This is a genomic window from Caballeronia glathei (assembly GCF_000698595.1).
Classification (GTDB): Bacteria; Pseudomonadota; Gammaproteobacteria; order Burkholderiales; family Burkholderiaceae; genus Caballeronia; species Caballeronia glathei.
Genome location: NZ_JFHC01000005.1, coordinates 1 through 57,671, shown reverse-complemented (window position 1 = coordinate 57,671; position 57,671 = coordinate 1). Strand labels below are relative to the sequence as shown.

General features: G+C 65.6%; 50 protein-coding genes and 1 other RNA gene (1 of these 51 running past the window's edge). 40 read left to right on the top strand and 11 right to left on the bottom strand.

The features are described 5' to 3' along the window. The 7 genes from BG61_RS05635 to trxA all read right to left on the bottom strand — a co-directional run. On the bottom strand, positions 1–215 hold the 5' end (the start) of the coding sequence (locus BG61_RS05635; RefSeq protein WP_035930519.1) for an alpha-2-macroglobulin family protein. 5,725 nt of this gene lie to the left of the window's left edge; 215 of the gene's 5,940 nt are visible here — the first part of the coding sequence; its start codon is at positions 213–215; its stop codon lies off the left edge, out of view. A gap of 122 nt (positions 216–337) precedes the next feature. Then, entirely contained in the window at positions 338–1,714 is a 1,377-nt protein-coding gene (locus tag BG61_RS05630; protein WP_035930517.1) for an MATE family efflux transporter, read from the bottom strand. 71 nt (positions 1,715–1,785) lie between these two features. After that, entirely contained in the window at positions 1,786–3,543 is a 1,758-nt protein-coding gene (locus tag BG61_RS05625; RefSeq protein WP_035930514.1) for an ArnT family glycosyltransferase, read from the bottom strand. A 319-nt stretch (positions 3,544–3,862) separates the two neighbouring features. Continuing rightward, on the bottom strand, positions 3,863–4,117 hold the full coding sequence (locus tag BG61_RS05620) for a type B 50S ribosomal protein L31 (protein WP_035930512.1): 255 nt from the start codon (positions 4,115–4,117) through the stop codon (positions 3,863–3,865). Between the two features lie 154 nt (positions 4,118–4,271). Then, positions 4,272–5,141 (bottom strand): M90 family metallopeptidase, encoded by an 870-nt coding sequence (locus tag BG61_RS05615; RefSeq protein ID WP_232256097.1) that lies wholly within the window; start codon positions 5,139–5,141, stop codon positions 4,272–4,274. A gap of 332 nt (positions 5,142–5,473) precedes the next feature. Beyond that, positions 5,474–6,739, bottom strand: coding sequence for a transcription termination factor Rho (gene rho, locus BG61_RS05610; RefSeq protein ID WP_035930509.1), 1,266 nt, complete (start codon positions 6,737–6,739; stop codon positions 5,474–5,476). A gap of 247 nt (positions 6,740–6,986) precedes the next feature. Further along, the gene (trxA, locus tag BG61_RS05605; RefSeq protein WP_008349330.1) at positions 6,987–7,313 is read right to left on the bottom strand and encodes a thioredoxin TrxA; all 327 of its coding nucleotides are present in this window, start codon (positions 7,311–7,313) and stop codon (positions 6,987–6,989) included. A gap of 342 nt (positions 7,314–7,655) precedes the next feature. Here trxA and ffs point away from each other — a divergent pair. The 8 genes from ffs (at position 7,656) to BG61_RS05570 (ending at position 15,478) form a co-directional block, all read left to right on the top strand. Beyond that, an RNA gene (gene ffs, locus BG61_RS39710) (signal recognition particle sRNA small type) lies at positions 7,656–7,754 on the top strand. A 186-nt stretch (positions 7,755–7,940) separates the two neighbouring features. Continuing rightward, positions 7,941–10,367 carry a DNA polymerase III subunit gamma/tau gene (locus tag BG61_RS05600; RefSeq protein ID WP_035930506.1) on the top strand — a complete coding sequence of 809 codons (2,427 nt, stop codon included), beginning with the start codon at positions 7,941–7,943 and terminating at the stop codon, positions 10,365–10,367. Positions 10,368–10,497: 130 nt separating this feature from the next. Continuing rightward, positions 10,498–10,824: a YbaB/EbfC family nucleoid-associated protein gene (locus tag BG61_RS05595; RefSeq protein WP_035930503.1), complete on the top strand. Its 327-nt coding sequence runs from the start codon at positions 10,498–10,500 to the stop codon at positions 10,822–10,824. A gap of 42 nt (positions 10,825–10,866) precedes the next feature. Continuing rightward, positions 10,867–11,463: a recombination mediator RecR gene (gene recR / locus BG61_RS05590; protein WP_035930500.1), complete on the top strand. Its 597-nt coding sequence runs from the start codon at positions 10,867–10,869 to the stop codon at positions 11,461–11,463. A gap of 42 nt (positions 11,464–11,505) precedes the next feature. Beyond that, positions 11,506–12,711: a CaiB/BaiF CoA transferase family protein gene (locus BG61_RS05585; protein ID WP_035930497.1), complete on the top strand. Its 1,206-nt coding sequence runs from the start codon at positions 11,506–11,508 to the stop codon at positions 12,709–12,711. A gap of 63 nt (positions 12,712–12,774) precedes the next feature. Next, positions 12,775–13,812 (top strand): ABC transporter substrate-binding protein, encoded by a 1,038-nt coding sequence (locus tag BG61_RS05580; protein ID WP_035930495.1) that lies wholly within the window; start codon positions 12,775–12,777, stop codon positions 13,810–13,812. A gap of 5 nt (positions 13,813–13,817) precedes the next feature. Continuing rightward, positions 13,818–14,639 (top strand): ABC transporter ATP-binding protein, encoded by an 822-nt coding sequence (locus BG61_RS05575; RefSeq protein WP_035930493.1) that lies wholly within the window; start codon positions 13,818–13,820, stop codon positions 14,637–14,639. Positions 14,640–14,653: 14 nt separating this feature from the next. Further along, positions 14,654–15,478, top strand: a complete 825-nt coding sequence (locus BG61_RS05570; RefSeq protein ID WP_035930490.1) for an ABC transporter permease — start codon at positions 14,654–14,656, stop codon at positions 15,476–15,478. 82 nt (positions 15,479–15,560) lie between these two features. Here the strand turns inward: BG61_RS05570 and BG61_RS05565 are convergent, their stop codons facing one another. Continuing rightward, positions 15,561–16,535, bottom strand: coding sequence for an NADPH:quinone oxidoreductase family protein (locus BG61_RS05565; RefSeq protein ID WP_035930486.1), 975 nt, complete (start codon positions 16,533–16,535; stop codon positions 15,561–15,563). 229 nt (positions 16,536–16,764) lie between these two features. Between BG61_RS05565 and surE the strand changes: the two genes are divergently transcribed. Genes surE through rlmD form a run of 6 tightly spaced genes read left to right on the top strand, consistent with a single transcriptional unit; the run spans position 16,765 to position 23,047 of the window. Next, a complete protein-coding gene (gene surE, locus BG61_RS05560; protein WP_035930485.1) occupies positions 16,765–17,523 on the top strand; it encodes a 5'/3'-nucleotidase SurE in 759 nt (252 codons plus the stop codon). Beyond that, positions 17,520–18,695 carry a protein-L-isoaspartate(D-aspartate) O-methyltransferase gene (locus BG61_RS05555; protein ID WP_035930716.1) on the top strand — a complete coding sequence of 392 codons (1,176 nt, stop codon included), beginning with the start codon at positions 17,520–17,522 and terminating at the stop codon, positions 18,693–18,695. The genes surE and BG61_RS05555 overlap by 4 nt, the downstream gene beginning before the upstream one ends. 5 nt (positions 18,696–18,700) lie before the next feature. Beyond that, positions 18,701–19,672 (top strand): peptidoglycan DD-metalloendopeptidase family protein, encoded by a 972-nt coding sequence (locus BG61_RS05550; protein WP_035930482.1) that lies wholly within the window; start codon positions 18,701–18,703, stop codon positions 19,670–19,672. 13 nt (positions 19,673–19,685) lie between these two features. Further along, a complete protein-coding gene (gene rpoS, locus BG61_RS05545) occupies positions 19,686–20,792 on the top strand; it encodes an RNA polymerase sigma factor RpoS (RefSeq protein WP_035930480.1) in 1,107 nt (368 codons plus the stop codon). 6 nt (positions 20,793–20,798) lie between these two features. Continuing rightward, positions 20,799–21,575 (top strand): 3'-5' exonuclease, encoded by a 777-nt coding sequence (locus BG61_RS05540; protein ID WP_035930477.1) that lies wholly within the window; start codon positions 20,799–20,801, stop codon positions 21,573–21,575. Between the two features lie 56 nt (positions 21,576–21,631). Beyond that, positions 21,632–23,047, top strand: coding sequence for a 23S rRNA (uracil(1939)-C(5))-methyltransferase RlmD (gene rlmD, locus BG61_RS05535; RefSeq protein WP_035930475.1), 1,416 nt, complete (start codon positions 21,632–21,634; stop codon positions 23,045–23,047). 109 nt (positions 23,048–23,156) lie between these two features. On the opposite strand, the gene BG61_RS05530 is transcribed toward rlmD, so the two are convergent. Continuing rightward, the gene (locus tag BG61_RS05530) at positions 23,157–23,855 is read right to left on the bottom strand and encodes a Bax inhibitor-1/YccA family protein (RefSeq protein ID WP_035930473.1); all 699 of its coding nucleotides are present in this window, start codon (positions 23,853–23,855) and stop codon (positions 23,157–23,159) included. A 289-nt stretch (positions 23,856–24,144) separates the two neighbouring features. Between BG61_RS05530 and ndk the strand changes: the two genes are divergently transcribed. The 18 genes from ndk (at position 24,145) to BG61_RS05445 (ending at position 43,524) form a co-directional block, all read left to right on the top strand. Further along, on the top strand, positions 24,145–24,570 hold the full coding sequence (ndk, locus tag BG61_RS05525) for a nucleoside-diphosphate kinase (RefSeq protein WP_035930715.1): 426 nt from the start codon (positions 24,145–24,147) through the stop codon (positions 24,568–24,570). A 150-nt stretch (positions 24,571–24,720) separates the two neighbouring features. Further along, positions 24,721–25,860, top strand: coding sequence for a dual-specificity RNA methyltransferase RlmN (rlmN, locus tag BG61_RS05520; protein ID WP_035930712.1), 1,140 nt, complete (start codon positions 24,721–24,723; stop codon positions 25,858–25,860). Positions 25,861–26,104: 244 nt separating this feature from the next. Beyond that, positions 26,105–27,226 (top strand): helix-turn-helix domain-containing protein, encoded by a 1,122-nt coding sequence (locus BG61_RS05515; protein WP_035930471.1) that lies wholly within the window; start codon positions 26,105–26,107, stop codon positions 27,224–27,226. Positions 27,227–27,341: 115 nt separating this feature from the next. Then, on the top strand, positions 27,342–28,658 hold the full coding sequence (gene ispG, locus BG61_RS05510; RefSeq protein ID WP_035930469.1) for a flavodoxin-dependent (E)-4-hydroxy-3-methylbut-2-enyl-diphosphate synthase: 1,317 nt from the start codon (positions 27,342–27,344) through the stop codon (positions 28,656–28,658). A 6-nt stretch (positions 28,659–28,664) separates the two neighbouring features. Next, complete coding sequence (gene hisS / locus BG61_RS05505) at positions 28,665–30,005, top strand: histidine--tRNA ligase (RefSeq protein ID WP_035930466.1); 1,341 nt, start codon at positions 28,665–28,667, stop codon at positions 30,003–30,005. 91 nt (positions 30,006–30,096) lie between these two features. Continuing rightward, complete coding sequence (locus tag BG61_RS05500; protein WP_035930464.1) at positions 30,097–30,726, top strand: tetratricopeptide repeat protein; 630 nt, start codon at positions 30,097–30,099, stop codon at positions 30,724–30,726. 125 nt (positions 30,727–30,851) lie between these two features. Beyond that, complete coding sequence (bamB, locus tag BG61_RS05495; protein WP_035930462.1) at positions 30,852–31,994, top strand: outer membrane protein assembly factor BamB; 1,143 nt, start codon at positions 30,852–30,854, stop codon at positions 31,992–31,994. A 173-nt stretch (positions 31,995–32,167) separates the two neighbouring features. Further along, entirely contained in the window at positions 32,168–32,422 is a 255-nt protein-coding gene (locus BG61_RS41760; protein WP_152565218.1) for a hypothetical protein, read from the top strand. Continuing rightward, positions 32,422–33,759, top strand: coding sequence for a ribosome biogenesis GTPase Der (der, locus tag BG61_RS05490; RefSeq protein ID WP_035930459.1), 1,338 nt, complete (start codon positions 32,422–32,424; stop codon positions 33,757–33,759). Before BG61_RS41760 ends, der begins: the two co-directional genes overlap by 1 nt. 140 nt (positions 33,760–33,899) lie before the next feature. After that, positions 33,900–34,136 carry an RNA chaperone Hfq gene (gene hfq / locus BG61_RS05485; protein WP_035930711.1) on the top strand — a complete coding sequence of 79 codons (237 nt, stop codon included), beginning with the start codon at positions 33,900–33,902 and terminating at the stop codon, positions 34,134–34,136. A gap of 73 nt (positions 34,137–34,209) precedes the next feature. Continuing rightward, entirely contained in the window at positions 34,210–35,454 is a 1,245-nt protein-coding gene (gene hflX / locus BG61_RS05480; protein ID WP_035930457.1) for a GTPase HflX, read from the top strand. A gap of 46 nt (positions 35,455–35,500) precedes the next feature. Beyond that, on the top strand, positions 35,501–36,895 hold the full coding sequence (gene hflK / locus BG61_RS05475) for an FtsH protease activity modulator HflK (RefSeq protein ID WP_035930708.1): 1,395 nt from the start codon (positions 35,501–35,503) through the stop codon (positions 36,893–36,895). An 11-nt stretch (positions 36,896–36,906) separates the two neighbouring features. Next, positions 36,907–37,800: a protease modulator HflC gene (hflC, locus tag BG61_RS05470; RefSeq protein WP_035930707.1), complete on the top strand. Its 894-nt coding sequence runs from the start codon at positions 36,907–36,909 to the stop codon at positions 37,798–37,800. Positions 37,801–37,840: 40 nt separating this feature from the next. Further along, positions 37,841–38,032 (top strand): DUF2065 domain-containing protein, encoded by a 192-nt coding sequence (locus BG61_RS05465; RefSeq protein ID WP_035930454.1) that lies wholly within the window; start codon positions 37,841–37,843, stop codon positions 38,030–38,032. 44 nt (positions 38,033–38,076) lie between these two features. Beyond that, positions 38,077–39,228: an ATP phosphoribosyltransferase regulatory subunit gene (locus BG61_RS05460; protein ID WP_035930451.1), complete on the top strand. Its 1,152-nt coding sequence runs from the start codon at positions 38,077–38,079 to the stop codon at positions 39,226–39,228. Positions 39,229–39,368: 140 nt separating this feature from the next. After that, complete coding sequence (locus BG61_RS05455; RefSeq protein ID WP_035930447.1) at positions 39,369–40,715, top strand: adenylosuccinate synthase; 1,347 nt, start codon at positions 39,369–39,371, stop codon at positions 40,713–40,715. A 101-nt stretch (positions 40,716–40,816) separates the two neighbouring features. Next, complete coding sequence (locus tag BG61_RS05450; protein WP_035930445.1) at positions 40,817–41,377, top strand: phosphoribosyltransferase; 561 nt, start codon at positions 40,817–40,819, stop codon at positions 41,375–41,377. 254 nt (positions 41,378–41,631) lie between these two features. Beyond that, complete coding sequence (locus tag BG61_RS05445; protein WP_035930441.1) at positions 41,632–43,524, top strand: potassium transporter Kup; 1,893 nt, start codon at positions 41,632–41,634, stop codon at positions 43,522–43,524. An 82-nt stretch (positions 43,525–43,606) separates the two neighbouring features. Here the strand turns inward: BG61_RS05445 and BG61_RS05440 are convergent, their stop codons facing one another. Next, entirely contained in the window at positions 43,607–45,955 is a 2,349-nt protein-coding gene (locus tag BG61_RS05440; RefSeq protein ID WP_035930703.1) for a Tex family protein, read from the bottom strand. Positions 45,956–46,228: 273 nt separating this feature from the next. Between BG61_RS05440 and BG61_RS05435 the strand changes: the two genes are divergently transcribed. The 3 genes from BG61_RS05435 to BG61_RS05425 all read left to right on the top strand — a co-directional run bounded on the left by BG61_RS05435 (position 46,229) and on the right by BG61_RS05425 (position 49,728). Beyond that, positions 46,229–47,029 (top strand): hypothetical protein, encoded by an 801-nt coding sequence (locus BG61_RS05435; protein ID WP_051672310.1) that lies wholly within the window; start codon positions 46,229–46,231, stop codon positions 47,027–47,029. A 76-nt stretch (positions 47,030–47,105) separates the two neighbouring features. Continuing rightward, positions 47,106–47,336, top strand: a complete 231-nt coding sequence (locus BG61_RS05430) for a DUF465 domain-containing protein (RefSeq protein WP_051672303.1) — start codon at positions 47,106–47,108, stop codon at positions 47,334–47,336. Between the two features lie 121 nt (positions 47,337–47,457). Beyond that, the gene (locus tag BG61_RS05425) at positions 47,458–49,728 is read left to right on the top strand and encodes a DNA repair helicase YoaA (RefSeq protein ID WP_035930438.1); all 2,271 of its coding nucleotides are present in this window, start codon (positions 47,458–47,460) and stop codon (positions 49,726–49,728) included. A 51-nt stretch (positions 49,729–49,779) separates the two neighbouring features. Here the strand turns inward: BG61_RS05425 and BG61_RS05420 are convergent, their stop codons facing one another. After that, on the bottom strand, positions 49,780–50,613 hold the full coding sequence (locus BG61_RS05420) for an outer membrane protein assembly factor BamD (protein ID WP_035930686.1): 834 nt from the start codon (positions 50,611–50,613) through the stop codon (positions 49,780–49,782). Between the two features lie 42 nt (positions 50,614–50,655). Here BG61_RS05420 and BG61_RS05415 point away from each other — a divergent pair, with 42 nt between their 5' ends. From BG61_RS05415 to BG61_RS05395, 5 genes are all read left to right on the top strand, one after another. Next, a complete protein-coding gene (locus BG61_RS05415; protein WP_035930434.1) occupies positions 50,656–51,921 on the top strand; it encodes an RluA family pseudouridine synthase in 1,266 nt (421 codons plus the stop codon). Continuing rightward, on the top strand, positions 51,918–52,763 hold the full coding sequence (pgeF, locus tag BG61_RS05410) for a peptidoglycan editing factor PgeF (protein ID WP_035930431.1): 846 nt from the start codon (positions 51,918–51,920) through the stop codon (positions 52,761–52,763). The genes BG61_RS05415 and pgeF overlap by 4 nt, the downstream gene beginning before the upstream one ends. A 593-nt stretch (positions 52,764–53,356) precedes the next feature. Continuing rightward, complete coding sequence (gene phaC / locus BG61_RS05405) at positions 53,357–55,372, top strand: class I poly(R)-hydroxyalkanoic acid synthase (RefSeq protein ID WP_035930429.1); 2,016 nt, start codon at positions 53,357–53,359, stop codon at positions 55,370–55,372. 79 nt (positions 55,373–55,451) lie between these two features. Next, positions 55,452–56,633, top strand: a complete 1,182-nt coding sequence (locus tag BG61_RS05400; RefSeq protein ID WP_035930415.1) for an acetyl-CoA C-acetyltransferase — start codon at positions 55,452–55,454, stop codon at positions 56,631–56,633. Positions 56,634–56,720: 87 nt separating this feature from the next. Further along, a complete protein-coding gene (locus BG61_RS05395) occupies positions 56,721–57,461 on the top strand; it encodes a 3-ketoacyl-ACP reductase (protein ID WP_035930412.1) in 741 nt (246 codons plus the stop codon). Positions 57,462–57,671 lie beyond the last annotated feature (210 nt).

The window sequence follows — 57,671 nt, the reverse complement described above, 5'->3', positions numbered from 1 at the left end:
AGCTTGCCGGGCGCAGGCGCGCCGGGGCTGCCGAAGGCGATCATCGGCTCGTCGAACTTCACGAGCGCCTGCCGCACGAGCGCCACCTTGCCTTGCGGCGACACGCTCACCGCGCGGGCGGCGTCGGCACGATCGGTCGCAATGCCGAAAACGACGGTCGCGAGGACAGCCGTCGCGGCCAGCATCCATTTTTGTTTTGTTTCGACGCGGCTCATTCGCGCTCGCTCCGGATCGGCAGACGCAGCCGATTCTACCGGACCCATACGCCTTGCTTTCAACTGGCCTGCGCCGGATGGCAGCGGCCGCGCGAATCGTTGCGCCGGATGCGCGGTCCGCTCTAGCGCTGCAGTTCCGGCGATTCCGTCGCGACCGAGATGTGGCGGGTGCTGACCTTGCGCCAGTAGAGAAAGAGCCCGACGCCCGCCACGCCGAGGCTTGCCGTGTTGGCGATCCAGAAGCCGCGCGCGCCCTGCAGCCACTGCGGCACGTTGCCGCCCGCGTTGAAGCCGAGCAGATAGCCGCCGCCGAGCCCGATGCCCCACAGCGCGAGCGCGTAGATCAAGGTCGGCACGAGCGTGACCTTGTAGGCGCGCAGCACGAAGGCGGAGGTGATCTGAAGGGCATCGAAGAGGTGATAGAACACGATGATGAAGACGAGCGGAATCGCCGCCGCGATCACCGCTTCGTTCGGCGTATAGGCCGCGATGATGAACGGCCGCGCCGCGAGCACGATGCTCCCGTAGACGCAGGCGATCAGGCAGGCGAGCCCGATGCCGTGCCGCGCGAGCGACGCGGCGTCGTCGAAGCGTTTTGCGCCGAGCGCCTGCGAGACGAGCGTCGAGGCGGCGATGCCGATGGACAGCGGCGTCATGTAGAGCACCGCGCCGAGATTGCCCGCGATCTGGTGGCCCGCGAGCGTCGTCGTGCCGAAGCGCGAGATGAAAAGCGCCATGAACGTGTACGACGTCACCTCGATCAGGTACGAGAGGCCCATCGGAATGCCGAGCTTGAGCAGCGCCGCCTGGCGCTTCCACACCGGCCAGCAAAAGCGCGAGAACACGCCGAACGGCCGGAAGAACTCGAACTTCACGAGCACCGTCATGCCGACCGCCGCGAGCGCCCAGTTGATGAGCGTGCTCGCGACCGCGCAGCCCGGGCCGCCCATCGCCGCCACGCCGAAGCCGCCGAAGATGAACCACGTGTTCAGCGGAAACTTGACGACGAGCGCGCCCACCTGCAGGAACATCACGAGCCGCGGCTTGCCGATGGCGTTCGCAAGCGAACTGTAGACGCGAAAGACGAGGCTCGCGGGCAACCCGAGCGCGAGAATGCGCAGATACGCGACCGTGCGTTCGTGCAGCGCGGGCGGGGCGTCGGCGAGACTCAAGAGCGGCTCGGGAAAATAGAGCAGCACGAAGCCGAGCGCGGCGAGCGCCGCGGCGAGCCACAGCGCCTGGCGCACTTCCTCGCCGATTTCCGCTTCGCGCCCCGCGCCGAAAAGATGCCCGGCGATCGGCTGCAACGCGACCAGGATGCCGGTCAGGCCGATATAGATCGACACGTACACCGACGAGCCGAGCCCGAGCGCCGCGAGGTCGGTGGCGGAGAAGCGGCCGACCATCGCCGTGTCGATCACGCCGAACGCGATGATCGCGAGCTGGCCGATCAGCACCGGCCACGCAAGCGACGCGATCTGCCGCACGTCGGCGATCATGGCGCGGGTGGTCGGCTGCGTGGAGGGTTGCATCGGGAGCGCGGCGTTCGTGATGGTTTGCTGCGCGCGGCTTATGGCTGGCGCAGCGTCTTCGGGCGCGCCTTCTTGACGGGCGGCACCGGACGCTCGATGCGCACGTAGAGGCGAAAGCGCTCGTCGCGGTCGGCGACCCGGCGGCCTTCCCAGACGAGCTTCCAGACGAACGCCGACATCGACGGCGGGTCGCCGTAGTCCGCCCGGTCCTGGCGCAGGATCACGTCGCAGTCTTCGTCGAACGAAAAGTGCATGTCGCCGAAGTAGGCGAAGGTGGCGATCTGCGCGTCGCCCAGGCGCGCGGGCGAAATGCAGGTGTAGTCGTGCGGCAGGTGAGCGGCGATCTGCAGCGCGACGTCGCGGTACGTCCGGCTGTAGTTGACGACCGGCAGCCACAATGTCATGAGCAGCACCCACATCAGCGTGGTGCCGGCGCTCGAGAGCACGACGCTGCGCCACAGCACCTTCGGATGGCGCGCGAGCCGCCAGCGCGCGAGCAGGAACCAGCACACCGTGACCGCCACCGCGCACACGAACGACAGAATCTTGAATTGCGGACTGAAGCCGGGCGCGAGTCGCGCGAGATTGCGCGCGAGAGGCGCCGGAAAGCCGAACATGCCGGCCGTCCAGACGAGCCAGACGAACGTGCTGAGGATCGTGAAGCTCAGCATCGCAAACCAGTCGATCGCGTTGATCGCGCCGCGCTTGAGCGTCGGCAGGGCGAAGGTCGCGAGCACGGAAAGCGGCGGCAGAAGCAGCATGAAGAGACGGTTCGTCTCGCGCGCCTGCAGCACGACGAGGATGAGGAGCGGCCCGATCACGGACATCGGCACGGCGACGTGCGGCGAGCGGCGCTGCCCGCCCCAGCTCACCAGCGTCCAGATCGCGAGCGGCCACGCGGGCCACGTGAAGAGGGGCAGGTTCTTCATCGCGTAGCCGAGCACTTCGGTGGGCGGCCCGGTGAACGTGTGGAAACTGTTGCGCCACCACTGGCGCAGCCACCATTCGCCGTCTTCGGGATAGAAATGCAGCGTCGGCAGCACCCACGCGGCGATCAGCACGACCGCGACCGGCAGCCCCATGATCAGGAGCGGAAGCGGGCGCACCTCGCGCACGATGATCGTCATCGCGAGGGTGCAGATGAGGAGCGCGAAGACGAGCACCGGGCTGCTCGACAAGCCGACCACGCCGATCGCCGCGCCCCAGATGAGCGCGCCCTGCACGGGCTTGTCGATGCTGCGCACGAGCCCGTAGACCAGCATCGCGGTGCCGGCGAACTGCGCGAGCTGCGGCGTGGTTTCGTGGCCGCGCTCCGCGAGCCCGAAGCAGGCGAGCAGGATGAGCAGCGCGCCGTCGGCGAGCGTGCGGCCGTAGTCGCGCGGCTCGGGCTCCCCGCCGAACGCGTACTTGAACGGCTGCGCCTCGTCACGCCGGCCGAGCAGATAGGTGGTGTACCAGACGAACGCGCACGCCACGCAGAAGAGCAGACCCGTCACGACCCGCGACGCGTTGCTCGCGTCCACCCAGGGCCTCAGCAGCCGGATCGAGATCGCGCCGAGCCAGTACATCAGCGGACCGTCGGCGGTGAGCGCCTTGCCGACGAGATTGGGCAGCAGCCAGTCCTTCGCGTCGCCGTTCGCCATCGTCCACATCACGCCGAAGCCCGCCGCGTCTTCGTTCTTCCAGGGGTCGCGCCCGAAGAGGCCGAACGACGCATAGACGATACAGATGGCGAGCAGTAGCCAGCGTGGCAGGGCGCTGGTGGCGGAAGCGGTTAGACGGACGACAGATCGCATGCGAAAAGGAACAGAGGATGGGAAGACCGGCGGACTTCGGTGTCGCGGGTGCGGCGAGGTGCAACCGCGCCCGCGCGAAGCCCGGGCCTGTGCGCGGCTTCGAGCATCCGGCATTGTAGTCGCGAGCCGCCCGGCGCGTCACCGCCGTGGGAGCAACCGATGTAACCACGCGCAACACCGGGTCCGCGGATGGCGGGACATGCAGGCAGGCAGCCGGGCACTGAAGCGGATCAAAAGCGGGCGGCGACAAAAAAGGGCAGCGAAGGCTGCCCTTTTTGCGGGTATCGGCGCTCGGCCGACGCCTGAGACGTCGCCGTCCTTACTTCTTCGACGAAAACGCTGCGAACTTCTTGTTGAACTTCTCGACGCGGCCGGCCGTGTCCATGATCTTTTGCTGGCCGGTGTAGAACGGATGCGATTCCGACGACACTTCGATCTTCGCGAGCGGGTAGGTCTTGCCTTCGAACTCGGCGGTTTCGCGCGTCTGGATGGTCGAACGCGTCACGAACTTGAAGTCGTTCGACATGTCGACGAAGAGAACTTCGCGGTAATTCGGGTGAATGCCTTCTTTCATGGTCTTTCCTGATATCTGACGGTAGCCAGCCCGCTGGATTGTGCCCGAACCGCCTCCGAACCCGTGTCCGATCCATTCGGACACCGACTCCGGACACCGGCTTTGAGCGCGAGCCACTTGCCTGAGGTCGAAAAACGGCGATTATGCCAGAAAATCAGTCGTTTGACATGTCTTGCGGCGACTTCTCGCCGGAAAGCGCGCCGACGCGCGCCGGGTCCTGCCGGTAATAGCGCGCGAGCAGCCGGTACAGCTCGGGATAGGCCGCCTCGAACGCGTTCGGCGCGACGAACAGCGCCTCGCTGCACACGGCGAAAAACTCAGACGGATGGTCGGCCGCGTACGGATCGATCAGCGAATCGCGCTCGAACCGGCTCCAGCGGCGCGCCGGCACCGCATCCACCTCGGCGCAGAAATGGTCGTACGCGTTGTCGAAGACGCCGGCCCACGCGCTTTCGTCGAGCGGCGCATGCCAGCGCCGAAAGAGCGGCGGATGGCCGTTCGCCTCTCCGTTCACCATGTCGATCTTGTGCGCGAACTCGTGGATCACGACGTTATAGGCGTCGGTGCTGTCCGTCATCTGGGCGTCCTCCCACGACAGCAAGACGGGTCCACCTTCCCACGCCTCGCCGCTCGCATCCTGTTCGACTTCGTGGACGACGCCGTCTTCGTCCTCCACCGTCTTCCTGATCAGGAATTCGCCCGGATAGACGATCACCCCGACCCATCCGCGATACAGGTCGAGGCTCAGGTTCAGCACCGGCAGGCACGCCTGCGCGGCGATCGAGACGATCATCGCGTCGGTGAGCTGCAACTCGTGCGCGGTCGAAAACTGCTTCTGCGCGATGAAGAGACTCGCGTTTTCGCGCAGGCGGGCGAGATCGGCCGCGTCGAGGTGGCCGAAGAAGGGGAGCGCGTCGAGCGTGCTCTGCCAGAGCGCATCGTCGATCGCGTATTTGCGTAGCGCCCGTTCGCGGCGCTGCGCGCCGAACCAGCGCGCGAACGTGGACATGAATGGATTGGGCATCGGTCAGTCGATCTGTTTTGCCACACGCGAAAATTCCGCCGGCAAGCGTAACGCACGCCGGCCAGGCGCAGACTGTCCAGCGTCCCGAGAGAAGCTCGCTGCGGCTCGCGTGGGAGAGCCGCTCGCGTTCGATAGTTTGCCGCAAGAGCGATTGTACGGACTGGACCGCTCGTGCTGCTCCGTACGATGTTCCGGCGCCAGCCGCCGTGCATGAACGCCTGCGCGGCGAAGCTTGCCCGGTGGCACTGCGGTGCGGCGAGCCAAAGCGCAAGGGCAAAAAAAAACCGCCCGGCAAGCGGGCGGCTTTTCTCGCGACGCGCGCGGGATGAGGATCAGCCCCCGCCGCGGCGCATCAGATCGAAGAATTCCGAATTGCTCTTCGTCTGGCGGATCTTGTCGAGCAGGAATTCCATTGCTTCGACTTCGTCCATGTCGTGGATGAACTTGCGCAGCACCCAGACCTTCTGCAGCAGGTCCGGCTTGATGAGCAGTTCTTCGCGGCGCGTGCCGGACTTGTTCAGGTTGATCGACGGATAGACGCGCTTTTCCGCGAGACGCCGTTCCAGGTGCACTTCCATGTTGCCGGTGCCCTTGAACTCTTCGTAGATCACGTCGTCCATGCGGCTGCCGGTTTCAATCAGCGCCGTACCGATGATCGTGAGCGAGCCGCCTTCCTCGATATTGCGCGCCGCGCCGAAGAAGCGCTTCGGACGCTGCAGCGCGTTTGCGTCGACACCGCCCGTCAGGACCTTGCCCGACGCCGGTACGACCGTGTTGTAGGCGCGCGCGAGACGCGTGATGGAGTCGAGCAGGATCACGACGTCGTGCTTCATTTCGACGAGGCGCTTCGCCTTCTCGATCACCATTTCGGCGACCTGCACGTGCCGGGCGGCGGGTTCGTCGAAGGTCGAGGCGATCACTTCGCCGACCACCGAGCGCTGCATTTCGGTCACTTCTTCCGGGCGCTCGTCGATCAAGAGCACGAACAGCACGACGTCCGGGTGATTCGACTTGATGGCGTGCGCGATGTGCTGGAGCATCACCGTCTTGCCGGACTTCGGCGACGCGACCAGCAAGCCGCGCTGGCCCTTGCCGATCGGCGAGATCATGTCGATGATCCGGCCGGTCACGTTTTCCTCGCCGCGCATTTCGCGCTCGAGCGGCAGCGGCTTGTTCGGATGCAGCGGCGTGAGGTTCTCGAACATGATCTTGTGTTTCGAGGCCTCGGGCGGCTGTCCGTTGACTTTATCCACCTTCACCAGCGCGAAATAGCGCTCGCCGTCCTTCGGCGTGCGCACTTCGCCTTCGATCGTGTCGCCGGTATGCAGATTGAAGCGGCGAATCTGCGACGGGCTGATGTAAATGTCGTCCGTACTCGCGAGATACGAGGTTTCGGGCGAGCGCAGGAAGCCGAATCCGTCGGGCAGAACTTCCAGGGTGCCGTCGCCGAAAATCGTGTCGCCCGTCTTGGCGCGCTTCTTGAGAATCGCAAACATCAATTCCTGCTTGCGCAGGCGGTTTGCGTTTTCGATCTCGAGGCCATTGGCCATCTCGATCAGTGCTGACACGTGCTGAGACTTGAGCTCGGATAAATGCATACGGATTTCCCGCCAGGGAGAAGAGGTGCGACAGAAAGAATTTGGGGAAGAGATCGAGCGGAACCGCTCTAGGACTTATTCGTCTTGAAGTCTTGTGATTCTAGCATAGCACACGCCGAGCGAGCCTCGGGTGGCGCGGCAAGCAGGTCGAAACGCGCATGTTGTCGTATCACAACAAAGGGCCATGCGTCGGGCCATGCGCCTTCGGGAACGAGGAGCGCCTTTGCGGCGCTCCTCGAGACGGCTGTTACAGGTTGCTGTCGAGGAACGCGGTGAGCTGCGACTTCGACAATGCGCCCACCTTCTGAGCGGCCACTGCACCATTCTTGAACAGGATCAGCGTGGGAATGCCGCGCACGCCGAACTTGACCGGCGTCGACTGATGCTCGTCCACGTTGATCTTCGCGATCTGCAGGCGATCGCCATAATCCTTCGCGACTTCGTCCAGGATCGGGGCAATCATCTTGCACGGACCGCACCACTCCGCCCAGAAGTCGAGCAGGACAGGTTTGTCCGACTTGACGACATCCTGTTCGAAGGAAGCGTCGCTGATATGCTTGATTGATTCGCTCATTATCTGAATACCTCTATCGATTCGAGGCCCGCGTTTGAATGCTCGCCACGATACACTAAACAGGAAAAAATTTCGTTGCGCTGCGGATGAAAACCGCTCGCCTGCCGCACGCGAAAACCCTTACCGGCCGGGCCGCGAACGTGCCGGAGCACGTTGGTTGCGGGTGATTCAAATGTCATCTTAGCTTACTTTGCTATCCGTTGCCGGAGGCCGATAGGCCGCATTTGTGGGCGAAAATACAGAGCGCAAGGGGTACGTTGCAGGGTTGTCGCGCGCATTCGCCATACGGATTTCGTCGACGCCTGGGTGCGCGGCGTCCCGCTCGGTGATACAATTGGCCGTGACGGGCCTCCTCGCATGGTGGCGCGGTCAACCTGGTCAGGTCGGGAACGAAGCAGCCACAGCCGTTTTCCACCAGTGCCGAGGGTCGGGCTCGTCACCTTCCGCTTTTCATTCTTGCTCCCTCGCTGTTCCTGTTGTTCCCCTTCGGTTATCCCTGTCGGCTTCCACTGCGGTTTCTCACTGTATTTTCATTGCATCGACGCTTCAGTGCGGGCCTTTGTTCGCGCGCCTTCCGCGCTCGTCCGAAACGCCTTTGCCGCTTGACGTTGCTGATACAATTTCGGCATGACCTATCAAGTTCTCGCACGCAAATGGCGGCCGAAATCCTTCGCGTCGCTCGTCGGCCAGGAGCACGTCGTTCGTGCGCTCACGCACGCACTCGACGGCGGCCGCCTGCATCACGCCTATCTGTTCACGGGCACGCGCGGCGTCGGCAAGACGACGCTCTCGCGCATCTTCGCGAAGGCGCTCAATTGTGAAACCGGCGTGACCTCCACGCCGTGCGGCGTGTGCCGTGCGTGCAGGGAGATCGACGAGGGGCGCTTCGTCGACTATGTGGAAATGGACGCGGCGAGCAATCGCGGCGTCGACGAGATGGCGGCGCTGCTCGAGCGTGCCGTGTACGCCCCCGTCGATGCGCGCTTCAAGGTCTACATGATCGACGAAGTGCACATGCTCACGAACCATGCGTTCAACGCGATGCTGAAGACGCTCGAAGAGCCGCCGTCGCACGTCAAGTTCATCCTCGCCACCACCGATCCGCAGAAGATTCCCGTCACCGTGCTTTCGCGCTGCCTGCAGTTCAATCTGAAGCAGATGCCGGCGGGGCATATCGTGTCGCATCTCGAGAACATTCTCGGCGAGGAAAAGATCGTATTCGAGCCGCAGGCGCTGCGGCTTCTGTCGCGGGCAGCGGACGGCAGCATGCGCGATGCGCTTTCGCTCACCGATCAGGCAATCGCCTATTCGGCCAATCAGGTCACCGAGGAGGCCGTGCGCGGCATGCTCGGCGCGCTCGACCAGAGCTATCTGATTCGACTGCTCGACGCACTCGCGGCGGGCGACGGCGAAAGCGTGCTGTCCGTCGCCGACGAAATGGCGCTGCGCAGCCTGTCGTTCTCGACCGCGCTGCAGGATCTCGCGGGGCTGCTGCACCGGATCGCGTGGGCGCAGTTCGCGCCGTCGTCGGTGCTCGACGAATGGCCGGAAGCCGCGGATATCCGCCGGTTCGCCGATGCGCTGTCCGCCGAGCAGGTCCAGTTGTTCTATCAGATCGCCACCATCGGACGCAGCGAACTGGGTCTCGCGCCCGACGAATACGCAGGCTTCACGATGACGCTCCTGCGCATGCTCGCGTTCGAGCCGGCGGGCGGACCGGGCGGCGGGGGCGGGCTCGCGGTGAACGCGGCGCGCGGGCAGGGCATTGCGCGCTCGACTGCCTCGCCGGGCGTGGCGGCAGGCGGCGCGCTTGCATCGTCGGCGAAGTCGGTGCATGGGGCGTCGAAGGAAGCGGCCAAGTCTGTCGGCGATGCGGCGCAGGCGCAAACCGGCCGAAGCTCGGCGGCGCAGGCGCAAGGTCCCGCTTCAGGCGATATTGCCGTGCCGGACTCGGCGATCGAGCAACCTGCTGTGCTGCCTGAACCTGACGTTTCCGCAATTCGGAAACCCGCGGCTTCGCCGGAACGCGTGAGCGCTCCCGCCGATACGGCCCTTGCGCCGTCCGCAACCGTCACGACCGAAGCCTCAGCCGATATCGCGCAACCACCCGCAGCCGTGGAGCGCGCAACGCCTGCGCCCGTGGCCGCAGCCGCACGGCAGGCCGCCGAGGATGCCGCAAGCGAAGCGCCCGCAGCCGTCAAGCCGCGCGCGGCAGGTGGCGCGAGCGCCGCGCTCGATGTGCTGCGCAGCGCGGGCATGCGCGTATCGTCGGATCGCGCGGCGCGCGCGGCTCCGCCTGCACCGAAGCCTGTCGCGGCGAAGCCCGCCGTGCAGGTGCAAGTGCCGGTGCCGGCCCCGCGCCGTGCCGCGGCTGCGCAGCCCTCGGCATCCGCATCCGCATCCGCATCCGCCGCTCCGGCGCAGGCAAAGCGCGGCAGCGCCGGGGCATCGGTGCCGCCGTGGGAAGACATGCCGCCGGACGACTACATGCCGGCGTCGGCGGAAGACGCGTATTTCATGCCGCCCGACGACGGCTTCGTTCCCGCCTTCGAAAGCGGCCCCGATGACCTGCGCCTCGCCGATGCGCCCGTCGCGAAGCCCGCGCCGCAGGTGGACGCGCGTCCGCTGCCGCCCGCCGTGCCGCTCGATGCGATCGGCGTGCCGGGCGACTGGCCCGCGCTCGCCGTCGATCTGCCGCTCAAGGGCATTTCGTACCAGCTCGCGTTCAACAGCGAGCTGACCGCCTGCGATCAGGGCTCCATCACACTCAGCGTGCCCGTACCGCAATACGCGGAGAGCGCGCAAGTCGCAAAATTGAAGGCGGCGCTCGCCGAGAGGCTCGGCCGCGCGCTCGAAGTCAACGTGGCCGTCGGGCCGGCCCGGCGGACCGCCGCGGCGCTCGACGCCGCCGCGCGCGCGAAGCGTCAGCAGGAAGCCGAGCAGGAAATCACGCAGGACCCGTTCGTGCAGTCGCTGATCCGCGATTTCGGCGCGAGCATCGTGCAGGGCACGATCAGGCCGCTCGCGCCGGGTTCCCCGGCCGGCGGCAACTGATCATGCGAACGGCGCCCGCCATCGGCGAAGGCGTCGCGCTCGAAGCAACATCGCAGGCGCGCCGGGCGTTCAGGCAACCGGGCGCGCCCCTGAACAATCCGCAATACCCCGATCCAGGAAGGAGCACATCATGATGAAGAACCAACTCGCCGGGCTGATGAAACAGGCCCAGCAGATGCAGGAAAACATGAAGAAGATGCAGGACCAGCTCGCGCTGATCGAGGTGGAAGGGCAGTCGGGCGCGGGCCTGGTGAAGGTCACGATGACCTGCAAGAACGACGTGCGCCGCGTGCAGATCGACCCGAGCCTGCTTGCCGACGACAAGGACATGCTGGAAGACCTCGTCGCCGCCGCCTTCAACGACGCCGTGCGCAAAGCCGAAGCCACCACGCAGGAAAAGATGAGCGGCATGACCGCCGGCATGCCGATGCCGCCGGGTTTCAAGCTCCCGTTCTGAGCAACGCCCTGAACGGCTGGCGCTCCTCCACACCAGGGACACATGAAGCAACCTTCCGCCTTGTCGGCGCTCGTCGAGGCGCTGCGCGCGCTGCCGGGCGTCGGTCCGAAATCGGCGCAGCGCATGGCCTATCACCTGATGCAGCACGACCGCGCGGGCGCCGAAAAGCTCGGCCGCTCGCTGATGTTCGCAACAGAGCACCTGAAGCACTGCGAGAAGTGCAACACGTTCACGGAGGCGGCGATCTGCGAGGTGTGCAGCGATCCGGAGCGCGATCCTGCGCTCCTGTGCGTCGTCGAAACACCCGCTGACCAGATCATGCTCGAGCAGACGCTCACGTATCGCGGGCTCTATTTCGTGCTGATGGGGCATCTGAGCCCGCTCGACGGCATCGGCCCGAAGGAGATCCACTTCGACCGGCTGATCGCCCGCGCGAACGACGGCGTCGTGCAGGAAGTCGTGCTGGCGACGAACTTCACGAACGAAGGCGAGGCGACCGCCCACTATCTTGCGCAGACGCTCAAGGCGAAAGGGCTGAAGGTGACGCGCCTCGCGCGGGGCGTACCGGTCGGCGGCGAGCTCGAATACGTCGATGCGGGCACGATCGCGCGCGCGATGCTCGACCGGCGATCGGTGTAGCGGCACAGGGCAACACGCACAAAAAAACGACCAGGAGACAACATGAGCGCAGTGACCGGACCGCTTGCCGGCGTGAAGGTGCTGGAACTCGGCACGCTGATCGCCGGGCCTTTCGCCGCCCGCTTCATGGGCGAATTCGGCGCCGACGTCATCAAGATCGAAGACCCGAACGGCGGCGATCCGCTGCGCAAGTGGAGAAAGCTCTACCCGGAAGTCGGCGGCACGTCCCTGTGGTGGGCGGTGCAGGCGCGCAACAAGAAATCAGTGACCGTCAATCTCAAGGCCGACGAAGGCAAGGAGATCGTGCGGCGGCTCGCGAAGGAAGCGGACATCGTCGTCGAGAATTTCCGCCCCGGGCTGCTCGAAAAGCTCGGGCTCGGGTACGAAGTGCTGTCCGCCGAGAATCCGGGCCTCGTCATGGTGCGGCTTTCCGGCTACGGGCAGACCGGGCCGTATCGCGACCGGCCGGGCTTCGGTGCGATCGCGGAATCGATGGGGGGCCTGCGGCACATCACGGGATACCCCGATCTCCCGCCGCCGCGCATCGGCATTTCCATCGGCGATTCGATCGCGGCGCTGCACGGCGTGATCGGCGCGCTGATGGCCCTGCATCATCGAAAGATGAACGGTGGCAAGGGACAGGTGGTCGACGTCGCGCTCTACGAAGCCGTCTTCAACATGATGGAGAGCGTCGTGCCGGAATACGGCGTGTATGGCCTCGTGCGCGAGCGCACGGGCGCGTCGCTGCCGGGCATCGTGCCGTCGAACACGTATCCGTGCCGCGACGGCAGCATCGTGATCGGCGGCAACAGCGATCCGATCTTCAAGCGCCTGATGGCGGCCATCGAACGCGACGATCTGGCGAACGACCCGGCGCTCGCCTCGAACGACGGCCGTGTGCCGCGCACGCAGGAAATCGACGACGCGATCGCCGCCTGGCTCGCGACGCGCAGCATCGACGAAGCGCTCGCGGTGCTCAATGCCGCCGATGTGCCCGCGGGGCGCATCTACAGCGTCGCCGACATGTTCACCGATCCGCAGTACATCGCGCGCCAGATGCTGCAGCGCTTTCCGTGGCAGGACGGGCGCGAGATCACGCTGCCCAACGTCACGCCGAAGCTCTCGGAAACGCCCGGCGAGACCCGCTGGCTCGGCCCGCGGCTCGGTGAACACACGGATGAAGTCCTTCAGTCGCTCGGGTATCATCCTGACGACATTGCGCGGCTGCGGGCTTCGAAGGTGATCTAGCTCACGCCTGACTCGCCCGCTGAAAAGAACACAAGAGAACACAAGACCAGGAGACAGAAGTCGATGAAACGCAGAACGTTCATTGCGAGCGGTGCCGTGCTCGCGGGTGGTGCATTGTCGGGCGCGCCGCTCGCGTTTGCGCAGGCGAAGCCGGAGCAGTCGAAGGTCGCGATAGCGGTCGGCGGCAAGAACCTCTTCTATTACCTGCCGCTCACGATCGCGGAGCGGCGCAACTACTTCAAGGACGAAGGGCTCGACGTCGAGATCTCCGACTTCGCCGGCGGCGCGAAGGCGTTGCAGGCGGCGGTGGGCGGCAGCGCGGACGTGGTCTCGGGGGCCTACGAGCACACGCTGCTCCTGCAGGCGAAGAACCAGATGTTCCGCGAATTCGTGCTGCAGGGCCGTGCGCCGCAGATCGTGCTGGCGGTATCGAAGAAGACGATGCCGAACTACAAGTCGATTGCCGATCTGAAGGGCAAGAAGATCGGCGTGACGGCGCCCGGCTCGTCGACGTCGATCATGGCGAGCTTCGTGCTCGCGAAGGCGGGGCTTACTGCGAGCGACGTCGCGTTCATCGGCGTGGGGGCGGGTGCCGGCGCGATCGCCGCGCTGCAGTCCGGCCAGATCGACGCGCTCGCGAACCTCGACCCGGTGATGACCAAGCTCGAGCGCTCCGGCGAGATTCGCATCGTCTCCGACACGCGCACGCTGGCCGACACGAAGAGCGTCTTCGGCGGCAACATGCCGGCGGGGTGCCTGTATGCGTCGCAGAGTTTCATCACCAAGAATCCGAACACCACGCAGGCGCTCACCAACGCAATGGTGCGCGCGCTCAAGTGGCTGCAGACGGCATCGGGCACGGACCTCATTTCAACCGTTCCGGAAGGCTATCTGCTCGGCGACCGCGCGCTCTATCTCGATTCGTGGCAGCACGTGAAGGAAGCGCTTTCGCCCGACGGCCTGATGCCCGCCGACGGCCCCGCCACCGCGCTCAAGACATTGCAGGCGTTCGACCAGACCGTGAAGGGCAAGCCGATCGACCTCTCGAAGACGTGGACCAACGACTTCGTGAAGAAAGCCCTCGTGACGGTCAAGGCCTGAGCCCGATGCAGGCATCTTCACACTACGCGCTCGCGCTCGACAACATCACCTGCACGTTCGCTTCGCGCGACAACCGCAACGCGCGCTACACCGCCGTGAAGGAAACGAGCCTCTTCATCGCGCCGGGCGAATTCGTGTCGGTGGTCGGCCCGACGGGCTGCGGCAAGTCCACGCTGCTCAACGTGGGCGCGGGGCTGTTGCAGCCGTCCTCGGGCGCCGTCACGGTGTTCGGTGAGAAGCTCGCGGGCATCAACCGGCGCGCGGGCTACATGTTCCAGTCCGAAGCGCTGATGCCGTGGCGCTCGGCGCTCGACAACGTCACGGCGGGACTCGCGTTTCGCGGCGTGCCGAAAGGCGAGGCGCGCGAGCGCGGCGAGGAGTGGTTAAAGCGCGTGGGCCTCGGCGGTTTCGGCGACCGCTATCCGCACCAGCTCTCGGGCGGCATGCGAAAGCGCGTCGGCATGGCGCAGACGCTGATCCTCGATCCGGACATCATCCTGATGGACGAGCCGTTCTCCGCACTCGACATCCAGACGCGCCAGCTGATGGAAAACGAGCTGCTCGAACTGTGGGCGGCGAAGCGCAAGGCCGTGCTCTTCATCACGCACGACCTGGACGAGGCGATTTCGATGTCCGACCGCGTGGTCGTGCTGTCGGCGGGGCCGGGCACGCATCCGATCGGCGAATTCACGATCGACCTGCCGCGTCCGCGCGACGTCGCCGAGATTCGTTCGCATCCGCGCTTCGTGGAACTGCACGCGCAGATCTGGGGCGTGCTGCGCGAAGAGGTGCTCAAGGGCTATCAGCAACAGCTCACTGCCGTCTAGGAAAGGCTTCGATCATGTGGAACAAATTGCGCCCGAACCGCGCAAATCTGGTGCTCTGGCAGTGGCTGCTGCTCGTCGCGTGCTTTCTGCTCTGGTACGTGCTCACGAGCCCGACGCTCCTTCCCGCGTTCTATTTCGACGACTCGAGCAAGGCCGCGTTCTTCTTCGGCGAGCCGCAGAAGGTGCTCCTGCGCATCTGGGAGTGGTTCACGACGGGCGAGATCTACGTGCATCTGTGGGTGACGCTGATCGAGACCGTGCTCGCGTTCGCGATCGGCACGGTGTCCGGGCTCGGCGTCGGCCTGTGGCTCGCGCTCGCGCCGACGATGAGCGCGCTCCTCGATCCGTACATCAAGGCCGCCAATTCGATGCCGCGCGTGATCCTCGCGCCCATCTTCGCGGTCTGGTTCGGACTCGGCATCTGGTCGAAGGTGGCGCTCGGCGTGACGCTCGTGTTCTTCATCGTGTTCTTCAACGTCTATCAGGGCGTGAAGGAAGTGAGCCCGGTCGTGCTGGCGAACGCGCGGATGCTCGGCGCGAACCGCAAGCAACTGTTGCGGCACGTGTATTTGCCGAGTGCGACGAGCTGGGTGTTCTCCAGCCTGCATACGTCGGTGGGGCTCGCATTCGTCGGCTCGGTGGTCGGCGAGTATCTCGGCTCGGCACGCGGCGTCGGGTATCTGATCCTGCAGGCCGAAGGCACCTTCGACATCAACACGGTGTTTGCCGGCATCCTCGTGCTCACCGCCTTCGCGCTGGTGCTCGACGGCATCGTCGCGCTGGCCGAGCGCAGGCTGATGAAGTGGCAGCCGAAGACCGGAGAGACGGAGAAGCTCTAAGCGGCTTCGAACAAAACGCGCCGCAATGCGGCGCGTTTTGTTCGATTGCGAAAGGCAGACGTTTTGCCGGCAATCACGCGCATCAAGGCTCGATCACGACCTTGCCGGTGACACGGCGGTGCGCCATGTCGTCGAGGGCCTGCGGCACTTCGTCGAGCGTGTAGCGCTTCGACACATGCAGGCGCATCCTGCCTTCCCTGATCCAGCCGATCATCTGCTCGAAGCCCGCCGCGGCGAGATCGGCTTCGCGCTGCATGTGCCCGCCCCAGAACACGCCCACGATGCTCGCGCCCTTGAGCAGCGCGAGATTGAACGGCAGTTTCGGAATCTCGCCGTTGGCGAAGCCGACGACGAGATAGCGCCCGCGCCATCCGATGCTGCGAAACGCCGGCTCCGCGTACTCGCCGCCGACCGGATCGAAGATCACGTCCGGTCCGTGGCCGTCCGTGAGCGCGCGGATGCGTTCGCGCAGGTCCTCGCGCGAATAGTCGATGGTCGCGTCCGCGCCGTGTTCGACGGTGAGCGCAAGCTTTTCCGCGCTCGACGCCGCCGCGATCACCCGCGCGCCGAGCGCCTTGCCGATCTGGACCGCCGCGAGTCCGACACCGCCTGCCGCACCAAGAACCAGCATCGTCTCGCCGGCCTTGAGGGCCCCGCGATCGGTCACCGCGTGGTGCGACGTGCCGTAGGCGAGCGTGAACGCGGCGGCGCTCGCGAGATCGACATCGTCGGGCAGCGCGACGCATGACGCCTCGCTCGCGCGCGCCTGCTCGGCGAACGCGCCTTGCGCCGTGTAGGCGGCGACCCGCATGCCGGGCCGCAAGCGCGTGACGCCCGCGCCCACCTCGCGCACGATGCCGGCAAGCTCCGCGCCGGGCGTGAACGGCAACGGCGGCTTGAACTGATATTTGTTCTGGATGATCAGCACGTCGGGGAAATTCACGCTGGCCGCCTTCACGTCGATCACGACTTCGCCTGCTTCCGGATGCAGGTCCGGCAGATTCTCGACGGTAAGCGTTTCGGGTGGTCCGTACCGGTTGCAGCGGATGGCGCGCATGAGCTCTCCTCGAATGGTTACGCGTAAGTGTAGAGCAGGGTGCGGCGCCGCGCGCCCAACCGCCCATGCCGCGCGCAGACGCGTTCGCGGCGAGGTGCAAGCCACGCGGAGCCAAAGCGGAAAATGGCGAAAAAGCGCGCGCGGCGGGCGGCGCAAACCTGTGCGCGGCGTGCTCCGGCGTGCTGGCAGAGTCGTTCGCGTGCCATCTTTCCTCGGTTACAATCGTCGGATGCGAATCCTACTCAGCAACGACGACGGTTATCTTGCGCGCGGCATCAACGTGCTTCACGCGGCCATGCAGCCGCTCGGCGAAGTCACGGTGATGGCGCCGGAGCAGAATTGCAGCGGAGCGTCGAATTCGCTCACGCTGTCGCGTCCGCTCAGCATCCACCGGGCGGCGAACGGCTTTTTCTACGTGAACGGCACGCCCACCGACTCGGTCCACATCGCGCTCACCGGCATGCTCGACGAGAAGCCGGACCTCGTCGTGTCGGGTATCAACAACGGCCAGAACGTCGGCGAGGACACGCTGTATTCAGGCACCGTCGCGGCGGCCACCGAAGGCTTCATGTTCGGCGTGCCCGCCATCGCGTTTTCGCTCGTCGGCCGCGACTGGCTGCATCTCGAAGATGCGGCGCGCGTCGCCGCCGAAATCGTCGCGCATTTTCTCGAGCATCCGATGCCCGGGCATCCGCTGCTCAATGTCAACATTCCGAGCCTGCCTTACGACCAGATGGGCGAGTGGCGCGTCACGCGGCTCGGCAAGCGCCATCCTTCGCAGCCGGTGATTCGCCAGACCGATCCGCGCGGCAATCCGATCTACTGGATCGGCCCGTCGGGCGACGCGCTCGATGCAAGCGAAGGCACCGATTTCCACGCAGTCGCGAACGGTCATGTCTCGATCACGCCGCTGCAACTCGACCTGACTCACACGAAGCTGCTGTCCGAAACGACCGAATGGGCGCGCGCGGGGAGCAACCGCACATGACGGACGAGCGCGCGAAGCGCTTTCCGCTGGCGCTCGCCGACCTTGTGCGCGAACCGCGCAAGCCGGGCGCCCGCGCGGACGCCGCGCGTCCGAAGAGCACGGCGAGCGGTGCGCTCAGATCCGTGCCGCACGCCGGCGCGGCAGGCAAGCGGACGGCGGGAAGCACGGCCACGGCGGCGCACAAGGGCGCGGCCGTCACGACGCCGGGCGCCGGCGTCGCAGCGGTGAAGCATGCGGCACAGGCCAGGCCGGCATCGCCGGGGCCTGCGGCGGTCAAGCCGGTCAGCGCGCCTGCCGTAAAGCCGGCGGGCGGCGCGGCGGCGCGGCCGTCGAATGCGCTGAATCAGACGGGCGGCACATCGCCGCATCCGCTTTCATCCGGCACGAGACACGCCGCGGCGAAAGTATCCGCCGTCGCGCACCAGTTGCCCGGCGCGCTGCGCGCGGCGCCGCGCCAGAACGAACAGCGCGAATCCGTGTCGAGCATCAGGCGGGGCGCGCCGAACGTCGCGCTGAACACGGCGCACGCGCTTACCTCGGAACGGGTGCGCGAGCGCATGGTCGAACGGCTGCGCGCGAACGGCATCACCGACCCGCGCGTGCTGAACGCGATGTCCGTGGTGCCGCGCCACATGTTCGTCGATCCGGGCCTCGCCGCGCAGGCTTACGAAGACGCGGCGCTGCCCATCGGCCATCACCAGACGATCTCGAAGCCGTCGGTCGTCGCGCGCATGATCGAGCTCGTCGCGGCCGGCCGCACGCTCTCGAAGGTGCTTGAGATCGGCACCGGCTGCGGCTATCAGGCGGCGGTGCTGTCGCTGGTCGCGGCCGAGGTGTATTCGATCGAGCGCGTGCGTCCGCTTTCGGAGCGCGCGAAGCTCAATCTGCGGCCGCTGCGGGTGCCGAACATCCGCCTGCATTACGGCGACGGAAGGCTCGGGCTGAGCGCCGCGGCGCCGTTCGATGCGATCGTCATCGCGTGCGCCGGGCTCGACGTGCCGCAGGCGCTGCTGGATCAGCTGGCGGTCGGCGGGCGCCTTGTCGCGCCGGTCGGATCGCAGAGCGCGCAGTCGCAGGTGCTGACGCTCGTGGAGCGGGTCTCGCCGACGCAATGGCGGGAGTCGCAGCTCGATCGTGTTTTCTTTGTACCCTTAAAATCCGGAGTGATTTGACACCGATGAGTATGTTGCGTGCTATGCGAGAAAGGAGCGCGAACGCCCGCCCGGCGGCGGTTGAGCGCGGTGTGTGCGTCCTCGCGCTGTCCGTGCTGGCAGCCTGTTCGACGCGGATGGACCAAGCACCGGTCGTCGACCGCACCGGCGCGGCCATCAGCACGCAAGGTGCGCAGCCCGCCTTGCCGGAGGGACCGCCGCCGCCGGGTTATTACCGCGTAAAACCGGGCGATACCCTATATCGGATCGCACTGGAAAACGGTCAGAATTATCATGACATCGCGTCGTGGAACAACCTGACGAACCCGAACCAGATCGAAGTGGGTCAGCTTGTGCGGGTCGCCCCGCCGGGCGCGAATGTCGCCGCGACGACGCCGGGCGTCGCCACCGCGCCGATCACGGGCGGCGGCGTGCAGGCGCAGCCGCTCAACGGATCGATGGCCGGCACGCCGCAGCCGGGCGTGACGACCGGCACGACCGCGCAGCCGCCGGTGTACGGCTCCGCGTCGGGCATGGGAACCGCGCCGGGGACGGTGCCGGGCGCGGCACCCGCGGCGGTGCCCGGAATCGGGGCTGCGGCGGGCGTGGACAGTGCCGCGGCGGCGTCGGCGCAGCCGGCTTTCATCTGGCCGGTGCGCGGGCCGATTCTCGGCACGTTCGACGATGCCAGGAACAAGGGGTTGAATATCGGTGGCGCGGCGGGGGAAGCGGTCAATGCGTCGGCGGACGGGCGTGTCGTGTACTCGGGTAATGGTCTGCGCGGTTACGGCAACCTTATTATCATCAAGCACGACGCGACTTTTCTGACAGCATATGCACACAACCGCGCTTTGATGGTAAAAGAGGGTGACGCGGTGACAAAAGGGCAGAAAATCGCTGAGATGGGGAATAGCGATTCGGACCGCGTGATGTTGCACTTCGAAGTTCGCCGACAGGGCAAACCTGTCGACCCACTGAAGTATTTGCCGCCGCAATAAAAGCGAAACCATCATGCCTAAAACGAAGCGCCGCCTGCCGCAAGCCGAGACTGAGACGATCAGCCGACCCATGCAAGTATCGGTGGAAGACGGTGCTTCGAGCCATGAAGACGACGATTCCGACGCGGTGGACGTCGAAATCGACCCATCCGACGAGGAAAGCGGCGCGCGCGCCAAGGGCTCGGCTGAAGAACCGAGTGACGGCGCAAACGATTCCGTCCCGGACGCGGACGATTTTCGTTCGCTTTTGCAGGCCGAACTCACGGCCGACACGATCCAGCATTATCTGAATCGAATCAGCGTCAAGCCGCTTTTGACGGTCGAGGAAGAGCAGCGCTATTCGCGGCTCGCCAAAGCGGGCGAGTTCGAGGCGCGCCAGGTCATGATCGAGCGCAATCTGCGGCTCGTCGTGAGTATCGCAAAGGGTTATCTGAATCGCGGCGTGCCGCTGCTCGATTTAATCGAGGAGGGCAATCTCGGCCTCATGCACGCGATCGAGAAATTCGATCCCACGCGCGGTTTCCGTTTTTCGACTTACGCCACCTGGTGGATTCGCCAGAGCATCGAGCGCGCGATCATGAATCAGGCGCGCACGGTGCGTCTGCCGGTGCACGTGATCCGCGAATTGAACCAGGTGCTGCGCGCCAAGCGCCATCTGGAAAAAAATTCCGCGAATTCGACGGCCGCGATCGCACCCGACCGCCGCGACGCGAGCATCGACGACATCGCCTATCTGACGGGCAAGACGCCCGAGGAAGTCACCGACATCCTCGCGCTCAACGAGCACACGGCGTCGCTCGACGCGCCGCTCGACCTCGATCCCGGCTCGAGCCTGCTCGACCTGCTGTCCGACGACCAGAGCCAGTCGCCGGACGCGGAAGTGCAGCACCGCGAGTTGGAATCGCTCACGCGCCTGTGGCTCTCGCGCCTGTCGGACAAGCACCGGCACGTGATCGAGCGCCGCTTCGGGCTCAATCACATCGAGCCGGCCACGCTCGAGGAACTCGCCGACGAAATGGGTCTTACGCGTGAGCGCGTGCGCCAGATCCAGCAGGAGGCGCTCGTGCGGCTCAAGCGCTTTTTCGCTTCCAACGGCGTTCGCAAGGACGCCGTGCTCTAGAACTTGATGACACCCATTCTCGTTTTCGACATCGAGACGATCCCCGATGTCGACGGTATTCGCCGTCTCGAAGATCTGCCCGCCGCGCTCACCGACGCCGAAGTCGCCGAATTCGCGTTTGCCGCACGGCGCGAGCGCGTGGGCAACGATTTCCTGCCGCATCACCTGCAGCGCGTTGCGGCGATTTCGTGTGTGTTTCGCGACAACAACGGCTTTCGCGTGCGCTCGCTCGGCACGCCGCAGGATTCCGAGGCGGTGCTGATCCAGTCGTTTTTTCGCGTGATCGAGAAGTACACGCCGCAACTCGTGTCGTGGAACGGCGGCGGATTCGACCTGCCCGTGCTCCATTACCGCGCGCTCGTGCATGGTGTCGCGGCGTCGCGCTACTGGGACCTGGGTCAGGACGACCGCGAGTTCAAGTTCAACAACTACATCAGCCGCTACCACTCGCGGCATACGGACCTGATGGACGTCCTCGCGATGTACCAGGCCCGCGCGAACGCGCCGCTCGACGCGCTCGCGAAGCTTTGCGGCTTTCCGGGCAAGCTCGGCATGGACGGCGGCCAGGTGTGGGCGGCGTACTGCGAGGGACGCATCGAGGAGATCCGCAATTACTGCGAGACGGACGTCGTCAATACGTACCTGATGTACTGCCGCTTCCAGCTGATGCGCGGCGGCTTTTCCGCCGACGAGTACGCCGACGAAATCAATTTCGTGAAGAACGCGCTCGCGCTCGAACCGTCGCCGCACTGGGCGCACTATCTGGCGGCTTTTGGCGGGTAAGCCCGCGGTGTTCGTCTACAATCTCGCCTTTGTCACGTCAGTCAGGAAGTCCGCAGGTGTCTGAAGCCGCTCGAAAATCCACGCATCGCCGCCGCGCCGCGCCGGCCAGGTCCGTTGTGCCCGATCCGTCGTTCGCCGCGCCCGAAATCGAGATCGAATCGCTCGACATGGAAGCGCGCGGCGTCGGCCGCACGGTCAACGAAGATGGCCAGCCGGGCAAGGTGATTTTCGTCGAGGGCGCGCTGCCGGGCGAGCGCGTGACCTATTCGAGCTACCGCAAGAAGCCGAGCTTCGAGCAGGCGCAGGTTGTGAGCGTGCTGCGCGAGAGCGTGATCCGCACGACGCCCAAGTGCCGGTTTTTCGGCACCTGCGGCGGCTGCTCGATGCAGCATCTCGACGTGCGCGCGCAGATCGCCGTGAAGCAGCGCGTGCTGGAAGACAGCCTTCAGCATCTGAGTAAGCTGCGCGCGGAAACGATGTTCCGGCCGATCCACGGGCCGTCGTGGGGCTATCGCTACCGGGCGCGGCTCACCGTGCGCCACGTGGAGAAGAAGGGCGGCGTGCTGGTTGGCTTTCACGAGCGCAAGAGCAGCTATGTCGCCGACATGACGAGCTGCGAGGTGCTGCCGCCGCACGTATCCGCGATGCTCGTGCCGCTGCGGCATCTGGTGGCGGGGCTGTCGATTCGCGACCGCATGCCGCAGATCGAACTGGCGGTCGGCTCGGAGGTGACGGCGCTCGTGCTGCGCATTCTCGAGCCGCTCACCGAGGCCGACGAGGCATTGCTGCGCACTTTCGCCGACGAGCACGGCGTGCAGTTCTGGCTCCAGCCGAAGGGTCCGGACACGGCGTACCCGTTCTATCCGCTGGACGCGGAGCTGGCCTACACGCTGCCGGAATTCGGCATCCGCATGCCGTTCAAGCCGACCGATTTCACGCAGGTGAACCACCAGATCAATCGCGTGCTGGTGAGCCGGGCGCTTGCCCTGCTCGCGCCGTCGAAAACGGACCGCGTGCTCGATCTCTTCTGCGGAATCGGCAATTTCACGCTGCCGCTCGCGCGGATGTCGCGCGAGGTGGTGGGCATCGAAGGCAGCGAGGTGCTCACGGCGCGCGCGCTCGAGAACGCGAAGGCGAACGGCGTGGATGCGCATACGTCGTTTGCGTGCCGCAATCTCTTCGAAGTCACCGCCGACGACCTGCGCGCACTCGGCGCATTCGACAAGTTCCTGATCGATCCGCCGCGCGAAGGGGCGCTGGCGGTTGCGAAGGCGCTGGCGGACATCGCGCAAAGCGGCGACGGGCCGCTGCCGAGGCGCATCGTGTACGTGTCGTGCAGCCCCGCGACGCTTGCCCGCGATGCCGGTCTGCTCGTCCACGAGGCCGGCTACCGGATGAAGGGCGCGGGGGTGGTGAACATGTTCCCGCACACGTCGCATGTGGAATCCATCGCGCTGTTCGAGCGCGACTGAGCGGCGGTTTTTCCCGCTTTACGCCTTTCCTGCCTTTGCGCAGACATGAAAAAACCGGCCCGAAGGCCGGTTTTTTCGTTGCGGGCGTGCGCTTTTGCGCGCGAGCGCGTCAGTTGCGGTTGCCGCCGAAGATGCCGAGCAGCGCCAGCAGGTTCGTGAACACGTTGTAGAGGTCCAGGTAAATCGCGAGCGCGGCGCTGATGTAGTTCGTTTCGCCGCCGTTCACGACGCGCTGGACGTCGAACAGCATGTAAGCCGAGAAGATCACGATCGCGAGCACGGAGACCGTCAGCATCAGCGCCGGCAACTGCAGGAAGACGTTCGCGAACGCGGCGAGCAGGATCACGATCACGCCCATGAACAGCCACTTGCCGAGGCCCGAGAAATCACGCTTGCTGACCGTGGCGATGGTCGCCATGGCCGCGAAGATGATGCCGGTGCCGCCGAATGCCAGCATGATGAGCTGCGGCCCGTTCGAGAACCCGAGGATGAAGCTCAGGAGCCGCGACAGCATGAGTCCCATGAAGAACGTGAAACCGAGCAGCACGAGCACGCCGAGGCCGCTGTCCTTCGTCTTTTCGATGGCGAACATGAAGCCGAACGCGATCGCGAGGAACGCGATGAAGCTCATGGCCGGGCTGGTGGCCGCGAAGAGCGAGAATCCGGTCGTGACGCCGATCCAGGCGCCGAGCACCGTCGGCACCATCGATAGCGCCAGCAGCCAGTAGGTGTTGCGCAGCACGCGGTTGCGCGTCTCCACCGATGTGACGCTGCCGCTGCGGCCAAAACTGTAGGGTGATTCGTTCATGGTTTCTCCTTGCCTTGACTGTCGAAGTGCGACATCCATAAAACGCGGTTGGAACGTACGCCGGCGAATTCGCCGCCGCCGGTCGCATGCGCCGGCCGATGCCAATATGGGTCTATCTTGCGCCGATTTCAATAGCGCTGCAGCCGCCCTCAAAAGCACCGCCGGATCTCGTTCTCCGCCTGTTTGATCCTTACGGAACAGTAAGGTTTCAATCGCAATCATACATCTCTTCGTGCTACAATTGTCGATTCATTTAAATTCCTAACCCGTTCATTTTTTGGAGTTTTTCATGGCGATCGAGCGCACCCTGTCGATTATCAAGCCGGACGCAGTGGCAAAGAACGTTATCGGCCAGATCTACAGCCGGTTCGAAAACGCTGGCCTCAAGATCGTTGCGGCTCGCATGGTTCATCTGTCGCGTGCCGACGCGGAAAAGTTCTACGCCGTGCACGCCGCGCGGCCGTTCTTCAAGGACCTCGTTGAATTCATGATTTCCGGCCCCGTGATGATCCAGGCGCTGGAAGGCGAGAACGCGATCGCCACGAACCGCGACCTGATGGGCGCGACGGACCCGAAGAAGGCAGACAAGGGCACGATCCGTGCGGATTTCGCCGACAGCATCGACGCAAACGCCGTGCATGGTTCGGACGCAGCCGAAACGGCGCGTCAGGAAATTGCGTTCTTCTTCCCGGAAGTGAACGTTTACTCGCGCTAATCGGCAATTGCCGGGCAACTATTGATCATGTTCCGCGGCTTCGCGGAAGAAGTATCGAAGCAGACCGGCAGCAGATATAGCAGCAATTGGCGCGAAAGGCCCGGGCATCTCGCCCGGGCCTGGCTCTAGACAGAAATGGCAGAATTCGACATGACGAGCAGCTCTACCGTCAACCTCCTCGATCTCGACGCCGCCGGGCTGGTCGCATATTGCGACAGCCTGGGGGAGAAGCCGTTTCGCGCCAAGCAGTTGCAGCGCTGGATTCACCAGTACGGCGCCGACGACTTCGACGGCATGACGGACCTGGCAAAATCCCTGCGCGAAAAATTGAAGGGCCGCGCCAGCATGGCGATGCCCGCCATCGTCAGCGATCACGTTTCCGCCGACGGCACACGCAAGTGGCTGATCGATGTCGGCAACAGCAATGCGGTAGAAACCGTTTTCATCCCCGAGGAACATCGCGGCACGCTGTGCGTTTCGTCGCAGGCGGGCTGCGCGGTCAATTGCCGCTTCTGTTCCACGGGCAAGCAGGGCTTCTCGCGCAACCTCACCACCGGCGAGATCATCGGCCAGTTGCGCATGGCGGAATTCGCGCTGCGCAAGTCGCTCGGTCGTGACGTCGGCGGGCCGGGCAAGGGCGAGCGCGTCGTCACGAACGTCGTGATGATGGGCATGGGCGAGCCGCTTCTCAACTACGACGCGGTCGTGCCGGCCATGCGCCTGATGCTCGACGACAACGCCTACGGCCTGTCGCGCCGGCGCGTGACGCTGTCCACGTCGGGCGTCGTGCCGATGATGGACCGGCTTGCCGCCGACCTGCCGGTGGCGCTCGCGGTGTCGCTGCACGCGCCGAACGATCCGCTGCGCGACATGCTCGTGCCGCTCAACAAGAAGTATCCGCTGCGCGAGCTGATGGCGGCCTGCCAGCGCTATCTGAAGGTCGCGCCGCGCGATTTCATCACGTTCGAATACTGCATGCTCGACGGCGTGAACGACAGCGAGGCGCACGCGCGCGAGCTGCTGGCGGTGACGCGCGACGTTCCGTGCAAGTTCAACCTGATCCCGTTCAACCCGTTCCCCGAGTCGGGTCTCACCCGTTCGCGCAACGACCAGATCAAGCGCTTTGCGCAGGTGCTGATCGACGCGGGTATCGTGACCACGGTGCGCAAGACGCGCGGCGACGACATCGACGCCGCCTGCGGCCAGCTGGCGGGCGCGGTGCAGGACCGCACGCGGCTTGCCGAGCGCATGGGACGGCAGTCGAAGGTCATCGAGGTGCGGGCTGTCTGAGCGATGGCCGACCGACGCATCGCGGGGAGGCGTCGGGCGTATCAAACGCGTGTTTCTGGCGCGAAAACCAAAGAAAAGCGGCAAAGAAAAGCGAAGCAAGCGATCGGATGCGGCACGAAAAACCGCACATTTTGTTATAAAGCGGTCTGCGACGGGCAACGGGCTGTATCGTGCACACGGTTTACGTGTATGTAGTTCGGCGTTGCACAGCGTCAAATAAAAGAATCGATGCGAGGAATTTGGGATGAGTGAGCCGCAGCACCCGGCGCCATTCGGCGGTCATACCGGCAATCAACCTGGCGGCCAGCCGGACGGTCAGGCAATGTCCGGAGGGGCAGCGTCAAGCGGAGTTCAGGCGGGGAGCTTGGAATCGATCGCGGCGGTCGGAGCGCGCCTCATGCAACTTCGTGAGGCGAAGGGCTGGTCCATCGACGATGTATCGGCGCGACTCAAGGTGTCGCCGCAAAAATTGCGTTTGCTGGAAGCGGGCGACCTGAGCCACCTGCCTGACCGCACCTTCGCGGCGGGTATCGTGCGCAGCTACGCGAAAATGCTCGGCGCCGATCCGGCACCGTTTACCGCGGCACTGCGCCGCGCGAGCGGACCGGTCGAACAGAATCTCACGTTGCCGGCGTCGTCCGGTAGCGGATTGCCGCGCGGACGCGTGTCCGTGCCGCTCGGCGGTTCGGGGCGCCGCCGCTCGTGGCTGTGGGGCGTCGCGGCGGTCATCGTGGCCGTGATCGCGCTCGCGATGTGGCATACGGGCGGCGATTCCGCCGCGTGGCTCGCGCGCCTGAAGGCGAGCGCCAATGGCACGGCGGTGTCGAGCGCGGGCGGGACGAGCGCGGCGTCGTCGGTCGCGACACCCGACGAGGCGGCTGCAGCAAACACCGGCGAGGCGTCGTCGCCGGGCGAGACCGCGACTGCGGCAGCCGGCGAGGGCGCCCAGCCGATGCCGCATCCGCTCGGCACCAACGCGCTGCCCGCGTCGTCGTCGGCGATTGCTGCCGTTCAGGGCGCGAGCGCCATCGCGCCGGCGGCTTCGGCACCCGCGGCGGTGGCTGCGGCCCAGACGCCGGCCCCGGCCCCCGCATCGGCGCCGGCTGTCGCGGGCACGGGCGGAAACGCGCTCGAAATGAGGGTGAAGCAGGACAGCTGGTTCAGCGTGCGCCAGAAAGACGGCAAGGAAGTATTCTCTGGTCTCGTGCGCGCGGGCGACGCCCAGCGCGTCGAAGGCGAACTGCCTTTCAAGGTGACGATCGGCAACCGGGCCGGGCTCGAATCGCTGACGCTCGACGACGAACCCGTCGATCCCGCCAAATATGCCGTGGCGCGCGGCAACGTCGCGCGCTTCTCGCTGCCCTGAAGGCGCGGCGAGTCGATGAATCGAGGGTGCCGCCGGCTGTTGCCGGCGGTGCTGGTTTCATAGGGTCCACAAATGCGCCACCGCGTGACAGCCGGCGGTGCGAGAGGGTTTTTAGATGCAATCCGAAGCTCAATCCCTGATCAGCAGCAAGATTTGTTCGGCCGAGCCGGTGTTCGGCGGGCCGCTTAAGCGCCGCGCGTCGCATGGCGTCGACGTGCGCTGGGGCGGCCAGCTCGTGACGATCGGCGGCGACGCGCCGGTGCGCGTGCAGTCGATGACCAATACCGACACCGCCGACGCCATCGGCACCGCCATTCAGGTGAAGGAACTGGCGCAGGCGGGCTCGGAACTCGTGCGCATCACGGTGAACACGCCGGAAGCGGCCGCTGCCGTGCCGCACGTGCGCGAGCAGCTCGACCGGATGGGCGTGACGGTGCCGCTCGTCGGCGACTTTCACTACAACGGCCACCTGCTGCTGCGCGACTATCCGGCATGTGCCGAGGCGCTGTCGAAGTACCGGATCAACCCGGGCAACGTCGGCCAGGGCGCGAAGCGGGACACCCAGTTCGCGCAGATGATCGAAGCGGCCGCGCGCTACGACAAGCCGGTGCGCATCGGCGTGAACTGGGGCAGTCTCGATCAGGACCTGCTCGCGCGCATGATGGACGAGAACGCCGCGCGCACGACGCCCTGGGACGCGCAGAGCGTGATGTACGAAGCGCTGATCCAGTCGGCGATCGGCTCGGCGGAACGCGCGGTCGAGCTCGGCCTCGGGCGCGACAGGATCATCCTGTCGTGCAAGGTGAGTGGCGTGCAGGACCTGATCGCGGTGTATCGCGAACTGGCGAGGCGCTGCAGCTTCGCGCTGCATCTCGGCCTGACCGAGGCGGGCATGGGATCGAAGGGCATCGTCGCGTCCACGGCGGCGCTGTCGGTGCTGCTGCAGGAAGGCATCGGCGACACGATCCGCATCTCCCTCACGCCGGAGCCGGGCGGGGCACGCACGGGCGAAGTGATCGTCGGCCAGGAAATCCTGCAGACCATGGGCCTGCGCTCGTTCACGCCGATGGTGATCGCATGCCCGGGCTGCGGCCGTACCACGAGCACGCTGTTCCAGGAACTCGCGTCGCAGATCCAGACGTACCTGCGCAATGAAATGCCGGTCTGGCGCGACCAGTATCCGGGCGTCGAAAAGATGCACGTCGCGGTGATGGGCTGCATCGTGAACGGCCCGGGCGAATCGAAGCAGGCCAATATCGGCATCAGCTTGCCGGGCTCCGGCGAAAATCCGGCGGCGCCCGTGTTCGTCGACGGCGTGAAGGTGAAGACGCTGCGTGGCGAGCGCATCGCCGAGGAATTCCAGCAAATCGTAAGCGACTACGTCGCGCGCACCTACGGCAAGCGCGAAGAGACGGCCGCGGCATCACTCTAAAGACAGATGACAGAACAGAAGAAACGGCTCGAGAAACTGAGCGGCGTGAAGGGCATGAACGACATCCTCCCGCAGGATGCCGCGTTGTGGGATTTCTTCGAAACGACCGTCAAGTCGATGCTGCGCGCCTACGGATACCAGAAAATCCGCACGCCGATCATCGAGCATACGCAGCTTTTCACGCGCGGAATCGGCGAGGTGACCGACATCGTCGAGAAGGAAATGTACAGCTTCACCGACGCGCTCAACGGCGAGCATCTCACCATGCGCCCCGAGAACACGGCGGCGGTGGTGCGCGCGACGATCGAGCACAACCTGCTCTACGACGGCCCGAAGCGCCTGTGGTACATCGGGCCGATGTTCCGCCACGAGCGTCCGCAGCGCGGGCGTTACCGGCAGTTCCATCAGGTCGGCGTGGAAGCGCTCGGCTTCGCGGGGCCGGATGCGGATGCCGAAATCATCATGATGTGCCAGCGCCTCTGGGACGACCTCGGGCTCACCGGCATCCGCCTCGAACTGAACTCGCTCGGTCAGGCCGATGAACGCGCGGCTCACCGCAAGGAACTGATCGCGTATCTCGAAAAGCACGTCGACCTGCTCGACGAGGAAGCGAAGCGCCGCCTGTATACGAACCCGCTGCGCGTGCTCGACACGAAGAATCCGGCACTGCAGGAAATTGCGCAGAACGCGCCGAAGCTCGTCGATTTTCTCGGCGACGAATCGCGGGCGCATTTCGAAGGCGTCCAGCGCCTCCTGAAGGCGAACAACATTCCGTTCAAAATCAATCCGCGTCTGGTTCGCGGCCTCGACTACTACAACCTCACGGTGTTCGAATGGGTGACCGACAAGCTCGGCGCGCAGGGCACTGTCGCGGGCGGCGGGCGCTACGACCCGCTGATCGAGCAGCTCGGCGGCAAGCCGACGAAGGCATGTGGATGGGCGATGGGCGTCGAGCGCATCCTCGAATTGCTGAAGGAAGAGAAGCTCGTGCCGGAAGACGAGGGCACGGATGTCTACGTGGTGCACCAGGGCGAAGCCGCGGCCGAACAGGCGTTCATTATCGCCGAGCGCCTGCGCGACACCGGCCTCGACGTGATCCTGCATTGCAGCGCGGACGGCGCATCGGCGAGCTTCAAATCGCAGATGAAGAAGGCCGACGCGAGCGGCGCTGCGTTCGCCGTGATTCTGGGCGAGGACGAACTCGCGCAGGGCACCGCGGGCGTGAAACCACTGCGCAATCTGGACAAGGACGGCCAGAAGAACGAGCAGGCGAACGTCGCGCTGGAAGACTTGACCGAATATCTAATCAATGCGATGGTTGCATCCGCCGATGACGGCGCTGATTAAATTTTAGGCAGCGACCGTGCGCGCAGGGCCCAATCGAGAGGGTTCGGCTCGGTGCGCGCCATAAATAAGGCAAGGAAGGAACGGCTGGGCAATGAGCTATCACGACGAACAAGAATCACTGGAAAATCTGAAGCACTGGTGGGCCAGGTGGGGCAACGGGGTGACGTGGGTCGTCCTTGCTGCGCTCGTGGTCGCGGCGGGTTTCAACGGCTGGAACTACTGGCAGCGGCGCCAGGCGGCGGAAGCGGCCGTGCTGTACGACCAGGTTCAGCAGGCGGTCAATTCGAACGACAAGGCGAAGATCTCGCGTGTCGCCTCCGACATGGAAGACAAGTTCGGCGGCACCGCCTACGCGCAGATGACCGCGCTCGCCGCAGCGAAGGCGCTGTACGCGGCGGGCGACACGGCCGCCGCGAAGGCGCAGCTGCAATGGACGGCGGACCACGCGAAGGACGACGAGTACAAGCAGATCGCGAAACTGCGCCTGTCGCTGTTGCTGCTCGACGAGAAAGCCTACGACGCAGGCCTGAAGGTGCTCGCCGATGCGCCGCTCGACGCGTTCAAGGGCGTGGTGTCCGACCGTCGCGGCGATCTGCTCGCAGCCCAGGGCAAGCGCGATGACGCTCGTGCCGCCTACAAGGTGGCACTCGACACGCTGCCGAAGAGCGACACGTCCGCGCGCCAACTCGTCCAGTTCAAGCTGGATGCGCTCGGCGGCTGAACTGCGCCGCCTCCCGTGCTTCGCGGCGCGCCCGTGCGGCCGGCGCGACATCGCGCAAACGCTGACGAGCGCGAGCCGCCGCGCACGCCGATCAACTGAATCTCTCTATTAACTTGCGTCCACCGATGACCCTTCTGAAACGCTACGCTCTCCCGCTTGCCTGTGCGATGACTGCCTTGCTGGCAGCTTGCTCATCCACCAAGGACGAACGTCGTGTGCCGACACCGCTCGTGGAAATCAAGCCGGTCCTGAACGTCGCCGAAGTGTGGAAGGCGAGCGTCGGCAAGTCCGGCCGGTATCTGTTCGCCCCGGTCGCCGTGGGCGACGCGGTGTATGCGGCGGGCGTCAACGGCACGGTCGCGAAGATCGATGCGAAGACCGGTCAGGACGTGTGGCGCACGAAGCTCAAGGACGACCTGTCGGCGGGCGTCGGCAGCGACGGCAACCTGACGGCGGTTGGCGGCCTGAAAGGCGCGGTCTACGTGCTCGGGCCGGACGGCAAGCAGCTGTGGAACGCGGTCGCGCCGGGCGAGATCATCTCGCCGCCGCTCGTCGGCAACGATCTCGTTGTCGTGCGCACGATCGACGGCAAGATCATCGCGTTCAACGCGCAGACGGGCGAGCAGAAGTGGGTCTTTCAGCTGCGCGCCGTTCCGCTGAACCTGCGCGTCGCGGCCGGCATGACGTTCGCGGCCAACCAGGCCGTCCTCGCGGGCTTCCCGGGCGGCACGTTCGCCGCGATCAACCTGCAAACAGGCGACGCCTTCTGGCAGGCGCCCGTGTCGTTCCCCAAGGGCGTGACCGAGGTCGAGCGCATCAACGACGTGACCGGCGCGCCGACGCTCGTCGGTGCCCAGACGTGCGCGGTCACGTTCCAGGGCCGCATCGGCTGCTTCGATGCGAATTCGGGCCGCTCCGTGTGGGAGCGGGCCTTTTCCAGCGACAGCGGCCTCGCGCAGGACGATCAGATCGTCGCAGCCGGCGACGACTGGTCAGTCGTCAACGCGTTCAACGCCACCGATGGCACGCCGCTCTGGAAATCGGACAAGCTGAAGAACCGCCAGGTCAGTGTGCCGTTCATTCTCGGGCGCGCGGTGGTCGTCGGCGATTACGAAGGCTATGTGCATTTCCTCGACACCACCAAGGGCGAACTGGTCGGCCGCGCGAAAACCGACGGCAGCGCGATCACCGCGGCGCCGGTGCTCGCGGGCGACACGCTCGTCGTGCAGACGCACGACGGCGGCATCTACGGATTCCGCCCGCGCTGACCGACTGGCCTGATTTGACCGCGAGCCGGCGCTGCCGGCTCGCGTGCGTTATGCGCTGCCGGCGCTTCACGTTCGCGGCGGCAGATTCGCGTGATGGCCGTGGCGAAGCGCCGGCTTTCACGATCGCCCGGCGCGCCAACGCCGGGGCGAAAGAAACACGAGCGGCGCGCGGCATGAGCGCGCTCGCGAAAGCAGCACCGAAAGCTGCACCAGGCGGCCGCAAGAAAAGCGCTTCGACCGGACGGCGCGAGGCAAGAAAGCGGCGCGGCCGGCGGCAATCCCGCGCGTTCCACGCATCCGAACGTGCCGCATGCCGAATCCATGCTAATTTTCGACAAAACGCAGCCTTTTCTCGCGGCGTTTTCAGACCTTTCGCGCCCCATGCGCTGGAATTGTCCGCCTTGCGTTCAACAGTGAACAACATCTGATGAAACCCGTAATTGCCCTCGTCGGGCGCCCCAATGTGGGGAAATCGACCCTTTTCAACCGCCTCACGCGCTCGCGCGACGCGCTCGTCGCCGATTTGCCGGGCTTGACGCGCGACCGCCACTACGGCGAGGGCCGCGTCGGCGACCGGCCGTATCTCGTCGTCGACACGGGCGGGTTCGAGCCCGTCGCGAAAGACGGCATCCTGCACGAGATGGCGCGCCAGACGCGCCAGGCCGTGGAGGAGGCGGACGTGGTGGTGTTCATCGTCGACGGCCGCAACGGACTCGCGCCGCAGGACAAGGCGATCGCCGACTATCTGCGCAAGACCGGCCGGCCGCTCTTCCTTGTCGTCAACAAGGCGGAAGGCATGAAATACACCGCCGTCGCGGCCGATTTCTACGAACTCGGCTTAGGCGACCCGCGCGCGATTTCGGCCGCGCACGGCGACGGCGTCACCGAGATGATCAGCGACGCGCTCGAAGTCGCCTACGCCGGCCAGCCGGAGGAAGACGACGAGGCCAAGGCGCAGCACGGCGTGAAGATCGCGATCGTCGGGCGGCCGAACGTCGGTAAATCGACGCTCGTGAACACGCTGATCGGCGAGGAACGCGTGATCGCCTTCGACATGCCCGGCACGACGCGCGACTCGATCTACGTTGATTTCGAGCGGCAAGGCCGCAAATACACGCTGATCGACACAGCGGGCCTGCGCCGGCGCGGCAAGGTGTTCGAGGCGATCGAGAAGTTTTCGGTGGTAAAAACCTTGCAGTCGATTTCGGACGCGAACGTCGTCATTCTGCTGCTCGACGCCCAGCAGGACATCTCCGAGCAGGATGCGCACATCGCGGGATTCGTGGTGGAGCAGGGCCGGGCGCTCGTGGTTGGCGTGAACAAGTGGGACGGGCTGGATTCGCATGTGCGCGAGCGCACCAAGGCCGATCTGACGCGCAAGCTCAAGTTTCTGGACTTTGCTAAATTCCACTACGTGTCGGCGCTGGAAAAGACGGGGATCGGCCAGCTGATGAAATCGGTCGACGACGCCTACGCCGCCGCCATGTCCAAACTGCCGACGCCGAAGCTCACGCGCGCGCTCATCGACGCGGTGGAATTCCAGCAGCCGCGCCGCCGCGGTCCGGTGCGCCCCAAGCTGCGCTATGCGCACCAGGGCGGCCAGAATCCGCCGATCATCGTGGTGCACGGCAACGCACTCGACTCGATCACGGACACCTATAAACGCTACCTCGAAGGGCGCTTCCGCGAAACTTTTGGGCTGGTGGGCACTCCATTGCGCATAGAGTTTCGTTCCAGCCGAAACCCTTACGCGGACAAGGGCTGAGTCCCGCGCGCACCAAGCCTTTCGCCGCCTGGCGGTGAATGGTGCGAAAATGAAAATCGGCTATAGTGTAGCGATTGTTGGCGGATCTCTTTTTCTTCGCTCACAATCATGTCAACCTGCAAAAAAATACGGAGTTTGCTATGAGCAACAAAGGGCAATTGTTACAAGACCCGTTTTTGAACGCACTGCGTAAAGAGCACGTGCCGGTGTCGATCTACTTGGTCAACGGCATCAAGCTTCAAGGGAACATTGAATCGTTCGACCAGTACGTCGTGTTGCTCCGGAATACGGTTACCCAGATGGTCTACAAGCACGCGATTTCGACGGTCGTGCCGGCCCGTCCGGTGAATTTCCACCCGGACGCTGAAACGTCCTAAACCTCGTCGCGACCGGCGGACCTACGTCGATAAAAAAGCTATTCGCCGGTCGCTTCAAAACGAAAACCTCAATTTGATCAACGCAGCGCTTGTCGGCATCGACTTCGGCAAAATCGATTTCGAAGCCAGTCTTGAAGAACTCAGTCTGCTCGCCCAAAGTGCGGGCGCCAATCCCGCTGTCACGCTCACCGGCCGCCGTACGAGTCCCGACGCCAAGATGTTCGTCGGCAGCGGCAAGGTCGAAGAACTGCGCCTCGCGTGCGAAGCGAACGACGTCGAACTCGTCATTTTCAATCATGCTCTCGCGCCGGCGCAGCAGCGCAATCTCGAGGTCGCGCTCAACCGCCGCGTCGTAGACCGCACGAGCCTCATTCTGGATATCTTCGCGCAGCGCGCCCGCAGCCACGAAGGCAAGCTGCAGGTCGAACTCGCGCAGCTGCAGTACCTGTCGACGCGGCTCATTCGCGCGTGGACCCACCTGGAGCGCCAGAAGGGCGGTATCGGCTTGCGCGGGCCGGGCGAGACGCAGCTCGAAACCGACCGCCGGCTGATCGGCGAGCGCATCAAGGCGCTCAAGGCGCGGCTCGAGAAGCTGCGCCGCCAGCACGGCACGCAGCGGCGCCAGCGCGTGCGCAACCGGACGATGTCGGTGTCGCTCGTGGGCTATACGAACGCGGGCAAGTCCACGCTGTTCAATGCGCTGACGAAGGCGCAGGCGTACGCCGCCGACCAGCTGTTCGCCACGCTCGACACCACCTCGCGCCGCGTGTTTCTCGGCGAGGAGGCGGGGCATGTGGTCGTGTCGGACACGGTGGGTTTCATCCGCGAACTGCCGCACCAGCTGGTCGCGGCGTTTCGCGCGACGCTCGAGGAAACCATTCACGCCGACCTGCTCCTGCACGTGGTGGATGCGTCGAGCGCGGTGCGCCTCGATCAGATCGACCAGGTGAACGAGGTGCTGCGCGGCATCGGCGCGGACACGATTCCGCAGATTCTCGTCTTCAACAAGATCGATGCGGTGCCCGAACTGGCGGCCCGCGGCGACGCGGTTGAAAGGGATGAGTATGGTAATATTTCGCGCGTCTTTTTGAGCGCACGCACGGGTCAGGGGCTCGATGCGCTGCGCGCTGCCATCGCCGAAATCGCTGCATCGGATTCCAGCGGATTCAACGAACCAGCCGAATTCGCGGAATCGGAGCAATCCACGGAATCACCCGAATCAACGCAAGCCTCGCCGTACGACGGAACCGCGCTACCGGAAGACCACCGGTCAGCCGACGAGAGTGACGACCGCAAGGTCCCCGAGCACGGGCTCTGACCTGTTCCGATTTGCATTGACCGGCTGTCTAATGGTGAATCACCGAGTGAACGACTACAACGAGCGGAGTAACCGGCAGCCCTCGCATGCCGTCTTTTCGATCGACGACCCGCGCTGGGGGCGGGGCGACAGCAATGGCGGCACCAAGAACGACCAGAAGCGGCCGCAGGATCCGAAGCGCCCGGGCAACGGCAAGAACGGCGACGGCCCGCCCGATCTCGATGAAATGTGGCGCGACTTCAACCGGCGCCTCGCCGGCCTCTTCGGACGCAAGCCCGGCAACGGCGCCCCGCGCACCGACAACGGCCGCGGCGCGCGCATCGGCGTGGGCATCGTCATCGGCGTGCTGATCGCGATCTATCTCGGCAGCGGCGTGTTCGTCGTGCAGGACGGGCATGTCGGCGTGGTGTCGCAGTTCGGGCAGTTCAAGTCGACAGCGATCCAGGGCATTCACTGGCGTCTGCCGTATCCGTTCCAGACGCACGAAATCGTCAACACGTCGCAGATCCGCTCCGTCGAAGTGGGCCGCAGCAACGCGGTCACGCAGGCGAACGTGCGCGATGCGTCGCTGCTCACCAACGACGCCGATATCGTCGACGTGCGCTTTGCCGTGCAATACCAGATCAAGTCGCCGACCGACTACCTCTTTCGCAACCTCGATCCCGACCAGAGCGTGATGCAGGCGGGGCAGGCCGCGATCCGCGAGATCGCCGGCGCGCAGACCACCGACGACCTGCTCTACAAGGACCGCGAGACCTTGCGCGCGCGTCTCATCGACACGATCCAGCGCTCGCTCGATGCCTACAAGACGGGCCTTCAGGTGACGGGCGTCACGCTGCAGAGCGTGCAGGTGCCCTCGCAGGTGCAGGCGGCATTCGAGGAAGCGGCGAAGGTGCGCCAGGACAACGAACGCGCCCGCGACACGGCGCAGGCCTACGCGAACCATCTGCTGCCGCGCGCGAAGGCCGATGCGGCGCGCACGATCGACGAGGCGAGCGCCTACAGCAATCGCGTGGTGACGCAGGCGCAGGGCGATGCCGAGCGCTTCAAGCAGGTCTACGCAGAATATTCGAAGGCTCCGGCCGTGATTCGTCAACGCATGTACCTGGACACGATGCAGCAGATCTACTCGCGCACCACGAAGGTGTTCGTCGACGGCAAGGGGGGCAACAACGTGCTGTATCTGCCGCTCGACAAGCTCGCCGACGCCAGCCGTCAGCGCGCCGGCGAAGCGGCCGGCACGGCGCCCGCCAGCGGCGCGGCGGCGACGCCGGGCGCCACCGAGGCGCAGCAGGCACGCGCGGCGAGCGCCGCGGCGGCATCGGCCGTGGCGGCCGCGCCGGCCAGCGCCGCAAGCGGTGCGAGCCAGGGCGCGGCGGGCGATCCGTCGCGTTCGCGCGATGCGTTCCGCTCGCGCACGCGTCAAGACGACCTGCAATGAGGAGCGCGATCATGAATCGAATCGTTGCGCTCGTCGTCGCTGTCGTCATCGTGCTGTTCGTGGGCTCGTCGATGATGTTTGTCGTGGACGAACGGCATGCCGCCATCGTGTCCGCGCATGGCGAAGGCAATCCGAAGCTCGACGGCCCCGGCCTGCACTTCAAGCTGCCGCCGCCTTTCCAGACGCTCACGCTGATCGACACCCGCACGCTCACCATCGACGAAACCGGCTCCGACCGCTTCACGACGTCGGACAAGAACGAGGTGCTGGTCAACACGGTGATCAAGTACCGCGTGGCCGATCCGCTCAAGCTTTTCGAAAGCAACGAGAAGAACACGCAAAGCGCGCAGGAGCGTCTCACCGCGCTTGCCCGCACGGCGCTTGCCAGCGCGTTCACGAAGCGCTCGCTGAACGATGTGCTCGCCCAGCAGCAGGCGATCGGCACCGAGGCGCAGAAGGCGATCGAAGCGCCGGCAGCGGTGTTCGGCGTGGAACTCGTCGATCTGCAGATGACGCGCATCGACTTTCCGCCGGCCGTCGCCGACTCGGTCTACAAGCGCATGATCGCGGCGCGCCAGCAGGCGGCGGCGGACGAGCGCGCGAAGGGCACGGCCGAAGCGGACAAGATCAAGGCCGACGCCGACCGCCAGCAGGAAGCGATTCTCGCCGAGGCTTACAGCCAGGCGCAGACGATCAAGGGCGAGGGCGACGGCAAGGCTGCATCGATAGCAGCGGACGCCTACGGCCGCGATCCGCAGTTCTACCAGTTCTACCAGAGCCTCGAGGCGTATAAGAAGACGTTCAAGCCGGGCGACGTGATGGTCGTCGATCCGGGCAGCGAATTCTTCCGCTTCATGCGGGGCCCGAACGGCGGGGCAGACGCAGCGCCTGCGCTCAAGCGCTGAAACGTCCGCGCGCCGGGGCTTGCCCGGCGCCTTCAATAAAATGGATATGGCTGCAACGTTACTGCTCGCGCTCGCGCTGATGCTGATCATCGAGGGAATGTTTCCGTTCGTGTTCCCCACCGCGTGGCGCGATACGTTCCGCAGGATCGCCGAGCGGCCGACCCACCATATCCGCATCGGCGGCCTGATCGCGATGGCGCTCGGCCTGATCCTGCTTCTGATCGCGACCTGAGGCGTCCCGCTCTTCGCCCTCAACACCCCGTAGGAAACGCATAGATGTCGACCTGGTTACTTCCCGAGAACATTGCCGACGTGCTGCCGTCGGAAGCCCGCAAGATCGAGGAGCTGCGCCGGCGCCTGCTCGACCGGTTCCGTTCGTACGGCTACGAACTCGTGATGCCGCCGATGCTCGAATACCTCGAGTCGCTGCTGACGAGCGGCGGCACGGACCTCAATCTGCGCACGTTCAAGCTCGTCGACCAGTTATCCGGGCGCACGCTCGGACTGCGTGCGGACATCACGCCGCAGGTGTCGCGCATCGACGCGCATCTGTTGAACCGGCAGGGCGTGACGCGCCTCTGCTACGCGGGCAACGTGCTGCACACGCGTCCGCGCGGCCTGCACGCGACGCGCGAGCAGATCCAGATCGGCGCGGAAATCTATGGCCACGCGGGCCTCGAAGCCGATCTCGAAATCCAGACGCTGATGCTCGACTCACTGCATCTCGCGGGTCTGACGAAAGTGCGGCTCGATCTGTGCCACGCGGGCGTGCTGGCGGCGCTGCTCGAACTGGAGCCGGCGGCGGCGTCGCTCGGCGAGGCGCTCTACGACGCGCTCGGCGCGAAGGACGTGCCGCGCCTCTATGAACTGACGGCCCATCTCGGCCAGGTGCCGCGCGAAGCGCTGCGCGCGCTGCCGTCGCTGTATGGCGACGCATCCGTGCTCGATACCGCCCGCGGCCGTCTGCCGAACCTGCCGGTGATCGCCCGTGCGCTCGACGACCTCGCGTTTCTCGCGTCCCAGGTCGAGAGCGCCGAACTGATGATCGACCTCGCCGACCTGCGCGGCTATGCCTATCACAGCGGCGTGATGTTCTCGGCGTATGTCGACGGCGTGCCGAACGCGGTCGCCCGCGGCGGCCGTTACGATGACGTCGGGCTCGCGTACGGCCGCGCGCGCGCCGCCACGGGCTTTTCGCTCGATTTGCGCGAAGTCGCGCGCATTTCGCCGATCGATGCGCGCGGCAGCGCCATCCTCGCGCCGTGGAAGCACGACGAGCCGCTTCGCGCGGCCGTCGCGGCCCTGCGCGACGCGGGCGAAGTGGTGATCCAGGCGTTGCCCGGCCACGATCACGATCTGGACGAATTCGCGTTCGACCGCGTGCTCGTCGAGGGCGACGGGCAATGGACCGTCGAGGCCCGAAACTAGGCGCTCACGCGCCATATCCTTGATCGGCCACGGCTTTTTTCAGCGTCCGCTGATCGACATGCGTTCGCGCGCAGCCCGAAAAACTCGGAACCTGCCGCGAACATAGGTAAAATACGTTTTTAACCAGCTAACAAATTGACATGTCTGCCAGTGCAGTGAATGTGAACCCGGGGCGCAATGTCGTCGTGGTGGGCACCCAGTGGGGTGATGAGGGCAAAGGCAAGATCGTCGACTGGCTGACGGACCACGCCCAGGGCGTCGTGCGTTTCCAGGGCGGTCATAACGCGGGCCACACGCTCATCATCGGCGGCAAGAAAACCATCTTGCGCCTGATTCCCTCGGGCATCATGCACGCGGGCACGGCGTGTTATATCGGCAACGGCGTCGTGCTGTCGCCGGAAGCGCTCTTCAAGGAAATCGGCGAGCTGGAAGCCGCGGGCGTCGACGTCCAGAAGCGTCTTTTCATCTCCGAAGCGGCCACGCTGATCCTGCCGTACCACGTTGCCATCGACCAGGCCCGCGAAGCGCGCCGCGGCGCGGGCAAGATCGGCACGACCGGGCGCGGCATCGGCCCGGCGTACGAAGACAAGGTCGGCCGCCGCGGACTGCGCGTCCAGGATCTGTTCGACGCGCCGGTTTTCGCCGAACGCCTGCGCGAAACGCTCGACTTCCACAACTTCGTGCTGACGCAATACCTCGGCGCGGCAGCGGTCGACTATCAGGAGACACTCGACACGATGCTCGGCTACGCCGATCGCCTCGCGCCGATGGTCACTGACGTGTCGCGGCGTCTGTATGACGAAAACCATGCGGGCCGCAATCTGCTGTTCGAAGGCGCGCAGGGCACGCTGCTCGACGTCGACCACGGCACGTATCCGTTCGTCACGTCGAGCAATTGCGTCGCGGGCGCGGCAACCGCCGGCGCGGGCGTCGGCCCGCAAAAGCTCAACTACATTCTCGGCATCACGAAGGCGTATTGCACGCGCGTCGGCGCGGGTCCGTTCCCGAGCGAGCTGTACGACGCCGACAACGCCGAGCGCCAGGAGCAGGTCGGCCTCACGCTTGCCACCGTCGGCAAGGAATTCGGCTCGGTCACGGGCCGGCCGCGCCGCACGGGCTGGCTGGATGCCGCCGCGCTGCGCCGCTCGATCCAGATCAACGGCATCTCGGGCCTGTGCATGACGAAGCTCGACGTGCTCGACGGCCTCGACGAAGTGAAACTGTGCGTCGGCTACACGCTCGACGGCAAGCCGGTGGACATCCTGCCGCGCGGCGCGTCGGAAGTGCAGCGCTGCGAGCCCCTGTACGAAACGTTCGGCGGCTGGAAGGAAAGCACCATCGGCATCACGCAATGGGATGGCCTGCCTGCAAACGCGCGCGCGTATCTCACGCGCATTCAGGAAGTGGCCGGCGTGCCGATCGACATGGTGTCGACCGGACCGGACCGCGACGAAACCATCCTGCTTCGCCATCCGTTCAAGGTCTGAGCGCGTTTCGCTCGACCGGGACTGATTGTTTCAAAAATGTGGCCGCACTGAGCGGCCACATTTCGTATTCAACCGCAGTATGCATTTGAAAGAGTAAGAGAATGATCGCGATGACGGACCCGCGCAACGACGACAAGAATCTCTGGGTCGGCTGGGATGAATATCACCGGCTGATCGAACTGCTCGCGTTGCGCGTGCACGAATCCGGCTGGAAGTTCGACAAGATCCTGTGTCTTGCGCGCGGCGGGCTGCGCGTGGGCGACCAGCTGTCGCGCATCTACGACCTGCCGCTCGCGATACTCGCGACGAGCTCCTACCGCGAAGCGGCGGGCACCGAGCAGGGCGCCCTCGACATCGCCCAGTACATCACGATGACGCGCGGCGACCTGTCGGGCAACGTGCTGCTGGTCGACGACCTGGTGGATTCCGGCGTGACCCTCGCGCGCGTGCAGGAGCATCTGAAGGAACGCTATCCGGCGATCACCTCGGTCCGCTCGGCGGTGCTGTGGTACAAGGCGTGCTCGAAGGTAAAGCCCGACTACCACGTGCAGTATCTCGAAACGAACCCGTGGATTCATCAGCCCTTCGAAGAATGGGACACGGTGCGTCCGCACAATCTCGGCGCGTGGATCAAGCGCGGCATGCAGGACGGCCGCGGCTGAGCCGGTCTCTCGCCAATCTCTCCCGACGCCGTTCGCTCATGCCCCGGGCATGGCCGAACGGCGTTTTTCATGGGCGTCGGAAGATGCGTGGCCTTTGAGCAAAACGTCCGCCGATGCACCGCCGCGCCGCGTGCGCAATGCTAAACTCGCCTTTCCCGGCCCACGTGGCGCCCCGACAACACGGGGACTGGCGTTTTTGCGTGCGACGTTAGAATGGCGTTCGTTTTTTCCGCCCCAAACGGATACTCGCGTTTATGACTAACATGACTCACGCGCAAGAGCGCAAACAGCCTCTTTCGACGCTCGCGCTCGCCGCCATCGGCGTCGTGTTCGGCGACATCGGCACGAGTCCCCTGTATGCGCTCAAGGAAGCGTTCAGCCCGTCGCACGGTATCGCGCTCTCGGAGGCGTCGATTCTCGGTGTGATCTCGCTGATCTTCTGGGCGATCGTGATCGTGGTCGGCATCAAGTACGTGCTCTTCGTGATGCGCGCCGACAACAACCGCGAAGGCGGCGTGCTCGCGCTCATGACCCTTGCGTTGCGCACTTTCCGCGAGTCGGGACGAATGTCCGGCGTGCTGATGATGCTCGGCATCTTCGGGGCCTGCATGTTCTACGGTGACGCGGTGATCACCCCGGCGATGTCGGTGATCTCGGCCGTGGAGGGCCTCGAAGTCGCGGCGCCCAAGCTCACGCCGTACGTGATTCCCATCACGATCGTCATCCTCGTGATGCTGTTCTGGATCCAGCGGCGCGGCACGGCGGTGGTCGGCAAGTGGTTCGGGCCGATCATGGTGCTCTGGTTCGCCACGCTCGCCGTGCTCGGCGTGTATCACATCGTGCTGGAGCCCGGCGTGATCGTCGCGCTCAATCCTTACTACGCCATGTCCTTCATGGCGGAGCACGTGCTGCAGGCCTACATCGTGCTGGGCTCGGTCGTGCTGGTGCTGACCGGCGCGGAAGCGCTCTACGCCGACATGGGCCACTTCGGCGTGAAGCCGATTCGCTATGGCTGGTACGGTCTCGTGATGCCGTCGCTCCTGCTCAACTACTTCGGCCAGGGCGCGCTCCTGATGCACTCGCCGCACGCCGTCGAAAGCCCGTTCTTTCTGCTCGCTCCCCAGTGGGCGCTGCTGCCGCTCGTGATCCTCTCGACGATCGCAACCGTCATCGCATCGCAGGCGGTCATTTCGGGCGCCTTTTCGCTCACGAGCCAGGCGATCCAGCTCGGCTACGTGCCGCGCATGAAGATCCTGCATACGTCGGATCTCGCGATCGGCCAGATCTATATCCCGCTCGTGAACTGGATGCTGCTTTTCATCATCCTGTGCATCGTGATCGGCTTCAAGAGTTCGGAAAACCTCGCGGCGGCATACGGCCTCGCCGTCACTGCGACGATGATCGTCACCACGATGCTCGCGTCGGTCGTGATGACCAAGCTCTGGGGCTGGAACAAGGTGCTCGTCACCGCCATCATCAGCGTGTTCTTCCTGATCGACCTGGGCTTTTTCGGCGCGAGCCTGCTGAAGATCGAGCAGGGCGGGTGGCTGCCGCTTTGCATCGGCGGGGCGCTGTTCTTCCTGCTGATGACCTGGTACAAGGGCCGCATGATCGTGAAGGACCGCACGGCCGCCGACGGCATTCCGCTCATGCCGTTCCTGCAGGGGCTGCTCGCGCACCCGCCGCACCGCGTGTCGGGCACGGCGATCTATCTGACGGGCAGCGATTCGCTCGTGCCGGTGAGCCTCTTGCACAACCTGAAGCACAACAAGGTGCTGCATGAGCGCACGATCTTCCTCAACTTCATCACGCGCGACATTCCGTATGTCGACGACGCCGAGCGGCTCGAGGTGAAGGACATCGGTGGCGGGCTGTTTCTCGTCAAGGCCGCGTACGGGTTCAACGAGACACCGGACGTGAAGGCCGTGCTCGAGCAGATCAGCCGCACGCACGCGATGATCTTCGAGCTGATGGACACGTCGTTCTTCATGGCGCGCGAAACGGTCGTGCCGACGGAATTGCCGGGCATGTCGGTGTGGCGCGAGCGCGTGTTCGCGTGGATGCACCAGAACGCCGCCAAGCCGACCGACTTCTTCAGCATTCCGGCAAACCGCGTGGTCGAACTGGGGACGAAGATCGAGATCTGATCGTCGATCGTCGTTTGCATCTGAAACGAAAAAGCCGTTCCGAATCGCTTCGGAACGGCTTTTTTCTTGCCTTTGGACCGCGTTAGCGCTTGAGTTTCGCGAACGCCGCCGCCATCGCGCCCGAAGCCTCCGGCTCGCGCCGCCCGTTGCCGCGCGCGTCGCGGTTGCTCCCGCCGCCGCGCCGATCCTGGGCGCCACGTTGCGAGCCTGCGCCCGCGCCCGCCGAGGCGCCGGGAGCGGCGAAGTCGTCGTCGAGCCGCATCGTCAGTGAAATGCGCTGGCGCTTCACGTCGGTTTCCAGCACCTTCACCTTCACGACCTGGCCCGCCTTCACGACTTCGTGCGGGTCCTTGATGAACTTCGTCGACATCGCCGAGACGTGCACGAGTCCGTCCTGATGCACGCCGATATCGACGAATGCGCCGAAAGCCGCGACGTTCGTCACCACGCCTTCCAGCACCATGCCCGGCGCGAGATCGGAAATCTTCTCGACGCCTTCGCGGAACGTCGCCGTCTTGAACTCGGGGCGCGGATCGCGGCCCGGCTTTTCGAGCTCGGCAAGAATGTCGCGCACGGTGGGCAGCCCGAAGCGCTCGTCGACGAATTCCGCCGGCGACAGCCCCGACAGCGCCTCGCGCTTGCCGAGCACGTCGGCGACGTGCTTGTTGATCTTCGCGAGAATGCGCTCGACGACCGGATACGCCTCGGGGTGCACCGACGAACGGTCGAGCGGATTGTTGCCGTTGTTGATGCGCAGGAACCCGGCGGCCTGCTCGAACGTCTTGTCGCCGAGACGCGGCACCTTCTTCAGATGCTCGCGCGACGGGAACGGCCCGTTCGCGTCGCGGAAGTCGACGATATTGCGCGCAAGCGTCGCGTTCAGGCCCGACACGCGGGCGAGGAGGGCCACCGACGCCGTGTTCGCATCGACGCCGACCGCGTTCACGCAATCCTCGACGACTGCGTCGAGCGAGCGCGCGAGTTCGCGCTGGTTCACGTCGTGCTGATACTGCCCGACGCCGATCGCCTTCGGGTCGATCTTGACGAGCTCCGCGAGCGGGTCCTGCAGCCGGCGGGCAATCGACACGGCGCCGCGCAGCGACACGTCGAGGTCCGGAAACTCCTTCGCGGCAAGCTCGGAAGCCGAATAGACGGACGCGCCCGCTTCGGACACGACGATTTTCTGCAGTTTCAGCTCGGGATGCTTCGCGATCAGCTCGCTCGCCAGCTTGTCGGTCTCACGCGACGCCGTGCCGTTGCCGATGCTGACGAGTTCCGCCTGCGTCGCGCGCACGAGACGCGCGAGCTTCGCGAGCGAGCCGTCCCAGTCGCGGCGCGGCTCGTGCGGGTAGATGGTGTCGGTCGCGAGCAACTTGCCCGTGCGATCGACCACCGCGACCTTCACGCCGGTGCGCAGGCCCGGGTCGAGTCCGATCACGGCCTTCGGGCCCGCTGGCGCGGCGAGCAGCAGGTCCTTCAGATTGCGCGCGAACACGCGGATCGCCTCCGCTTCCGCCTCTTCGCGCAACTGCGTGAGCAGTTCGTTCTCGATGTGCGGCTGCACCTTCACGCGCCAGCACCAGCGGCAGACGTCGGAGAGCCATTTGTCGGCCGGGCGGCCCTGATTCGCGATGCCGAAGTGCTGGGCGATCATCGCTTCGCCGGGGTGGGGCACCAGCGCGTCGAGTTCCTCGCCCAAACCGAGCTTCACCATCAGCACGCCGGCGTTGCGTCCGCGAAAGAGCGCGAGCGCGCGATGCGACGGCACCGTGCGGATCGTTTCGCTGTAGTCGTAGTAGTCGCGGAATTTCTCGCCTTCCTCGCCTTCCTTGCCGTCGATAACCTTCGACATCACGCTGCCCTGGTTGAACAGGTAATTGCGCAGCTTGCCGAGGATGTCGGCCGTTTCGCCGAACTGTTCGGAGAGAATGTCGCGCGCGCCGTCAAGTGCGGCTTTCACGTCCGCGACGCCTTTCTCCGCATCGACGAACTTCGCGGCTTCGGTCTGCGGATCGAGTGCCGGATCGGCGAGAAGCGCCTGTGCGAGCGGCTCGAGCCCGGCTTCGCGGGCGATCTGCGCGCGCGTGCGGCGCTTCGGCTTGTAGGGGAGATACAGGTCTTCGAGAACCTGCTTGCTGTCGGCGCCTTCGATCGCGGCACGCAGTTCGTCAGTCAGCTTGCCCTGCTCGTCGATGCTCTGAATGATCGACGCGCGGCGGTCTTCGAGTTCGCGCAGGTACATGAGCCGCTCTTCGAGCGTGCGCAGTTGCGTATCGTCGAGATTGCCGGTCACTTCCTTGCGATACCGGGCAATGAACGGGACGGTTGAGCCTTCATCGAGGAGTTGCACGGCGGCGGCGACCTGGCGCGGCTGCACGGTCAACTCGGTGGCGATGCGCTGTACGATCTTGAGTGCTACGGTTTCCGTCATGGGTTTCTGCACTGCCTGCTGGCTCATCAAGGGCATCGGCGCTCCCCTCGTGTCGCTCGTGGCGAGCTTTAAGGGCGCGAGCACGTCGGCCGGGTTGGTGAAGCGGGGCATTTTGCCATAAATGCGAAAGGGCTCTGGCGGGCGGTGATAGAATTTCGGGATCGTTCAAGCCGCCTGTCTACCACGTTGCCGACCTCCCGCCTTTCACACGCATTGCCCTGCGCATCGTCCGCGATTGCGCCGGATCCCGCAGTCGTTTCGTCCTCTGCCGTGCTGCGGCTCGCGGGTGTGGTGGCCATCGCGTGGTCGCTCTTGCTGCTGCCGCAGGCAGCGTCCGCACAGACGCCAAAGCCGATCGACGCGACGACGTCCGTGACCGAAAAGCCGCTCGACGATGCAGCGGGCACGCCGGCCGGCAACGATTTCGAAAGCCGGCAGAAGGCGCTGGACCTGCGCTCGGAAGAGAACAATTATCGCTATGGCGTCGCGCAGCACAATTGTTATAGCAAGTTTTTCGTGAATCACTGCCTCGACAACGCGCGCAACGCGATGCGCGTGGTCCGGCAGCAGATCCGTACGGAACAGCTTGCGCTCGATGAAGAGCAGCGCGTCCAGCACGCGAGCGAGCGCGACCGGCAGACGGCGATCAAGCGTGCGCAGTACGAGGCGGACGCGCCGGCGCGCGCGACGACCGAAAAGTCGAACGAGGCGAGCTTCGCCGAAAAGCAGCGCCAGAACGAACTGGCTGCTGCCCAGCGCAACGCGGAAGAGCCGCAGCGCGCGGCAAATCAGGCCGCGTACGATCGCAAGCAGGCCGACTACCAGAAGCAGCTCGACGAGGCGCGTGCGCGCGGGGCGCAGGATGCGCGCGATCGCGACCAGAAGGCGCAGCGCTTTGAAGAGAAGCAACGCGAGGCGGCGCTGCACAAGGCGGAAGTCGAGGCGCGCCAGAAGGAGGCGGCCGCGAAGGAGCAGCAGCGCGCGCTCGACGCGCAGAAAGAGCAGGCGCGCCAGCAGCAGATCAAGCAGCAGCAACAACAGCAACAGCAACAGCAACAGCAGCAAAGCAAGTAGCATCTTCGGGCCGTACAGCAACCTCGGGCGACGCGGTGCCATCGGGCGCCGCGTCTCGTAACGAGAGGAGGCGAGCATGCAGCAACGTTTGACCGCAGCGCCAGCCGTAGCAATCGATGCAGCCGTGATCCGCGAGCGCATTGCACAGTTGCAGTCGGAGCATCATGGCCTCGACAGCCTGATCGGCAGGATGGCCAACGTGCCCGGCATCAACGACCTGGAGTTGAGGCGCCTGAAAAAGCGCAAGCTCAAAGTGAAAGACACCATCATCCTGCTGCAATTGCAGCTGGAACCCGACGCGCACTGAAGCGCGCCAAAGCGACCCGCGCTCCGGCGCCTTGCCGCACGTTTGCCCCGCGTTTGGCCCGTGTCGTGCCGCGCGGGGCCGCGGCTCGCGGGCCGCATCGCACAAGCAGGAACCGCTCGCCTTGAATTCACCCGCAACCCTATCGAACACAGACGCGAACACAGGCGCGAAAGCGGCCGGTCATGCCGCCGAAGGCGCCGCGCCGCTCATGCTCGCGGACAAGCGCCGCGCCGAGCTGGACTCGATCTTCTCCGCCGACGGCCTGCTTGCGCGCGCCATCGAAGGCTATCGCGCACGCGCCTCGCAAATCGAGATGGCGCGCGCCGTCGCCGCCGCGATGGAGGCGTCCGGCCGCGCGATGCCCGAACCCGCGATGTTCGAGGCGCAGCGCCGCCCCGCGCGCAGGCTCGGGCCGTCGGACAAGCCGTACGAACCCGGCGAGCAGCCGGCGGACGACCTCGGCATCGCCACGGCGACGGCCGCGATCGACGGCGGCGAGAACACGCTGATCGTCGAAGCGGGGACGGGCACCGGCAAGACCTACGCCTATCTCGTCCCGGCGATGCTCTGGGGCGGCAAGGTGATCGTCTCGACCGGCACCAAGCACCTGCAGGACCAGCTGTTCCAGCGCGACATCCCGACCGTGCGCGATGCGCTCGCCGTGCCGGTGTCGGTGGCGATGCTCAAGGGCCGCGCGAACTATCTGTGTCACTACTACCTGCAGCGCACCGCCGACAACGGCCGCCTGCCGACGCGCCAGGACACGTCGCATCTGCAGGAGATCATCCGTTTCGCGAAAATCACGCGCACCGGCGACAAGGCCGAGCTCGCGAGCGTGCCGGAGAATTCGCCGGTCTGGCCGATGGTCACGTCCACGCGCGACAACTGTCTCGGCCAGGAATGCCCGCATTACAAGGAATGTTTCGTGATGCACGCGCGCCGCGAGGCGCAGCAGGCGGATATCGTCGTGGTGAACCATCACCTCTTCTTCGCCGACGTGATGCTGCGCGACACCGGCATGGCCGAGCTGCTGCCGACCGCGAACACCATCATCTTCGACGAGGCGCATCAGCTGCCCGAGACGGCGACGCTCTTTTTCGGCGAAACGGTCTCGACCACGCAGTTCCTCGAACTGGCCCGCGATTCGGTGGCGGAAGGCCTCGGCCACGCCCGCGACGCGACCGACTGGACCAAGCTCGGCGCCGCGCTCGAGCGCGCGGCGCGCGACGTGCGCCTTGCGTTCCGGGAGGATTCGGTGCGCATGTCGCTCGGCCAGCTCGCCGACGATCATCCGCTTTTCGAAGCGCTCGACACGCTGCAGACGCACCTCGACGCGCTCGCCGCCGCGCTTTCGGCGCACGCGGAGCGCGCCGAGTCGCTCCAGGCGCTCGTGCGCCGCGCGCGCGAACTGCAGGGGCTGCTGTCCGGCTGGACTTCGCCGCCGACATCGACGGAGCGCGCGGTCGTCGAGGACGAGGCCGCCGCGAAAGAAGCCGCGATGACCGATCCGAACGAGAAGGTGCGCTGGATCGAAGTGTTCTCGCACACGGTGCAATTGCACGAGACGCCGCTTTCCGTTGCGCCGATCTTCGCAAAGCAGCGCGCGGGCGTGCCGCGCGCGTGGATTTTCACGTCGGCGACGCTTTCCGTGCGCGGCGACTTCACGCACTACGCCGCGCAGATGGGGCTCAACGCGCGCCGCTCGATGACGCTGCCGAGCCCGTTCGACTATCCCACGCAGGGCCTTCTGTACGTGCCGCGGAACCTGCCGCAGCCGTCGTCGCCGCAGTTCACCGATGCGGTGTTCGAAGCGGCGCTGCCGGCGATCGAGGCTTCGGGCGGCGGCGTGTTCGTGCTGTGCACGACGCTGCGCGCCGTCGACCGCATCTCGATGCGCCTGCGCGACACGCTCGAGCGGCGCGGCTGGGACTATCCGCTCCTCGTGCAGGGCGACGCGAGCCGCACCGAACTGCTCGATCGCTTTCGCGCGTACGGCAATGCGATCCTGGTGGGGAGCCAGAGTTTCTGGGAAGGCGTGGACGTGCGCGGCGATGCGCTCTCGCTCGTCGTGATCGACAAGCTGCCATTCGCACCGCCCGACGACCCGGTGCTCTCGGCGCGCCTCGAAGCGCTGACGAAGAAGGGCCTGAGCCCGTTCGCCGTGCATCAGTTGCCGCAGGCGGTGATCACGCTCAAACAGGGCGCGGGACGCCTGATTCGCGCGGAAACCGACCGCGGCGTGCTGATGATCTGTGACACGCGTCTCGTCGACAAGCCTTATGGCCGGCGCATCTGGCAGAGCCTGCCGCCATTCAAGCGTACGCGCGAGATCGATGTCGTGCGGGAGTTCTTTGCCGATCCGGCGGGCGCAGTGGCAGAGGCGGAGGAATAAAAAAACCGGCCAGAAGTGGCCGGTTTTTTCATGCTGCCGCGAGCGTGCGGCTTACCAGATCTGGTACCACGCCTTCTCGGTGCCGGGGCGGCGCTTGCCGGTGACATACGGGCTGTCCGGGAACGTGGCGGCGAGCACGCGCTTGGTGTCGTCGGCGAGTTGCGGCTGATCGAGCCTCTGATACGACAGCATCATGATGTGCAGCGCGTCTTCGGTGGCGGGCGCGTTCTTGTATTCGCGGATGGCGAGCTGCGCGCGGTTGATCGCCGCAACGTAGGCGCCGCGCCGGAAGTAGTAGTCGGCGGCGTGGACCTCGTGCGACGCCAGCGCGTTCACGATATAGCGCATGCGCTGCGCCGCGTCGGGCGCGTACTTGCTGTCCGGATAACGGTCGACGACCACCTTGAACGCGTCATACGACTCGCGCAGCGACTTCGGGTCGCGCTCGCTCATGTCCTGGCCGGAGAAGCGGCCGAAGAGACCCAGGTCGTCGTTGAAGTGGATCATGCCCTTCAGGTAGTACGCGTACGCGATCTGGGGGTGATCCGGATGCAGCTTGATGAAGCGGTCGATAGCCTGGTCGGCGGCGGCCGTTTCGCTATCCTTCCAGTTGCAGTACGCAACGTTGATCTGCGCCTGCTGCGCGAACTGGCCGAACGGGTCGCGTCCTTCGAGGTTTTCGAAGTATTTCGCGCACTTGCCCCAGTCGCCGCCGGAAAGCGAGTCCTGCGCCTCCGTATATAATTTGTTGTTATTCCATGTTGCCGTCTCGTCGGTCTTTTCGGGCAGGCCGTGGCAACCCGCGACAATGGCAACGCCAGCGGCCAGCGCCAGGTACTTGATCGATTTCTGCATCGATTGATGAATGGTGTTCAGGGCTCGCATCAGTGCTCGCATTTCCTAGCTATTTCCTGGCTTTCCGTCTAAATGACCCGCTCAAGTACTCGTCGTACCAAAGATCGCAACGAAGATTATAGCCCAAGCGCCACGCCCGACGACGCTCGTCCGGCCGATTCGGAGCCTGCCTGCCCGCCCGCCGGGCCGGGCGGGCAGGCGGGCGCAGAGGGCGCCGGCGCGGTGCCGACCATGCTCGCCGAGCGCCGCGCCGACGCCGAAACGCCGCGCGTCGCGAGCGTTCCGGACGAACTCGCCGGCGAGCGCCTCGACAAGGTGCTCGCGAAGATGTTTCCCGAGTTCTCGAGAAGCCGCCTGCAGGGCTGGATCGAAGCACAGCGCGTGCGCATCGACGGCGCGCCCGCGAAGGTCCGCCAGCCGGTGCCGCTTGGCGCCAGCATCACGCTCGTGCCCGACCTGCTGCCCGAGCAGCTCGCGTTTACGCCGGAGCCGGTGCCGCTCGACATCATCCATGAAGACGACGCGCTCGTCGTCATCAACAAGCCGGCCGGCATGGTCGTGCATCCCGCGGCGGGCAACTGGAGCGGCACGCTGCTCAACGGCCTGCTGTACCGCTACGGCGAGGCCGCCTCCGGGCTGCCGCGCGCGGGCATCGTGCACCGGCTCGACAAGGAGACGTCGGGGCTGATGGTGGTCGCGCGCACGCTGGAGGCCCAGACGCTCCTCACGCGCCAATTGCAGGCTCGCACGGTCAAGCGCCGCTACGTCGCGCTCGTGTGGGGCAACATGCCGGACGAAGGCACGATCGACGCCCCGATCGGCCGCGATCCGCGCGACCGCACCCGCATGGCGGTGGTCGAGAGCGCGTCGGGCAAGCACGCGCGCACGCACTTTCGCACAATCGACCGCGCGCTGTGGCATGGGCAGCCGGTGTCGGCGATCCATTGCGATCTGGAAACCGGCCGCACGCACCAGATCCGCGTGCATTGCGCGCACAGCGGCCACCCGCTGCTCGGCGACCCGGTCTACGGACGCGCGCGCGGCAAGCGCTCGGTCACGCCGCTGCCGGGCGGCTTCGAGCGTCAGGCGCTGCATGCGTGGCGGCTCGGCCTGATTCACCCGTCGACGGGCAAGGACGTGCACTGGCGCGCCGACGTGCCCGCGGACATCGAGGAACTCGCGGCGGCGCTCGGCCTCGGCCGCGACGAAGACGCGGATCTCGACGGCGACGAGGACGACTTCATCGAGCAATATGAGATGGACGAGGCCTACGAGATCCACGAAGGCGGGGAAGGCGGCGAAGAAGTCGAAGGCGACTACGAGGACGACGAAGAATGAGCGAGGGTTTCGCGCCGCTGCGTAACGAGGACTGCCTGTGGCCGCAATGGCGCGTGTCGCCGCGCGTGCGCGCGTTCGTCACGACGCGCAACGGCGGGGTCAGCCTGCCGCCGTACGGCGGCTCGCCTGGCGCGGGCGGCATGAATCTCGGCCTGCACACGGGGGATTCGCCCGTTGCCGTAGCGGAGAACCGGGCTCGCGTGATGGCGCTGACGCAGGCGCCCGCCGCCGCGTGGCTCGAACAGGTTCACGGCGCCGACATTCAGGACGCGGGCGCGGTCATCGACCGCTGTGCGGGCTCGCCTTCGCAGGCTGCGCAGCCGGTCAAGGCCGACGCGAGCGTGACCGGGAGCACGGGCGCGGTGTGCGTCGTGATGGTGGCGGACTGCCTGCCGGTGCTCTTGTGCGACGAGTCCGGACGCGCGGTCGGCGCGGCGCATGCGGGCTGGCGGGGCCTGGCCGCGGGTATCGTGGAGAAGACGGCCGACCGGGTGGCCACGCTCGCCGGCGCCAGCACGGCGAGCCTGCATGCGTACCTCGGGCCGGCGATCGGCCCGGCGGCGTTCGAAGTGGGCGAGGACGTGCTCGACGCGTTCGTCTCGGCCGCCGATGCCGCGCAGCGCGACGCGACCGCCGGCGCCTTCACGCGGGCGCAGGCGCCGCACAAGTACTTCTCGGACATCTATGCGCTCGCGCGGCTGCGGCTTGCAGTCGCGGGCGTCGACCCTGCGCGCGTGCAGGGCGGCACGCACTGCACGGTCACCGAGCGCGAACGCTTCTATTCGTATCGGCGGGACCGCGTGACGGGCCGCATGGCCGCGATGATCTGGCTCGCCGACTGAAACCTGCCGCGCCCGGGCGCCGCCCACGCGAAAGGGTTGCCCGGGCATTGCGAAGCGGCCTTATTCGGCATCGAGCGATCTAAGGCGGCATCAAGCGGCGGCATCGAGCGATCTCAGGCGGCATCAAGCGGCGTCAAGCGGACTTCAGGCGGCCTTTTATCGGCCGCGAGCGGATTTGTCAGACACGGTTTCGCGGATCCCGGGTGATCGCATCCGGAATCCCGCTTCGACCGGCACATCGTACCGGCCGGGGGTTTCCTGCACTGCTCGATTTCGGTTGATATTCCGCGTCCGCGGGGCCCTGGACTGCCGACGGGAAGGGCCGTGCATGCGTGCTCACGGAAGATGAAATGATCGCATGGGGAAAACGATAATTAAAAAAATATCGCACTGCGGCAAAATCGGGGCAAAGCATTGACATGCCTGATCCTCGGGAGCAAGAATGTTCCCGGAATGTCAAATATCGGGCACGACGTGGCAAGGTCACCTTCCACCGCGCAGTAGCGCGTCGCATTGCGCGCTGGTCTCGGCGAGCCCTACACAGCGCCTGCAACAGCAATCAGTCTTTCGAGACTCACAGGTCAAAAGCGGGTATGGCTGCCTCCAAAACTTCTTCTTCAACTTCCCGCCCAGATACCGCCGACAGCACATCGGCCGGAACGCGTCCCGCCGACACGGCCGGCGTGCAGCAAGTGTTCGAGCAATGGCTCAACGCATGGCGTTCGGTCGCCGATCCGTCACAGTGGACGACGCTCGCGCAGCAGGCGCAGCCGGGTCAGCCGACTGGCCCCGACGGCGGCAATGCCGCAGCGTCGGCAGCGGCATCGGCCAATCCGTTCGCCGCTTTCGCAGCTGTTCCCGGAATGCCGGCGGCGCCGTTCGCGATGCCGACGGTGCCTGATTTCGCGAAGCTCGGCACCATGCCCGACTTCTCGAAGCTCGCGGGCAGCATGCCCGGCTTCGGCGCCGCGATGCCTGCCATGCCGGCGATGCCGCAGATTCCGGGCGCGGCCATCGCGCCGGAGCGTCTTCAGCAGTTGCAGGGCGACTATTCGCGCGATGTGATCGACCTGCTCAAGCAGGCGAGCGCGCAGAGCATCGACCCCGCAGCGCTGAAGGACCGGCGCTTCAGCACGACGGCGTGGCAGTCCACGCCGGCTTACGCGTTCACGGCCGCGTGGTATCTGCTCAACGCGCGCTATCTCCAGGAACTCGCCGACGCCGTCGAGGCCGATCCCAAGACGCGCGAGCGCATCCGCTTCACGGTGCAGCAGTGGACGGCCGCGGCCTCGCCGAGCAACTTTCTCGCGTTCAATCCCGAAGCGCAGCAGACGCTCATCGAGAGCAAGGGGGAGAGTCTGCGCCAGGGCATGCTGAATCTGCTGCATGACATGCAGCGCGGCAAGATCTCGCAATCCGACGAGTCGCGTTTCGTCGTCGGCAAGAACATCGCGACGACGGAAGGGTCGGTCGTGTTCGAGAACGACCTGCTGCAACTGATCCAGTACAAGCCGCATACGGAAGAAGTCTTCGAGCGGCCGCTCCTGATCGTGCCGCCGTGCATCAACAAGTTCTACATCCTCGACCTGCAGCCGCAGAGCTCGCTCGTCGCCCATGCGCTCGATGCCGGCCATCAGGTGTTCATCCTGTCGTGGCGCAACGCGGATCAGTCGATCGCGCACAAGACCTGGGACGACTACGTGCAGGAAGGCGTGCTCGATCCGATCGAAGCCGTCAAGGCGATCACCGGGCGCGAGCAGATCAACACGCTCGGCTTTTGCATCGGCGGAACGATCCTCGCTACCGCGCTTTCGGTGGCGGCGGCGCGCGGCGAGCACCCGGCGGCGTCGATGACGCTCCTCACCGCGATGCTCGACTTCTCCGACACCGGCGTGCTCGACGTCTTCGTCGACGAGGCGCACGTGCAGATGCGCGAGCAGACGATCGGCGGCAAGGGCGGCACGCCGCCCGGGCTCATGCGCGGCTTCGAGTTCGCGAACACGTTCTCGTATCTGCGCCCGAACGATCTGGTGTGGAACTACGTCGTCGACAACTACCTGAAGGGCGCAACGCCGCAGGCGTTCGATCTGCTCTTCTGGAACAGCGACTCGACCAATCTGCCGGGGCCGATGTGCGTCTGGTACCTGCGCAACACGTATCTGGAAAACAAGCTGCGCGAGCCGGGCAAGGTCACGACGTGCGGCGAACCGGTCGATCTGTCGCGCATCGACGTGCCCACTTTCATCTACGGTTCACGGGAGGACCATATCGTGCCCTGGACGTCGGCGTACGCGTCGGCGCCGCTCCTTGCCGGGCCGCAGAAATTCGTGCTCGGCGCTTCGGGGCACATTGCGGGCGTCATCAACCCGCCGGCGAAGAACAAGCGCAGCTTCTGGATTCTCGACACCGACGACAAGGCGTTGCCGGCGGACCCGGACGCCTGGCTCGAAGCCGCGACGGAGCATCCGGGAAGCTGGTGGCCCACCTGGACCGCTTGGCTCGACGGCTACGCGGGCAAGAAGACGAAGGCGCCGGCGGCGCCCGGGTCGAAGCAGTACCCTGTCATCGAGCCGGCCCCCGGCCGCTATGTGCTGCAGCGTGACCAGTAACCGTTTCGTCGTCCGGCCGTGCGCGACGCGCGCGGCATGACGACCCCGCTTTAACATTCGTTGCCAGAGGAAACTGAAAATGACTGACGTAGTGATCGTATCGGCCGCACGTACCGCGGTCGGCAAATTCGGCGGGTCGCTCGCGAAGATCGCAGCACCCGAACTGGGCGCAACCGTGATCCGCGCGGTACTCGAGCGCGCGAACCTGAAACCCGAGCAGGTGAGCGAAGTGATCCTCGGCCAGGTGCTCGCCGCCGGCTCCGGACAGAATCCCGCACGCCAGTCGCTCATCAAGGCGGGGCTGCCCTCGGCCGTTCCCGGCATGACGATCAACAAGGTCTGCGGCTCGGGCCTGAAGGCGGTGATGCTGGCGGCCAACGCGATCATCGCAGGCGACGCCGACATCGTGATCGCGGGTGGCCAGGAAAACATGAGCGCCGCGCCGCACGTGCTGATGGGCTCGCGCGACGGCTTTCGCATGGGCGACGCGAAGCTGATCGACTCGATGATCGTCGACGGCCTGTGGGACGTGTTCAACCAGTACCACATGGGCACGACCGCCGAGAACGTCGCGAAGGAATACGGCATCTCGCGCGAGGATCAGGACAAGTTCGCGGCGCTCTCGCAGAACAAGGCCGAAGCCGCGCAGAAGTCGGGCCGCTTCAACGAGGAGATCGTGTCGGTCGACATTCCCCAGCGCAAGGGAGACCCCGTCAAGTTCGCCACCGACGAATTCGTGCGCCACGGCGTGACGGCCGAAGCGCTCGGGAGCCTGAAGCCCGCCTTCTCGAAGGAAGGCACGGTGACGGCCGCCAACGCATCGGGCCTGAACGACGGCGCGGCCGCCGTGATCGTGATGTCGGCGAAGAAGGCCGAGGCGCTCGGCCTCACGCCGCTCGCGCGCATCAAGGCCTACGCGAACGCGGGCGTCGATCCGAAGGTGATGGGCATGGGCCCGGTGCCGGCATCGAAGCGCTGTCTGGAGCGCGCGGGCTGGTCGGTGGGTGATCTCGATCTGATGGAGATCAACGAAGCGTTCGCGGCGCAGGCGCTCGCGGTGCACAAGCAGATGGGCTGGGACACGTCGAAGATCAACGTCAACGGCGGCGCGATCGCGATCGGGCACCCGATCGGCGCGTCCGGTTGCCGGATCCTCGTCACGCTGCTGCACGAAATGCAGAAGCGCGATGCGAAGAAGGGCCTGGCGTCGCTGTGTATCGGCGGCGGCATGGGCGTGGCGCTGGCGGTCGAGCGTCCGTAAGAGCGAAGGCCAGAACGGGCAAGGGCCAGGCGGGAAGCGCACGGGCAGCAGGCGGGCGCTTCCCGCATAACGAAAATGGAGTGAGGAATGACGAAACGCATAGCGTACGTGACGGGCGGCATGGGCGGCATTGGCACAAGCATCTGCCAGCGTCTGCATAAGGACGGCTATACGGTCGTCGCGGGTTGCGGCCCGAACTCTCCGCGCCGTGTCAAATGGCTCGAGGAACAGAAGGCGAACGGCTATGACTTCATCGCGTCCGAGGGCAACGTCGGCGACTGGGAGTCCACCAAGAACGCCTTCGACAAGGTGAAGGCCGAAGTCGGCGAGGTCGACATCCTGGTGAACAACGCGGGCATCACGCGCGACGTCGTGTTCCGCAAGATGACGCACGAGGACTGGACGGCCGTCATCGACACCAACCTGACGAGCCTCTTCAACGTGACCAAGCAGGTGGTCGACGGCATGGTGGAGCGCGGTTTCGGGCGGATCATCAACATTTCGTCGGTGAACGGCCAGAAGGGGCAGTTCGGCCAGACGAACTACTCCACGGCGAAGGCCGGCATCCACGGCTTCACGATGGCGCTCGCGCAGGAAGTGGCGACCAAGGGCGTGACGGTCAACACCGTGTCGCCAGGCTATATCGGCACGGACATGGTCAAGGCGATCCGCCCCGAGGTGCTGGAGAAGATCGTCGCGACGATTCCGGTGCGCCGTCTCGGCCGCCCGGACGAGATCGGCTCGATCGTGTCGTGGCTGGCATCGGAGGAATCGGGCTTCTCGACCGGTGCGGACTTCTCGCTCAACGGCGGGCTGCACATGGGCTGACGGGCGATGGCTCGCGCGGCCTGGAACCGCGCGAGCCGTCACTTGCCGGAAAACGAACCGGCGGCAACGCTCTATGCGTCAACGCAGGACACGTTTGCTGCCACCGCAGTAAGGTTTTGCGTTTAAAGGCGTTAAATGACCACTACTACTACAAAGAAACCCGCCGAACGACTCATTAAAAAGGCCTCTTTTGAATTCTCAGTGGGTGGT

Excerpts from the sequence above, each read along its gene's own strand:
- BG61_RS05630 (WP_035930517.1), bottom strand. The coding sequence starts at position 1,714 with ATGATCGCCGACGTGCGGCAGATCGCGTCGCTTGCGTGGCCGGTGCTG.
- BG61_RS05625 (WP_035930514.1), bottom strand. The coding sequence starts at position 3,543 with ATGCGATCTGTCGTCCGTCTAACCGCTTCCGCCACCAGCGCCCTGCCA.
- BG61_RS05620 (WP_035930512.1), bottom strand. The coding sequence starts at position 4,117 with ATGAAAGAAGGCATTCACCCGAATTACCGCGAAGTTCTCTTCGTCGAC.
- BG61_RS05615 (WP_232256097.1), bottom strand. The coding sequence starts at position 5,141 with ATGCCCAATCCATTCATGTCCACGTTCGCGCGCTGGTTCGGCGCGCAG.
- rho (WP_035930509.1), bottom strand. The coding sequence starts at position 6,739 with ATGCATTTATCCGAGCTCAAGTCTCAGCACGTGTCAGCACTGATCGAG.
- trxA (WP_008349330.1), bottom strand. The coding sequence starts at position 7,313 with ATGAGCGAATCAATCAAGCATATCAGCGACGCTTCCTTCGAACAGGAT.
- BG61_RS05600 (WP_035930506.1), top strand. The coding sequence starts at position 7,941 with ATGACCTATCAAGTTCTCGCACGCAAATGGCGGCCGAAATCCTTCGCG.
- BG61_RS05595 (WP_035930503.1), top strand. The coding sequence starts at position 10,498 with ATGATGAAGAACCAACTCGCCGGGCTGATGAAACAGGCCCAGCAGATG.
- recR (WP_035930500.1), top strand. The coding sequence starts at position 10,867 with ATGAAGCAACCTTCCGCCTTGTCGGCGCTCGTCGAGGCGCTGCGCGCG.
- BG61_RS05585 (WP_035930497.1), top strand. The coding sequence starts at position 11,506 with ATGAGCGCAGTGACCGGACCGCTTGCCGGCGTGAAGGTGCTGGAACTC.
- BG61_RS05580 (WP_035930495.1), top strand. The coding sequence starts at position 12,775 with ATGAAACGCAGAACGTTCATTGCGAGCGGTGCCGTGCTCGCGGGTGGT.
- BG61_RS05575 (WP_035930493.1), top strand. The coding sequence starts at position 13,818 with ATGCAGGCATCTTCACACTACGCGCTCGCGCTCGACAACATCACCTGC.
- BG61_RS05570 (WP_035930490.1), top strand. The coding sequence starts at position 14,654 with ATGTGGAACAAATTGCGCCCGAACCGCGCAAATCTGGTGCTCTGGCAG.
- BG61_RS05565 (WP_035930486.1), bottom strand. The coding sequence starts at position 16,535 with ATGCGCGCCATCCGCTGCAACCGGTACGGACCACCCGAAACGCTTACC.
- surE (WP_035930485.1), top strand. The coding sequence starts at position 16,765 with ATGCGAATCCTACTCAGCAACGACGACGGTTATCTTGCGCGCGGCATC.
- BG61_RS05555 (WP_035930716.1), top strand. The coding sequence starts at position 17,520 with ATGACGGACGAGCGCGCGAAGCGCTTTCCGCTGGCGCTCGCCGACCTT.
- BG61_RS05550 (WP_035930482.1), top strand. The coding sequence starts at position 18,701 with ATGAGTATGTTGCGTGCTATGCGAGAAAGGAGCGCGAACGCCCGCCCG.
- rpoS (WP_035930480.1), top strand. The coding sequence starts at position 19,686 with ATGCCTAAAACGAAGCGCCGCCTGCCGCAAGCCGAGACTGAGACGATC.
- BG61_RS05540 (WP_035930477.1), top strand. The coding sequence starts at position 20,799 with ATGACACCCATTCTCGTTTTCGACATCGAGACGATCCCCGATGTCGAC.
- BG61_RS05530 (WP_035930473.1), bottom strand. The coding sequence starts at position 23,855 with ATGAACGAATCACCCTACAGTTTTGGCCGCAGCGGCAGCGTCACATCG.
- ndk (WP_035930715.1), top strand. The coding sequence starts at position 24,145 with ATGGCGATCGAGCGCACCCTGTCGATTATCAAGCCGGACGCAGTGGCA.
- rlmN (WP_035930712.1), top strand. The coding sequence starts at position 24,721 with ATGACGAGCAGCTCTACCGTCAACCTCCTCGATCTCGACGCCGCCGGG.
- BG61_RS05515 (WP_035930471.1), top strand. The coding sequence starts at position 26,105 with ATGAGTGAGCCGCAGCACCCGGCGCCATTCGGCGGTCATACCGGCAAT.
- ispG (WP_035930469.1), top strand. The coding sequence starts at position 27,342 with ATGCAATCCGAAGCTCAATCCCTGATCAGCAGCAAGATTTGTTCGGCC.
- hisS (WP_035930466.1), top strand. The coding sequence starts at position 28,665 with ATGACAGAACAGAAGAAACGGCTCGAGAAACTGAGCGGCGTGAAGGGC.
- BG61_RS05500 (WP_035930464.1), top strand. The coding sequence starts at position 30,097 with ATGAGCTATCACGACGAACAAGAATCACTGGAAAATCTGAAGCACTGG.
- bamB (WP_035930462.1), top strand. The coding sequence starts at position 30,852 with ATGACCCTTCTGAAACGCTACGCTCTCCCGCTTGCCTGTGCGATGACT.
- BG61_RS41760 (WP_152565218.1), top strand. The coding sequence starts at position 32,168 with ATGAGCGCGCTCGCGAAAGCAGCACCGAAAGCTGCACCAGGCGGCCGC.
- der (WP_035930459.1), top strand. The coding sequence starts at position 32,422 with ATGAAACCCGTAATTGCCCTCGTCGGGCGCCCCAATGTGGGGAAATCG.
- hfq (WP_035930711.1), top strand. The coding sequence starts at position 33,900 with ATGAGCAACAAAGGGCAATTGTTACAAGACCCGTTTTTGAACGCACTG.
- hflC (WP_035930707.1), top strand. The coding sequence starts at position 36,907 with ATGAATCGAATCGTTGCGCTCGTCGTCGCTGTCGTCATCGTGCTGTTC.
- BG61_RS05465 (WP_035930454.1), top strand. The coding sequence starts at position 37,841 with ATGGATATGGCTGCAACGTTACTGCTCGCGCTCGCGCTGATGCTGATC.
- BG61_RS05460 (WP_035930451.1), top strand. The coding sequence starts at position 38,077 with ATGTCGACCTGGTTACTTCCCGAGAACATTGCCGACGTGCTGCCGTCG.
- BG61_RS05455 (WP_035930447.1), top strand. The coding sequence starts at position 39,369 with ATGTCTGCCAGTGCAGTGAATGTGAACCCGGGGCGCAATGTCGTCGTG.
- BG61_RS05450 (WP_035930445.1), top strand. The coding sequence starts at position 40,817 with ATGATCGCGATGACGGACCCGCGCAACGACGACAAGAATCTCTGGGTC.
- BG61_RS05445 (WP_035930441.1), top strand. The coding sequence starts at position 41,632 with ATGACTAACATGACTCACGCGCAAGAGCGCAAACAGCCTCTTTCGACG.
- BG61_RS05440 (WP_035930703.1), bottom strand. The coding sequence starts at position 45,955 with ATGACGGAAACCGTAGCACTCAAGATCGTACAGCGCATCGCCACCGAG.
- BG61_RS05430 (WP_051672303.1), top strand. The coding sequence starts at position 47,106 with ATGCAGCAACGTTTGACCGCAGCGCCAGCCGTAGCAATCGATGCAGCC.
- BG61_RS05420 (WP_035930686.1), bottom strand. The coding sequence starts at position 50,613 with ATGCGAGCCCTGAACACCATTCATCAATCGATGCAGAAATCGATCAAG.
- BG61_RS05415 (WP_035930434.1), top strand. The coding sequence starts at position 50,656 with ATGACCCGCTCAAGTACTCGTCGTACCAAAGATCGCAACGAAGATTAT.
- pgeF (WP_035930431.1), top strand. The coding sequence starts at position 51,918 with ATGAGCGAGGGTTTCGCGCCGCTGCGTAACGAGGACTGCCTGTGGCCG.
- phaC (WP_035930429.1), top strand. The coding sequence starts at position 53,357 with ATGGCTGCCTCCAAAACTTCTTCTTCAACTTCCCGCCCAGATACCGCC.
- BG61_RS05400 (WP_035930415.1), top strand. The coding sequence starts at position 55,452 with ATGACTGACGTAGTGATCGTATCGGCCGCACGTACCGCGGTCGGCAAA.
- BG61_RS05395 (WP_035930412.1), top strand. The coding sequence starts at position 56,721 with ATGACGAAACGCATAGCGTACGTGACGGGCGGCATGGGCGGCATTGGC.